This window comes from Roseicyclus marinus (assembly GCF_030163795.1).
Lineage (GTDB): Bacteria > Pseudomonadota > Alphaproteobacteria > Rhodobacterales > Rhodobacteraceae > Roseicyclus > Roseicyclus marinus.
The window spans coordinates 167,730-221,041 of sequence record NZ_JASJOF010000004.1 but is presented as its reverse complement, the minus strand read 5'-3'; the positions used below and the strand labels follow the sequence as shown (position 1 = coordinate 221,041).

The 53,312-nt window shown below is 66.5% G+C and carries 62 protein-coding genes and 1 tRNA gene (1 of these 63 only partly in view); 26 read left to right on the top strand and 37 right to left on the bottom strand.

The features are described from left to right. On the bottom strand, window positions 1-27 hold the 5' portion of the coding sequence (pyrC, locus tag QQK63_RS08215) for a dihydroorotase (RefSeq protein ID WP_277823449.1). 1,017 nt of this gene lie to the left of the window's left edge; only the first 27 of its 1,044 coding nucleotides appear in the window; it begins with the start codon at window positions 25-27; its stop codon lies beyond the left edge, outside the window. A gap of 64 nt (window positions 28-91) precedes the next feature. Between pyrC and QQK63_RS08210 the strand changes: the two genes are divergently transcribed. The 6 genes from QQK63_RS08210 (at window position 92) to QQK63_RS08185 (ending at window position 3,503) form a co-directional block, all read left to right on the top strand. Further along, window positions 92-649, top strand: a complete 558-nt coding sequence (locus QQK63_RS08210) for a hypothetical protein (protein WP_277823447.1) — start codon at window positions 92-94, stop codon at window positions 647-649. Between the two features lie 105 nt (window positions 650-754). Further along, entirely contained in the window at window positions 755-1,573 is an 819-nt protein-coding gene (locus QQK63_RS08205) for an urease accessory protein UreD (protein ID WP_277823444.1), read from the top strand. Between the two features lie 14 nt (window positions 1,574-1,587). Next, a complete protein-coding gene (locus tag QQK63_RS08200; RefSeq protein ID WP_277823442.1) occupies window positions 1,588-1,890 on the top strand; it encodes an urease subunit gamma in 303 nt (100 codons plus the stop codon). A gap of 13 nt (window positions 1,891-1,903) precedes the next feature. Next, on the top strand, window positions 1,904-2,209 hold the full coding sequence (locus tag QQK63_RS08195) for an urease subunit beta (protein WP_277823440.1): 306 nt from the start codon (window positions 1,904-1,906) through the stop codon (window positions 2,207-2,209). A 63-nt stretch (window positions 2,210-2,272) separates the two neighbouring features. Then, window positions 2,273-3,097 carry a cyclase family protein gene (locus QQK63_RS08190; protein ID WP_277823438.1) on the top strand — a complete coding sequence of 275 codons (825 nt, stop codon included), beginning with the start codon at window positions 2,273-2,275 and terminating at the stop codon, window positions 3,095-3,097. A 10-nt stretch (window positions 3,098-3,107) separates the two neighbouring features. After that, entirely contained in the window at window positions 3,108-3,503 is a 396-nt protein-coding gene (locus QQK63_RS08185) for a carboxymuconolactone decarboxylase family protein (RefSeq protein WP_277823436.1), read from the top strand. 18 nt (window positions 3,504-3,521) lie between these two features. Here QQK63_RS08185 and QQK63_RS08180 read toward each other — a convergent pair whose 3' ends face one another. Next, window positions 3,522-4,286 carry a response regulator transcription factor gene (locus tag QQK63_RS08180; RefSeq protein ID WP_277823434.1) on the bottom strand — a complete coding sequence of 255 codons (765 nt, stop codon included), beginning with the start codon at window positions 4,284-4,286 and terminating at the stop codon, window positions 3,522-3,524. 255 nt (window positions 4,287-4,541) lie between these two features. Between QQK63_RS08180 and ureC the strand changes: the two genes are divergently transcribed. The 5 genes from ureC (at window position 4,542) to ureG (ending at window position 9,029) form a co-directional block, all read left to right on the top strand. Beyond that, window positions 4,542-6,302, top strand: coding sequence for an urease subunit alpha (ureC, locus tag QQK63_RS08175; protein ID WP_277823432.1), 1,761 nt, complete (start codon window positions 4,542-4,544; stop codon window positions 6,300-6,302). Window positions 6,303-6,334: 32 nt separating this feature from the next. Beyond that, window positions 6,335-7,021: a hypothetical protein gene (locus QQK63_RS08170; RefSeq protein ID WP_277823430.1), complete on the top strand. Its 687-nt coding sequence runs from the start codon at window positions 6,335-6,337 to the stop codon at window positions 7,019-7,021. Window positions 7,022-7,032: 11 nt separating this feature from the next. Continuing rightward, window positions 7,033-7,593 (top strand): urease accessory protein UreE, encoded by a 561-nt coding sequence (locus tag QQK63_RS08165; RefSeq protein WP_277823700.1) that lies wholly within the window; start codon window positions 7,033-7,035, stop codon window positions 7,591-7,593. Window positions 7,594-7,596: 3 nt separating this feature from the next. Beyond that, the gene (locus tag QQK63_RS08160; protein ID WP_277823428.1) at window positions 7,597-8,235 is read left to right on the top strand and encodes an urease accessory protein UreF; all 639 of its coding nucleotides are present in this window, start codon (window positions 7,597-7,599) and stop codon (window positions 8,233-8,235) included. A gap of 182 nt (window positions 8,236-8,417) precedes the next feature. Next, window positions 8,418-9,029, top strand: coding sequence for an urease accessory protein UreG (gene ureG, locus QQK63_RS08155; protein ID WP_277823426.1), 612 nt, complete (start codon window positions 8,418-8,420; stop codon window positions 9,027-9,029). On the opposite strand, the gene QQK63_RS08150 is transcribed toward ureG, so the two are convergent. Beyond that, window positions 9,024-9,947 carry a phosphoadenosine phosphosulfate reductase gene (locus QQK63_RS08150; protein ID WP_277823424.1) on the bottom strand — a complete coding sequence of 308 codons (924 nt, stop codon included), beginning with the start codon at window positions 9,945-9,947 and terminating at the stop codon, window positions 9,024-9,026. The two genes, ureG and QQK63_RS08150, sit on opposite strands and share 6 nt — an antisense overlap. Window positions 9,948-10,161: 214 nt before the next feature. Between QQK63_RS08150 and QQK63_RS08145 the strand changes: the two genes are divergently transcribed. From QQK63_RS08145 to QQK63_RS08110, 8 genes are all read left to right on the top strand, one after another. Then, a complete protein-coding gene (locus tag QQK63_RS08145; RefSeq protein WP_277823422.1) occupies window positions 10,162-11,058 on the top strand; it encodes an AAA family ATPase in 897 nt (298 codons plus the stop codon). Between the two features lie 140 nt (window positions 11,059-11,198). Beyond that, a complete protein-coding gene (locus tag QQK63_RS08140) occupies window positions 11,199-11,699 on the top strand; it encodes a peptidase S1 (protein WP_277823420.1) in 501 nt (166 codons plus the stop codon). Between the two features lie 75 nt (window positions 11,700-11,774). Then, window positions 11,775-13,037 (top strand): vWA domain-containing protein, encoded by a 1,263-nt coding sequence (locus QQK63_RS08135; RefSeq protein ID WP_277823418.1) that lies wholly within the window; start codon window positions 11,775-11,777, stop codon window positions 13,035-13,037. 176 nt (window positions 13,038-13,213) lie between these two features. Then, entirely contained in the window at window positions 13,214-14,185 is a 972-nt protein-coding gene (locus tag QQK63_RS08130) for an XdhC family protein (RefSeq protein WP_277823416.1), read from the top strand. Next, window positions 14,182-15,195 carry a molybdopterin-binding protein gene (locus tag QQK63_RS08125; protein ID WP_277823414.1) on the top strand — a complete coding sequence of 338 codons (1,014 nt, stop codon included), beginning with the start codon at window positions 14,182-14,184 and terminating at the stop codon, window positions 15,193-15,195. Before QQK63_RS08130 ends, QQK63_RS08125 begins: the two co-directional genes overlap by 4 nt. Before the next feature lie 88 nt (window positions 15,196-15,283). Continuing rightward, on the top strand, window positions 15,284-15,769 hold the full coding sequence (locus QQK63_RS08120; protein ID WP_277823412.1) for a (2Fe-2S)-binding protein: 486 nt from the start codon (window positions 15,284-15,286) through the stop codon (window positions 15,767-15,769). Window positions 15,770-15,900: 131 nt separating this feature from the next. Then, window positions 15,901-18,267, top strand: a complete 2,367-nt coding sequence (locus QQK63_RS08115) for a xanthine dehydrogenase family protein molybdopterin-binding subunit (protein WP_277823410.1) — start codon at window positions 15,901-15,903, stop codon at window positions 18,265-18,267. 87 nt (window positions 18,268-18,354) lie between these two features. Continuing rightward, window positions 18,355-19,143 carry an FAD binding domain-containing protein gene (locus tag QQK63_RS08110; protein ID WP_277823408.1) on the top strand — a complete coding sequence of 263 codons (789 nt, stop codon included), beginning with the start codon at window positions 18,355-18,357 and terminating at the stop codon, window positions 19,141-19,143. Between the two features lie 64 nt (window positions 19,144-19,207). Here the strand turns inward: QQK63_RS08110 and QQK63_RS08105 are convergent, their stop codons facing one another. The 3 genes from QQK63_RS08105 to infC form a co-directional block, all read right to left on the bottom strand. Then, a complete protein-coding gene (locus tag QQK63_RS08105) occupies window positions 19,208-20,128 on the bottom strand; it encodes a GlxA family transcriptional regulator (RefSeq protein ID WP_277823406.1) in 921 nt (306 codons plus the stop codon). A gap of 136 nt (window positions 20,129-20,264) precedes the next feature. Beyond that, the gene (locus QQK63_RS08100) at window positions 20,265-20,546 is read right to left on the bottom strand and encodes a hypothetical protein (protein ID WP_277823404.1); all 282 of its coding nucleotides are present in this window, start codon (window positions 20,544-20,546) and stop codon (window positions 20,265-20,267) included. A gap of 103 nt (window positions 20,547-20,649) precedes the next feature. Further along, window positions 20,650-21,375 (bottom strand): translation initiation factor IF-3, encoded by a 726-nt coding sequence (gene infC / locus QQK63_RS08095; protein ID WP_277823402.1) that lies wholly within the window; start codon window positions 21,373-21,375, stop codon window positions 20,650-20,652. On the opposite strand from infC, the gene QQK63_RS08090 reads away from it, so the two are divergent. Then, entirely contained in the window at window positions 21,374-22,054 is a 681-nt protein-coding gene (locus QQK63_RS08090) for a hypothetical protein (RefSeq protein ID WP_284283194.1), read from the top strand. The genes infC and QQK63_RS08090 overlap by 2 nt on opposite strands. 75 nt (window positions 22,055-22,129) lie before the next feature. Here the strand turns inward: QQK63_RS08090 and QQK63_RS08085 are convergent, their stop codons facing one another. The 6 genes from QQK63_RS08085 to cysG all read right to left on the bottom strand — a co-directional run bounded on the left by QQK63_RS08085 (window position 22,130) and on the right by cysG (window position 27,657). Then, window positions 22,130-22,972 carry a ferredoxin--NADP reductase gene (locus tag QQK63_RS08085; RefSeq protein WP_277823398.1) on the bottom strand — a complete coding sequence of 281 codons (843 nt, stop codon included), beginning with the start codon at window positions 22,970-22,972 and terminating at the stop codon, window positions 22,130-22,132. Window positions 22,973-23,060: 88 nt separating this feature from the next. Continuing rightward, window positions 23,061-23,471 (bottom strand): DUF934 domain-containing protein, encoded by a 411-nt coding sequence (locus tag QQK63_RS08080; RefSeq protein WP_277823396.1) that lies wholly within the window; start codon window positions 23,469-23,471, stop codon window positions 23,061-23,063. 53 nt (window positions 23,472-23,524) lie between these two features. After that, a complete protein-coding gene (locus QQK63_RS08075) occupies window positions 23,525-24,268 on the bottom strand; it encodes a phosphoadenylyl-sulfate reductase (RefSeq protein WP_277823394.1) in 744 nt (247 codons plus the stop codon). After that, on the bottom strand, window positions 24,258-25,937 hold the full coding sequence (locus QQK63_RS08070; protein WP_277823393.1) for a nitrite/sulfite reductase: 1,680 nt from the start codon (window positions 25,935-25,937) through the stop codon (window positions 24,258-24,260). Before QQK63_RS08070 ends, QQK63_RS08075 begins: the two co-directional genes overlap by 11 nt. Next, window positions 25,937-26,239, bottom strand: coding sequence for a DUF2849 domain-containing protein (locus QQK63_RS08065; RefSeq protein ID WP_277823390.1), 303 nt, complete (start codon window positions 26,237-26,239; stop codon window positions 25,937-25,939). Before QQK63_RS08065 ends, QQK63_RS08070 begins: the two co-directional genes overlap by 1 nt. Then, complete coding sequence (cysG, locus tag QQK63_RS08060) at window positions 26,239-27,657, bottom strand: siroheme synthase CysG (protein ID WP_277823387.1); 1,419 nt, start codon at window positions 27,655-27,657, stop codon at window positions 26,239-26,241. Before cysG ends, QQK63_RS08065 begins: the two co-directional genes overlap by 1 nt. Before the next feature lie 147 nt (window positions 27,658-27,804). Here cysG and QQK63_RS08055 point away from each other — a divergent pair, with 147 nt between their 5' ends. From QQK63_RS08055 to QQK63_RS08045, 3 genes are read left to right on the top strand one after another with little or no spacing between them, the layout of a single operon-like run. After that, window positions 27,805-28,278: an Lrp/AsnC family transcriptional regulator gene (locus QQK63_RS08055; protein WP_277823384.1), complete on the top strand. Its 474-nt coding sequence runs from the start codon at window positions 27,805-27,807 to the stop codon at window positions 28,276-28,278. Between the two features lie 53 nt (window positions 28,279-28,331). Beyond that, window positions 28,332-29,144, top strand: a complete 813-nt coding sequence (locus QQK63_RS08050) for a heme-dependent oxidative N-demethylase family protein (protein ID WP_277823382.1) — start codon at window positions 28,332-28,334, stop codon at window positions 29,142-29,144. Then, window positions 29,141-30,343, top strand: coding sequence for a class I SAM-dependent methyltransferase (locus QQK63_RS08045; protein WP_277823380.1), 1,203 nt, complete (start codon window positions 29,141-29,143; stop codon window positions 30,341-30,343). Before QQK63_RS08050 ends, QQK63_RS08045 begins: the two co-directional genes overlap by 4 nt. A 6-nt stretch (window positions 30,344-30,349) precedes the next feature. Here QQK63_RS08045 and QQK63_RS08040 read toward each other — a convergent pair whose 3' ends face one another. The 8 genes from QQK63_RS08040 to QQK63_RS08005 all read right to left on the bottom strand — a co-directional run bounded on the left by QQK63_RS08040 (window position 30,350) and on the right by QQK63_RS08005 (window position 36,221). Further along, complete coding sequence (locus QQK63_RS08040) at window positions 30,350-31,408, bottom strand: 2'-deoxycytidine 5'-triphosphate deaminase (RefSeq protein ID WP_277823698.1); 1,059 nt, start codon at window positions 31,406-31,408, stop codon at window positions 30,350-30,352. Between the two features lie 104 nt (window positions 31,409-31,512). After that, window positions 31,513-31,589: transfer RNA gene (locus QQK63_RS08035), tRNA-Pro, on the bottom strand. 54 nt (window positions 31,590-31,643) lie between these two features. Continuing rightward, on the bottom strand, window positions 31,644-32,618 hold the full coding sequence (locus QQK63_RS08030) for a MerR family transcriptional regulator (protein ID WP_277823378.1): 975 nt from the start codon (window positions 32,616-32,618) through the stop codon (window positions 31,644-31,646). 76 nt (window positions 32,619-32,694) lie between these two features. Further along, complete coding sequence (ihfA, locus tag QQK63_RS08025; RefSeq protein WP_277823376.1) at window positions 32,695-32,997, bottom strand: integration host factor subunit alpha; 303 nt, start codon at window positions 32,995-32,997, stop codon at window positions 32,695-32,697. A gap of 96 nt (window positions 32,998-33,093) precedes the next feature. After that, complete coding sequence (locus QQK63_RS08020) at window positions 33,094-34,071, bottom strand: beta-ketoacyl-ACP synthase III (protein ID WP_277823374.1); 978 nt, start codon at window positions 34,069-34,071, stop codon at window positions 33,094-33,096. After that, window positions 34,068-35,165 carry a phosphate acyltransferase PlsX gene (plsX, locus tag QQK63_RS08015; protein ID WP_277823372.1) on the bottom strand — a complete coding sequence of 366 codons (1,098 nt, stop codon included), beginning with the start codon at window positions 35,163-35,165 and terminating at the stop codon, window positions 34,068-34,070. Before plsX ends, QQK63_RS08020 begins: the two co-directional genes overlap by 4 nt. A gap of 36 nt (window positions 35,166-35,201) precedes the next feature. Further along, window positions 35,202-35,408, bottom strand: a complete 207-nt coding sequence (gene rpmF, locus QQK63_RS08010; RefSeq protein ID WP_277823370.1) for a 50S ribosomal protein L32 — start codon at window positions 35,406-35,408, stop codon at window positions 35,202-35,204. Between the two features lie 255 nt (window positions 35,409-35,663). Then, window positions 35,664-36,221: a YceD family protein gene (locus tag QQK63_RS08005; RefSeq protein ID WP_277823368.1), complete on the bottom strand. Its 558-nt coding sequence runs from the start codon at window positions 36,219-36,221 to the stop codon at window positions 35,664-35,666. Between the two features lie 151 nt (window positions 36,222-36,372). Between QQK63_RS08005 and QQK63_RS08000 the strand changes: the two genes are divergently transcribed. Both QQK63_RS08000 and QQK63_RS07995 read left to right on the top strand, forming a co-directional pair. After that, window positions 36,373-36,831: an outer membrane protein assembly factor BamE gene (locus QQK63_RS08000; RefSeq protein ID WP_277823366.1), complete on the top strand. Its 459-nt coding sequence runs from the start codon at window positions 36,373-36,375 to the stop codon at window positions 36,829-36,831. Between the two features lie 124 nt (window positions 36,832-36,955). Continuing rightward, on the top strand, window positions 36,956-37,693 hold the full coding sequence (locus tag QQK63_RS07995) for a GNAT family N-acetyltransferase (RefSeq protein ID WP_277823364.1): 738 nt from the start codon (window positions 36,956-36,958) through the stop codon (window positions 37,691-37,693). Here QQK63_RS07995 and QQK63_RS07990 read toward each other — a convergent pair. Further along, the gene (locus tag QQK63_RS07990) at window positions 37,626-38,543 is read right to left on the bottom strand and encodes a GNAT family N-acetyltransferase (RefSeq protein ID WP_277823362.1); all 918 of its coding nucleotides are present in this window, start codon (window positions 38,541-38,543) and stop codon (window positions 37,626-37,628) included. The genes QQK63_RS07995 and QQK63_RS07990 overlap by 68 nt on opposite strands. Before the next feature lie 99 nt (window positions 38,544-38,642). Continuing rightward, on the bottom strand, window positions 38,643-39,932 hold the full coding sequence (gene tyrS / locus QQK63_RS07985; protein WP_277823360.1) for a tyrosine--tRNA ligase: 1,290 nt from the start codon (window positions 39,930-39,932) through the stop codon (window positions 38,643-38,645). 124 nt (window positions 39,933-40,056) lie between these two features. Between tyrS and QQK63_RS07980 the strand changes: the two genes are divergently transcribed. Continuing rightward, window positions 40,057-41,124 (top strand): anhydro-N-acetylmuramic acid kinase, encoded by a 1,068-nt coding sequence (locus tag QQK63_RS07980; protein WP_377135491.1) that lies wholly within the window; start codon window positions 40,057-40,059, stop codon window positions 41,122-41,124. A gap of 109 nt (window positions 41,125-41,233) precedes the next feature. Here QQK63_RS07980 and rarD read toward each other — a convergent pair whose 3' ends face one another. The 15 genes from rarD to gap (QQK63_RS07905) form a co-directional block, all read right to left on the bottom strand. After that, window positions 41,234-42,133 (bottom strand): EamA family transporter RarD, encoded by a 900-nt coding sequence (gene rarD, locus QQK63_RS07975; RefSeq protein ID WP_277823693.1) that lies wholly within the window; start codon window positions 42,131-42,133, stop codon window positions 41,234-41,236. 134 nt (window positions 42,134-42,267) lie between these two features. Beyond that, window positions 42,268-42,687: a cupin domain-containing protein gene (locus QQK63_RS07970; RefSeq protein ID WP_277823358.1), complete on the bottom strand. Its 420-nt coding sequence runs from the start codon at window positions 42,685-42,687 to the stop codon at window positions 42,268-42,270. Further along, a complete protein-coding gene (locus QQK63_RS07965) occupies window positions 42,684-43,361 on the bottom strand; it encodes a haloacid dehalogenase type II (RefSeq protein WP_277823356.1) in 678 nt (225 codons plus the stop codon). The genes QQK63_RS07970 and QQK63_RS07965 overlap by 4 nt, the downstream gene beginning before the upstream one ends. Further along, the gene (locus QQK63_RS07960) at window positions 43,358-44,002 is read right to left on the bottom strand and encodes a DUF7002 family protein (protein WP_277823354.1); all 645 of its coding nucleotides are present in this window, start codon (window positions 44,000-44,002) and stop codon (window positions 43,358-43,360) included. Before QQK63_RS07960 ends, QQK63_RS07965 begins: the two co-directional genes overlap by 4 nt. Beyond that, window positions 43,999-45,276, bottom strand: coding sequence for a phosphopyruvate hydratase (eno, locus tag QQK63_RS07955; RefSeq protein WP_277823352.1), 1,278 nt, complete (start codon window positions 45,274-45,276; stop codon window positions 43,999-44,001). Before eno ends, QQK63_RS07960 begins: the two co-directional genes overlap by 4 nt. An 88-nt stretch (window positions 45,277-45,364) precedes the next feature. Beyond that, complete coding sequence (locus QQK63_RS07950; protein WP_277823350.1) at window positions 45,365-46,225, bottom strand: DMT family transporter; 861 nt, start codon at window positions 46,223-46,225, stop codon at window positions 45,365-45,367. Window positions 46,226-46,339: 114 nt separating this feature from the next. After that, entirely contained in the window at window positions 46,340-47,344 is a 1,005-nt protein-coding gene (gap, locus tag QQK63_RS07945) for a type I glyceraldehyde-3-phosphate dehydrogenase (RefSeq protein WP_277823348.1), read from the bottom strand. A gap of 147 nt (window positions 47,345-47,491) precedes the next feature. After that, complete coding sequence (locus QQK63_RS07940) at window positions 47,492-48,247, bottom strand: amino acid ABC transporter ATP-binding protein (RefSeq protein ID WP_277823346.1); 756 nt, start codon at window positions 48,245-48,247, stop codon at window positions 47,492-47,494. A 3-nt stretch (window positions 48,248-48,250) separates the two neighbouring features. Then, window positions 48,251-49,120, bottom strand: coding sequence for an amino acid ABC transporter permease (locus tag QQK63_RS07935; RefSeq protein ID WP_277823344.1), 870 nt, complete (start codon window positions 49,118-49,120; stop codon window positions 48,251-48,253). Next, window positions 49,117-49,962: an ABC transporter substrate-binding protein gene (locus QQK63_RS07930; RefSeq protein WP_277823342.1), complete on the bottom strand. Its 846-nt coding sequence runs from the start codon at window positions 49,960-49,962 to the stop codon at window positions 49,117-49,119. The genes QQK63_RS07935 and QQK63_RS07930 overlap by 4 nt, the downstream gene beginning before the upstream one ends. A gap of 164 nt (window positions 49,963-50,126) precedes the next feature. Then, complete coding sequence (locus tag QQK63_RS07925) at window positions 50,127-50,270, bottom strand: hypothetical protein (protein ID WP_277823340.1); 144 nt, start codon at window positions 50,268-50,270, stop codon at window positions 50,127-50,129. 84 nt (window positions 50,271-50,354) lie between these two features. Beyond that, on the bottom strand, window positions 50,355-50,888 hold the full coding sequence (locus QQK63_RS07920) for a helix-turn-helix transcriptional regulator (RefSeq protein ID WP_277823338.1): 534 nt from the start codon (window positions 50,886-50,888) through the stop codon (window positions 50,355-50,357). Then, window positions 50,888-51,427, bottom strand: a complete 540-nt coding sequence (locus QQK63_RS07915; RefSeq protein ID WP_277823336.1) for a cytochrome b/b6 domain-containing protein — start codon at window positions 51,425-51,427, stop codon at window positions 50,888-50,890. Before QQK63_RS07915 ends, QQK63_RS07920 begins: the two co-directional genes overlap by 1 nt. An 82-nt stretch (window positions 51,428-51,509) precedes the next feature. After that, entirely contained in the window at window positions 51,510-51,764 is a 255-nt protein-coding gene (locus tag QQK63_RS07910; protein WP_277823334.1) for a PepSY domain-containing protein, read from the bottom strand. A gap of 235 nt (window positions 51,765-51,999) precedes the next feature. Continuing rightward, the gene (gene gap, locus QQK63_RS07905) at window positions 52,000-53,004 is read right to left on the bottom strand and encodes a type I glyceraldehyde-3-phosphate dehydrogenase (protein WP_277823332.1); all 1,005 of its coding nucleotides are present in this window, start codon (window positions 53,002-53,004) and stop codon (window positions 52,000-52,002) included. Window positions 53,005-53,312 lie beyond the last annotated feature (308 nt).

The window sequence follows — 53,312 nt, the reverse complement described above, 5'->3', positions numbered from 1 at the left end:
GCGGCGGATTGTCAAACTTTGGGTCATGGGGAAATCCGGTACAAGGTTCGGGCGCGGCCTGCAAAGGGCAATTCTGGCTCGGGAGCGGAAGATGGAGCGGTTTTCGTGGCGTCCGGCCCTGCTGGCCCGGCGTCGGGAGGTCCGGGTGTCGGACGAGGGACTGTACGAGGGGGCGGGGCCGCTCTGGGCCTGGGCCGATCTGGAGGAGATCGGTTGGACCCATGACGTGCTGCGGGGGGCGGTGATCGTGACCCTGCGGCTGCACTGGGGGCGGCGGGAGGTGCGGCTGGGCTATCGCGGGCGGGGGCCGGTGCCGGGCGATTGTGCGCGGATGCTGCGGGCGGTGATGTGCGCCGCAGCAGCGGCACGGCCCGGCATGGGGGTGGTGCTTGGCCATGGCGGCGGGGCGCGGCGCGATCTCTTCGCGATGGCCGTGGTGCTGTTCGTGGCGGGGTTGGCGGCGGTTTTGCTGGGGCTGTGGTGGTTTGTCACCGCCGATCCGGGCGAGGCGCTGGGCCCGGGGATCGCGGGGGCGGTGGTGAGCGCGATGGCCGTGGGGATCGCGGCAGGGAACCGGCCGTGGGTGGCCCCGCCCGAGGTGCCGGTTGCGGAGGTCGTGGCGCGGATCGAGGCTTTGGCAGAGGTGTGATCGTGTGGATGTGCCCGATTTTTGAGCAGATGCCTGTTGGTGGGGCGTTTGTGTGGCGAGATGGCTTGCCACCGGCGCGACGGGGAGCCTAGCCTCGGCCCCGAGATGTTGGACGAAACGCCCCTTTCCGCGCAGATGCAGCGCGTCGCGGGCCGCGCCGGGGCCGTGATGGGCGCGTGCGGGCGGCTGGAACGGCTGTGGCAGCAGGGGTCGGCCAAGGCGATGCTGCCCCGGATGCATGGCCGCGCGCCGGAGGTGGTGTTCCTGAACACGGCGGGCGGGCTGACGGGCGGTGACCGGCTGGACTACCGGCTGGAGGTGGGCGCGGGCGCGCATGTCGTTGGCACCACGCAGACGGCAGAACGCGCCTATCGCAGTGGCGGGGGCGTGGCGCGGGTCGAGACGCGGCTTGTGGTGGGACGGGGCGCGCGGCTCCATTGGTTGCCGCAAGAGGTGATCTTGTTCGAGGGCGCGGGGCTGGAGCGGCTTTTGGTGGCCGAGATGGCGGGGGATGCGGAACTGGTGGTTCTGGAGACGCTCGTGCTGGGCCGCGCGGCGATGGGCGAGCGGTTGCGTGATCTTCGGCTGACCGACCGGCGCGAGGTGATCCGCGACGGACGGCCCGCGATAGTCGAGGCGATCCGGCTTGGGCCCGACGATCTGACGCGGGCGGGGACGGCTGGGCTGAACGGCGCGGTGGCGGTGGCGACGCTGAGCCTGTTTGCGCGGGATGCGGCCGACCGGCTGGCGCGGCTGCGCGCGGTCTTGCCGGGGGACGGGCCGGTGCGCGCTGCGGCGTCAGGCTGGGACGGGCGGGTCGTGGCGCGGTTCATGGCGGCGGAGGCCTTTCCCTTGCGGCGCGCGGTGGCGCGGGCTGTGGCAACCTTGACCGATGGCCCGCTGCCGCGGGTCTGGCAGATCTGAAAGATGAGGACGAGATGAACCTGACCCCGAGGGAAAAGGACAAGCTGTTGATCAGCCTTGCGGCCATGGTGGCGCGCGGGCGGCTGGCGCGGGGCGTCAAGCTCAACCACCCCGAGGCGATCGCGCTGATCACGGATTTCGTGGTCGAGGGCGCGCGGGACGGGCGGAGCGTGGCCGACCTCATGGAGGCGGGGGCGCATGTGGTCACGCGCGAGCAATGTATGGATGGCATCCCCGAGATGATCCATGACGTGCAGGTCGAGGCGACATTTCCGGATGGCACGAAGCTTGTGACCGTCCACCACCCGATCCGTTGAAGGGAGAGACGCGATGATACCGGGCGAGATCTTTCCGGCCGAGGGCGATATCGAGCTGAACGCGGGGCGGGAGGCGGTGGTGCTGACGGTTGCCAACACCGGGGACCGGCCCGTGCAGGTCGGCAGCCATTACCATTTTGCGGAAACCAATGCGGCCTTGGACTTTGACCGGGAGGCGGCACGGGGGATGCGGCTTGACATCGCGGCGGGCACTGCGGTGAGGTTCGAGCCGGGCCAGACGCGCGAGGTGCAGCTGGTTCCCTATGGCGGGGATCGCGCGGTCTGGGGCTTCAACAAGGCGGTGATGGGCGCGCTGTGACGCCTTGCGCGCGGCATCATCGGGGTCTTGGCGGCATGAGCTGAAACAGGGAGGAACCCCACGATGTGCGATATCTGCGTTATGAACAAGGTGAAGGAGCGGATGCTGTCGCGCCGCGATTTCTTTCGCGGGACGGCGGCCATGGCGGCAGGGGCGGCGGCCATCGGGGTTGCGGGTGCGCCCACGCCGCTGAGGGCGCAGGCCGCGGGCATGAGCGTGGTCGACATGACCCATACGCTCGGGCCAGATTTCCCGACGTATTTCGGCGAACCGCAATTCGCCGCCGAACAGCTGTTCAACTTTGCCGAGAACGGCTTCAACCTGCTGAACCTGACGATCAACGAGCATACGGGAACGCATATCGACGCGCCGTTGCATTTCTCGGCGGATGGTCTGTCAGTCGACGAGATCCCGGTGAGCGATCTGGTGGTGCCCTTGTGCGTCGTCGATATCGCGGCGCGTGCGGCGGGCGATGCCGATACGCAGGTGACGCCCGATGATTTGCAGGCGTGGATCGCGGCCAATGGCGAGATCCCCGATGGGGCCTGTGTCGCGATGCATTCGGGTTGGGCGGGCAAGGTCGGCACGGATGGCTTCCGCAATTTCGACGGGCAGGCGCAGCATTATCCGGGCTTCCATGTCGAGGCGGTGCAGATGCTGATGGAGCAGACCGGTGCGCGGTCGATCGCGACCGATACGCTGTCGCTCGATCATGGCATGTCTGCCGATTTCGCGGCGCATTACGCGTGGCTGCCGAGCGGTCGGTTCGGGATCGAATGTCTGGCGGGTCTCGATCAGGTGCCGGCAAGCGGGGCCACGCTGATTGTTGGCGCGCCCAAGCATCGCGGTGGCACTGGTGGCCCTGCGCGCATCTTCGCGCTGGTCTGACGGCAGCGGAATGGGCACCGTTCCCCTGCTGAGCGATGAGGAGCTGTCGCCCGAGGCGGCGGCGGTCTTTGCCGAGATCCGTGCCTTGCGGGGCACGGATTACGTCAACAATTTCTGGCGCGCGATGGCGCATGACCCCGAGGGGCTGCGCGCGTTGTGGGAACGGCTGAAGGTCGTGATGGCCCCCGGCACGCTCGACCCGCTGGTCAAGGAGATGATCTATGTCGCGGTCTCGACCGCGAATGGCTGCGGCTACTGCATCCACAGCCACACGGCGGCGGCCCGGGCCAAGGGCATGACCGCGGACCAACATGCCGAGTTGATGGCCGTCATCGGCATGGCGATGCAGACCAACGGCCTTGTGCAGGGGCTGGGCGTCGAGGTGGACGCGGTGTTCAAGGCCTGAGAGCCCGAGGCCCGGCGATCAGGCCTGCGGCAATGTCAGGCGGTAGCCGGTGCCGTAGAGCGTTTCGATCGCGTCGAATTCGGGATCGGCGTCGCGCAGCTTGCGGCGCAGGCGTTTGACATGGCTGTCGACCGTACGGTCGAGCACGAAAATGTCGTTGCCGTACAGGCGGTCCATCAGGAAATCGCGTGTCCGCACATAGCCGGGACGTTCCGCCAGCGCGTGAAGCAGGCGGAATTCGGTGGCGGTGAGGTGGATCTGCGTGCCGCGCCAGAAGGCGGTCATCCGGTCGGTGTCGATCTCGAGCGGCGGACAAGAGAGCCGGTTGCGCCCGCTGTCGACCGGTCCGACCGTGCCGCGCGCCCGGCGCGTCAGGGCGCGCAGCCGTTCGGCCAGAAGCTGGGGCGACCACGGGCGGCGCAGGACGACATCGGCCCCCATGCGGAGCGCGAGGATTTCCTCGACCTCGTCGTCGCTGTCGGTCAGGAGGACGACGGGCATATCGCCCTGTTCGCGCAGGCGATGCAGCGTGGCGTAACCCTTTGTGTCTTCGGCGCGCATGTCGATCAGCGCCACATCGACCGGGGCGGACCGCAGGCTGGCCTGCGCGTTTTCGGGTTTTGCGTAGCACGTGACTTCGAAGCCGCGACGGCGCAGGTCATGTTCGAGCGCGCTGGTGGCGCGCAGATCGGCATTGATGATGGCGACATGCACCCGGTTGGCATCGGGCGTCGCGGCTTGCCCTTCTGGACGGGCAAAGTGGTCTCGAGATTCAAGTTTCATGTTTCAACCCCCACGGTTCCAGTCCGTCAACGGCAGGGCGGGCAGAAGTTTAGCGGCACGGCGAAAAAAGACTGTTGCCGGGGTCGGGCCGATCGCCCAGGGCATCTTTTCATTCTGCCTGATTTTCGGGCGATGCTGCCCGATTTGGGGGCAGGTCCGCGATCTGCGGGGGGCGCGCCTGGGGTGTCGCTTCTGCCGGGCGGGGGAGAGCGTCTAGGCTTGGCCCGTTACGGCCAGTCCATCCAAGGAACGCCCATGCCCAGCCGCATTTCCCGCGCCACCTATGCCGACATGTATGGCCCCACGACCGGCGACCGGGTGCGGTTGGCCGATACCGACCTGATCATCGAGGTGGAGCGCGATCTGACCGCGCTGAATGTCGGGCGGGCGATGAGCGGTGGCACCGGACCCAATGCCGCCATCTACGGCGAAGAGGTGAAGTTCGGCGGCGGCAAGGTGATCCGCGACGGCATGGGCCAGAGCCAGCGCACGCGGGCCGAGGGCGCGGTCGACACGGTTATCACCAATGCGCTGATCGTGGACCATACCGGCATCTACAAGGCCGATGTCGGCCTGCGCGACGGGCGCATCCACGCCATCGGCAAGGCGGGCAATCCAGACACGCAACCCGGCGTCGATATCGTCATCGGCCCGGGGACCGAGGCCATCGCGGGCGAGGGGCGCATCCTGACGGCGGGGGGCTTTGACAGCCATATCCATTTCATCTGCCCCCAGCAAATCGAGGATGCGCTGCATTCGGGGCTGACCACGATGTTGGGCGGCGGCACGGGGCCCGCGCATGGGACGCTGGCCACCACCTGCACGCCGGGGCCGTGGCATCTGGGGCGGATGATGCAGGCGGCCGATGCCTTTCCGATGAACCTTGCCTTTGCGGGCAAGGGCAATGCGTCCCGTCCCGAGGCGTTGATCGAGATGATCGAGGCCGGCGCCTGCGCCATGAAGCTGCACGAGGATTGGGGCACGACGCCCGGTGCCATCGATTGCTGCTTGTCGGTGGCCGAGGCCATGGACGTGCAGGTGATGATCCACACCGACACGCTCAACGAAAGCGGCTTTGTCGAGAACACGCTGGCGGCCATCGGCGACCGCTGCATCCATGCCTTTCACACCGAGGGGGCGGGCGGCGGACATGCGCCCGACATCATGAAGGTGGTGGGGTTCCAGAACATCCTGCCCTCGTCGACCAACCCGACGATGCCCTACACGGTCAACACGCTCGAAGAGCATCTGGACATGCTGATGGTCTGCCATCACCTCGACAAGTCGATCCCCGAGGATGTGGCCTTCGCCGAGAGCCGTATCCGCAAGGAGACCATCGCGGCGGAAGACATCCTGCACGACATGGGGGCGTTTTCGGTCATGGCGTCCGACAGCCAGGCCATGGGCCGCGTGGGCGAGGTGATCATCCGCACCTGGCAGACGGCAGACAAGATGAAGAAGCAGCGCGGGCGTCTGGCCGAGGAGACGGGGGCGAATGACAATTTCCGCGTGAAGCGCTACGTGGCGAAATATACGATCAACCCGGCCATCGTGCATGGGCTGTCGCGCCATATCGGCAGCGTGGAGGTGGGCAAGCGCGCCGATCTGGTGCTGTGGAACCCGGCGTTTTTCGGGGTGAAGCCCGAGATGGTGCTGATCGGAGGCACGATCGCGGTGGCGCAGATGGGCGATCCCAATGCCTCGATCCCGACGCCGCAACCCGTTTACTCGCGGCCCATGTGGGGCGCCTATGGGCGGTCGGTCGAACGCTCCGCCGTGACTTTCGTAAGCCAGGCGGCGCAGGCAGCGGGCATCGGGGCAGAGCTGGGTCTGGCCAAGGACACGCTGGCCGTCGAGGGCATCCGGGCCGTGCGCAAGCGCGACATGATCCACAACAGCGCGACGCCTCACGTGGAGGTGCATCCCGAGACCTACGAGGTGCGGGCGGATGGCGAGCTTTTGACCTGCGCGCCCGCGACGGAGTTGCCGATGGCGCAGCGTTACTTCATGTATTGATGAAGCAAAGGCGCGCGGTCGGGGAGGATCACATGCTGCGGGTTCTGGGTTTGGCGGCGGGCTTGGGCCTTGCCCTGTCGACAGGGGTGGCGGCGCAAAGCGGCTGCCCTTCGGGTGTTGCGCGCGACGGGGTCTGGTTGTCCTTCTCGGACCGGTCGGTCCTGACGCGGGTGCAGTCGGATGGCACCATCGCCGAGATCGAATTCGCGCAGGACGGATCCTATGTCTATGTCTACCGCACATTGCCCGTGGGGCTGGTGACGGAAAGCTGGGCGCTGGTGAACGGTTTCGCCTCGCGCGAGGAGCGTGAGACGGTGAGCTACCAAGGCACGCCCGCCGCGATCCCCGGGCCGATGCCGGGGGCAAGGTTCGACGGGATTGAAACCGCCCGCTATCCCGATGGTGGCGAAACGCGGTCGAGCGTGAGCCTTGTCGTGGGGAGCGCAAGGCCTGTGAGCATCGGCGGCTGCGCCTATACCGGCCTGCCCATCGACGTGACGCGGGTGGACCTGCAGGGCGGGCCGCCTCAGCGCGACAGCATGATGCACCTGCTGGAACTGGGCCTGACCATATACCTCGGGTTTTCCGAGGGCGCGGAGCCGCCGCAGAACGCGATGCCGCTGACCATCTCGATGACGCCGCCGCCTGTCGGCGGGACCGGGATGTCCGATGGCGGGCCGGTGATCGCGCCGCCGCCCCTGCCAGCCCCCACGAAATAGGAGAGCGCATGATGAGTACCGAGATGAGAGCAGGGCGGCTGCATCGCGCAGGTGCGTGGCAGGGCCAGCCCGTGGACCGGCTGGTGCTGGATTACGAAGGGCGGTTTTTGCGCCGCAAGCGGCTGGCGCTTCAGTCGGGGCGGTTCGTTCTGGTCGATCTGCCCGAGACCCTGTCGCTGGAGGCGGGCGATGCGCTGGAGACAAGCGAGGGCGAGATGATTGCCGTCGAGGCGGCGCCCGAGGCGCTCCTCAAGATCACGGGGGACCTGACGCGGCTGGCCTGGCATATCGGGAACCGCCACACGCCCTGCCAGATCGCGGGCGACCATCTGCTGATCCGTGACGATCATGTTCTGGCCGGGATGTTGGCCCGCCTTGGCGCGCGGGTGGAGAAGGTCACGGGCGTCTTTGCGCCCGAAGGCGGGGCCTATGGGCATGGGCGGACGCAGGGGCATGACCACGGTCCTGAGCACGGGCATGATCATGGACACGAACAAGGCCATGGACATGACCACGGGCATGATCACGGGCATGGGCTGTCGCACGCCCATGCCCATGGTCACGACCATTAAGCCATGCAAGACGCGGATCTTCTGAAGCTGGTGCAGTGGTTGTCTCCGGGGTTCCCGGTCTCGTCCTATGCCTATTCGCACGGGCTGGAGACCGAGATCGCGGAGGGGCGGGTGACGTCGGCCCGGGATGTGGCCGATTGGGTCGGCGCGGTGCTGGAGGCCGGGGCAGGGCGCAGCGATGCGATCTTGATGCTCGCCGCCCTGCGGGGCGAGGCGGAGGCCGATGCCCTGACCGATCTGGCCCGCGCGCTGGCCGGGTCGCGGGAGCGGCTGGAGGAGACCGAGGCGCAAGGGCGGGCGCTGGCCCTGACACTGGCGGCGCTGGGCGAAGGTGACGGGGTGGCGCGGCCCTATCCGGTGGCGCTGGGCCTTGCGGCGCGGGGGCTGGACCTGCCCGAGGAGACGGTCGTGCGGCTTTATCTTCAGGCTTTCGCGGGGACGCTTGTGTCCGCTGCCGTACGGTTCGTGCCCTTGGGGCAGGCCGAGGGGCAGGGCATTCTGGCGGCACTGCATCCGGTGATCGGGCGCGTCGCGGCAGAGGCAATCGTTGCGGGGCTGGACGGGATCGGTACGGGTGTTTTCGGGGCGGATCTGGCGGCGATGGCGCATGAGGATCTGGAGGTACGGATTTTTCGTACCTGAGAGCGTGGTGCCGTGAGAGGGGCCGCTGCCGGGGTGTTTTCAGTTAGGGGGCTCTGCCCGGTTGTTGTCAAAAAGGGGGCTCTGCCCCCGGCGCCTTCGGCGCCTCCCCCGGAGTTTTCGGGCCAAGATGAAGGGGCGCGGGGGCCGCGTTGACCTTGATGTAAGATGAAGGAGACGAGAGGATGGGCAGTGCGAACGGGCCGCTCAGAGTGGGGATCGGCGGACCGGTGGGCGCGGGCAAGACCACGCTGACCGAGCGGCTGTGCCGCGCCATGTCGCAGACGCATTCCGTCGCGGTGATAACAAATGACATCTACACGGCCGAGGATGCCGAGTTCCTGCTTCGCGCGCAGGTTTTGCCCGCCGAGCGGATCATGGGGGTGGAGACCGGCGGCTGCCCGCATACGGCGATCCGGGAAGATGCCTCGATCAACCTCGCGGCGGTGGCCGAGATGCGGGCGCGGCTGCCTGATCTGGACGTGATCTTCATCGAATCGGGTGGGGACAATCTTGCCGCGACCTTTTCCCCGGAGTTGGCCGATCTGACGCTTTACGTCATCGACACGGCGGCGGGGCAGGACATTCCCCGCAAGAAGGGGCCGGGGGTGACGCGCTCGGACCTGTTGGTGGTCAACAAGATCGATCTTGCGCCGCATGTGGGCGTCGATCCGGTGCAGCTGGAAGCGGATGCGCGCGCGGCGCGGGGTGCGCGGCCCTTTGTGATGGCCTCGCTCCGGCAGGGGCGGGGGGTCGAGGAGGTCGTGGCCTTTCTCAAGGAAGCGGGCGGGTTATGAGGCGAGCCGCGCCGCAAGTTCGGCGAAGCGCCGTTCGCCGGTGACATCGGCGGCATGACGCGCGATGCGGCAGGCGCGGTCGAATTGGCCTTGCGCCTGCGCGGTCGCCGCGAGCCGCCACAGATACCCGGGGTCGGCGCGGCGCGTGGCGCGCATCATCTGCACGAACCGGGTGCGCGTGAGCCGCCCGTTGGACATGGCGCGCAGGACCAGCATCAGAAGGCCCCCCGAGGCGATGAGCCGATGCGGCGCGGGCCCGGCGAAGCGCAGCGGCACGCGGATGACGCAGGGCGCGCGGAATTGCGCGGCATGGGCGGCCGAAAGGCCATCGGTCGGGTCATAGACCACGAAGGCCTGACGTGCCGCGGCGACGAGCGCGGGGGCATCGCCGTAGCGGCTGAAATCGCGGGCGCGGGCCTGCCGGAAGCGCGGGTCGAACCCGGCAAGCTCGGGATCGAGGGTGGCGGCGGGGCTGGAGGCCAGCACCAGCGCGCCGGGAGCCGTTGACGCATAGGCGCAGGCGGCGTGGCCCGCCGCCGGTCCGAAGCCCAGGAATATCACTTGGGCGAAACTGTAGAAAAAGCCCGTGGCCGCGAGGCTGTCGAAGAAGGCCACGAGATCGGCAGCGCGAAACCACGCATCGCCGGTGGACAGGATCGACAGGAGCGACCAGTCGCGCTTGCGCACGGCCTCGAACCCTTGGGGGAGGCCGTCGCGTTCCTCGGTGAAGACGCGGGCGGCGTGGTCGAAGCTGACCACCAGCGTGTCGCCCTCCTGCACGAAGAGGGCGAGATGGTCCGTGCCGATGCGTTCGAAAAAGCCGTGGTCGCGCCCGATGTCGGACAGCCGTTGCAGCCAGCCCGACCGGCTGAGGCCGCAAGCACCGGTGGCGGGGGCGGACGGGGAGGCGAGCGGCATGGTCAAGGTTCCTGGATCGTCGGGCATCTGCGAAGCGTCTGACCCATGAATACGGCAGAGCTGGGAAAAAGAAGAGGCGTTCGAGGGCGGATTATCGCTAAATCCGTAAACGGTTTGGTGACGGATTGGCGGAGGCGGGCCTTGACCGCGGGGCGCGGGGCGGGGTTCATGAGGGGGGAGAGAGGCCCGAGGGAGGCCCGAGGGAGGCTGTGTGATGAAGTCGATCGACGCGGTGCAGGCCGATTTGGCGGCGCAGGGCTATGTCTGCGGTCGGGCGCTTGCGATTGTCGTGTTCCTGTCGCTGCGGCTGGGCCGTCCGCTGTTTCTGGAGGGGGAGGCGGGGACCGGCAAGACCGAGATCGCCAAGGCCATCGCCGCGGCGCTGGGCCGCCGCCTGATCCGGCTGCAATGCTACGAGGGCCTTGATGCCGCGAGTGCTGTCTATGAGTGGAATTTCGCGGCGCAGATGGTCGCGATCCGGTCCGCGGAGGCCGCGGGCGGGGCAGAGGCGGGCGCGTTGCGCCGCGAGCTTTTTTCCGATGAGTACCTGATCGAGCGCCCGCTGCTGCAGGCGATGCGGCCCGATCCGGCCGGCGCGCCGGTGTTGTTGATCGATGAGATCGACCGGACCGACGAGCCGTTCGAGGCGTTCTTGCTGGAGGCTTTGTCCGATTTCCAGGTGACGATCCCGGAACTGGGCACGATCCGCGCGCCCGAGCCGCCCATCGTGATCCTGACCTCGAACCGCACGCGGGAGGTGCATGACGCGCTCAAGCGGCGGTGCCTGTACCATTGGGTCGATTACCCCGATCTTGCCCGCGAACTGGCGATCCTGAAGGCGCGGGTGCCCGAGGCGGCCGAGAGCCTGAGCCGGGCGGTGGTGGGTTTCGTGCAGGCGCTCAGGACCGAGGACCTGTTCAAGCGGCCGGGCGTGGCGGAGACCATCGATTGGGCCAAGTGCCTGCTGGCGCTGGACGTGCTGGAATTGTCGCCCGAGGTCATCGCCGACACGCTGGGTGCGATCCTGAAATACCAAGACGACATCCAGCGGTTGCAGGGATCGGAGGCCAAGCGGATCTTGGACCAATTGGCGGCGGAGGCACCGGTCTGACCGGGCGCGATGGGGTTGCGGACCGCCGTTGCCTGCGCCGGGGGTGAGGTTTTCCCGCGCCCGGCTCCGTTTTCTTTGACAGGGGCAGGGGCGCCGGAGTTAACCTTTTGCAAAAGAAAACTCAGCACAGGGGACAGATTATGAAATTTCTCAAGATGGCGGCATCGGCTCTCGTCGTTGCGGTGATGCTGGCGGGGGTGCAGACCGGGGCGGCTTCGGCGCAGGCCTGTCCGAGCTGGAACAATTCGACCGTTTTCGGCTCGACCACGTTGAATGCGGGGTTCATCCCCGATCCTTACGTGCGCAACCTGACGGCGGGCGGACGGGTCAGCCTGTCGGCCTGCACGGGCGGGCAATATTCGGGCTGGGTCGTGACGCGGCCGGATTTCCGGCTGTTCTACAACGGATCCTCGCCCACGGGGCGGCTGACCTTTGCGCTGGAGGCGCGGTCGAACGTCGATCCGGTGCTCTTGGTGAATGCGCCTGACGGGTCGTGGCATTTCAACGATGATTACCGGAACTTCAATTCGGCGGTCGTTTTCACCAACCCGATGGCCGGGCAATACGATGTCTGGACGGGGAGCTACCACCAATCCTCGAACAATCCGGCGCAGCTGATCATCACCGAATACAATTACTGAGCGGGGATAAGGCGGTGGTCGGCGCATCCGATCAGGGTGCTTGACCGTCGCGGGGAGAGGGATGTTCATGGGGGCATGGTCGAACATGCCCCCCTGTCCCTGCCCGATAATCCACAGCTGGTGACCAACATCACCCATTTCGCCCGCGCGCTCAGGGCAGCGGGCCTGCCCGCCGGTCCGGGGCGCGTGGCCGATGCGATCGTCGCGGTCGAGGCGGCGGGATTTACGGACAGGGCAGATTTTCACCACACGCTGATGGCCTGTTTCGTGTCACGGCCCGAGCATCGGGTGGTGTTCGATCAGCTGTTCCGACTTTACTGGCGGGATCCGCGCTACCTTGAGCAGATGATGTCGCTGCTCACGCCGCAGGTGCGCGGCGTGGCCGAAGAGCGCGTGTTGCGCCCCGCCGAGAAGCGCGCGGCGGAGGCCCTGTTGCACGGGGTGGAGCGGGACGCGCCCGATATGCCCGAGGGGGAGGAGGACGGCACCGAGATCGAGGTCGATGCCAGCCTGACGATGAGCCGGGAGGAGCGGCTCAAGACGCTCGATTTCGAGCAGATGTCGCTGGCCGAGATGGCCGAGGCCAAGCGCGTCCTTGCGCGGATGAGCCTGGCCGTGCCGCCGCTCAATAGCCGCCGGACCGAGGCAGCAGTGCGGGGCACGAGCCCCGATTGGCGGCGCACGATGCGCGCGGGGCTGGCGCAGGGGGGCGAGATCACGCAATTCGCCCGACGCGCGCGGCGCATCCGTTGGCCGGCCTTGGTGACGCTGTGCGACATTTCGGGGTCGATGTCGTCGTATTCGCGGGCGGTGCTGCATTTCCTGCATGCGGTGGCCAATGAGAAGGGCGCGGGCTGGGCGCGGGTCCATGCCTTTACCTTTGGCACGCGGCTGACGAACATCACCCGGCATTTGGCCCAGAAAGACGTGGATGCGGCCCTGAAAGCCGCGGGCGCCGAGGCACAGGATTGGGAGGGGGGGACGCGGATCGCGTACTGCCTCGAGACGTTCAACCGCGACTGGTCGCGCCGGGTGCTGGGGCAGGGCGCGGTCGTTTTGATCATCACCGACGGATTGGACCGGGACGAGCCCGAGCGGCTGTCGCGCGCGATGGAGCGGCTGCACCTGTCGGCGCGGCGCGTGATCTGGGTCAATCCGCTGCTGCGCTGGGAGGGCTTTGCGCCCAAGGCCGCGGGCATTCGGGCGATGCTGCCCCATGTCGACAGTTTCCGGGCGGGGCACAATATCGCCGCGCTGGAGGGTCTGGCCGAGGCGCTGTCGCGGCCCGGCGATGCAGGCGAGAAGGCGCGCTTGATGCGGATGCTGGCCGAGGGGTGAGGCGTGTGGCGTGGGGGGATGGGGGCTCTGCCCCCGTCGCCAGAGGCGACGATTCTTTATTCAGGAGGCTCTGCCCCCGTCGCCTTTGGCGACTCCCCCGGAGTTTTTTGGCCAAGATGAAGGGGCTTTCGGCTCGGATGGCGGCGGTCTAGGTTGAGCGCCAAGGAGGAGCGGGCATGGCGGGAAACCTTGAGTTGATGCCGGAGCTGGCGCTGGACTGGCACCGCGGCGGCAAGGGTGCCGTTATCGCAACCGTGGTCGAGACATGGGGGTCGGCACCCCGGGCGGTCGGATCGCAGATGGTGGTATCGGGCGCGGGCGACATGGAAGGCTCGGTCTCGGGCGGCTGTGTCGAGGGCGCGGTCGTGGTCGAGGCGATGGAATTGGTCGGGTCTGGCGCGGCGAAGCTGTTGGACTTCGGCGTGTCCGATGACGAGGCTTTTGCCGTGGGGCTGGCCTGTGGCGGGCGTATCCGGGTGCTAGTGGAACCTGTGAGCGGAGCGCTGCCCGTGGAGGTTCTGGAGGAGCTGGTGGCGGCGCGCGCGGCGCGACGGCCTGTGGCCTATGTCGCCGACCTTGAGGGTGGCGCGCGGCGGCTTGCCCCGGCGGGGGAATTTGCCGAAAGGTTCCGGATGGACCGGTCGGGGGTGGAGGAAGACGGGCGGCATTTCGTGCATGTTCACAATCCGCCCCTTCGGTTGTTGGTTGTTGGGGCCGTGCATATCGCGCAGGCGCTGGTGCCGATGGCACGGATCGCGGGCCATGACGTGACGGTGATCGATCCCCGCCCGGCCTTTGGCGCGGCGGCGCGGTTTCCCGACACAAATCTTGTAGAAGAATGGCCGGATGAGGCATTGGAGGCCTTGGGCCTCGATGCGCGGACGGCGGTGGTGACGCTGACGCATGACCCCAAGCTGGACGATCCGGCGATCCGGGCGGCCTTGGCATCGGAGGTCTATTACCTTGGGTGTCTTGGATCCACGCGCACCCATGCGAAGAGGGTGGCGCGATTGACGGAAGCCGGGTTCACCGAGGCGCAGATCGCGCGCATCCATGCGCCGGTGGGTCTTGATATCGGGGCGCGGGGGCCGGGGGAGATCGCGGTTTCCGTGCTGGCCGAGGTCACGCAGAGGCTGCGCCGCGGATGAGGTTCGGGCCTGTCGCGCTGGGGGAAGCGGAGGGGGCGGTTCTGGCCCATGCGCTGTCCCTGCCGGGGGGCAAGCTGAAGAAGGGGCGGGTGTTGTCCGCTGCGGATGTCGCGGCGTTGGCGGCGGCGGGGTTCGAGCGGGTGATCGTCGCGCGTCTGGAGCCCGGGGATGTCGCGGAGGATGCGGCGGCGGCGCGCCTTGCGGCGGCGTTGGTGCCCGACCCGGAGGCGGCCGGATTGCGGATCGAGGCACCCTTTACCGGGCGGGTCAACATCCGCGCGACCGGGCCCGGCGTGATCGCGCTTGATGCGGGGGCTATTGCGCGGCTGAACGCGGTCGACCCGATGATCACGCTGGCGACCGTTCCTGAGTGGCAGCGCGTGACGGACGGCACCATGGTCGGCACGGTCAAGATCATCGCCTATGGCGTGGCAGAGGCGGCTTTGGACGCGGCCTGTGCCGCCGGGACCGGCGCGATTGCGCGGCGGGGGCCTGTCTGCGGCTCTGCCGATCTGATCGTGACCGAGACAGCCCCGGGGATGGCCGCGGCGGAGGACAAGGGCATTCGCGCCGTCTGGGAGCGTGTGGCGCGTCTGGGCGTGGCGGAAGGCGCTTTGCGGATCGTGGCCCATGAGGCGGGCGCGGTGGCTGGTGCCATCGCCGCATCGCGGGCGGGGATGGTTCTGGTGCTGACCGGATCGGCGACATCGGATATCGCCGATGTGGTGCCGAGCGGGATCGCTGCGGCGGGCGGCGAGGTGATCCGGTTCGGGATGCCGGTCGATCCGGGCAACCTTCTGGTGTTGGGGCGGATCGGAGCGCGGCCCGTGATCGGCTTGCCGGGGTGTGCGCGCTCGCCCGCGTTGAACGGGGCCGATTGGGTGCTGGAGCGGTTGGCCTGCGGTGTCGCGGTGACGGGCGCGGATATCGCGGCGATGGGGGTGGGCGGGTTGCTCAAGGAAATCCCTACGCGCCCCCAGCCGCGGGAGCGCAAGATCACGCTGCCGTGATCCCGCAGCCCCGCAGGAAGGGAAAAATACCGTTTGCGTTTCGTCCGTTTGGTGATTGGATATCTCCAATAACCGAGGGAGGACGAGAATGACCCAGGTAACGATGACGGTGAACGGCAAGGCCGTGACTCGCGACGTCGAAGGCCGCACGCTGCTGGCCGAATTCCTGCGAGAGGGGCTGCGCCTGACGGGCACGCATGTGGGCTGTGACACCAGCCAGTGCGGGGCTTGCGTGGTGCATGTGAACGGCAATGCGATCAAGAGTTGTACCGCTTTGGCCGCCGATCTGGACGGGGCGAGCGTCACCACGATCGAGGGAATGGCCAACCCCGACGGGTCGCTGTCGGTGATCCAGCAGGCGTTTCAGGACCATCATGGGCTTCAGTGCGGGTTCTGCACGCCGGGCATGGTGATGTCGGCGGCGGCCCTGTTGAAGGAGAACCCCAAGCCGACCGAGACCGAGGTGCGCGCCTATCTGGAAGGCAATATCTGCCGCTGCACGGGCTATCACAACATCGTCAAGGCGATCTTGGCTGCGAGCGGGCAGGATGTGGGGGCGATCGCCGCCGAATGACCCCGGGACCGGTTCGCGGAGGAGGCGGGCCGGGTCTGCATATTTGGGGGAAGATGAAGGGGCGATGACGCGCCCCGACCCCGAGGCCCCCTATGGTGGCGGGCCGGGGAGGCATCCAAGGGAGGACGACCATGCCGAAGGATCATGGGATCGGCGCCAGCTCGAAGCGGCGCGAAGACGTCCGGTTTCTGACCGGACAGGGACGCTATACCGACGACATCAACCTGCATGGGCAGGCCTATGTGCATTTCCTGCGCTCGGACGTGGCGCATGGGCGGTTGAACAAGGTTGATACCAGTGCGGCCGAGGGGATGCCGGGCGTGATCCGCATTTTCACCGGCAAGGATTTCGAGGGCGTCGGTGGGCTGCCCTGCGGCTGGCAGGTGACGGACCGGCACGGAAACCCGATGCAGGAACCGGCCCATCCGGTGCTGGCGCAGGGCAAGGTGCGCCATGTCGGCGATCCGATCGCGGCTGTGGTGGCAGAAACGGCGGCAGAGGCGCGCAATGCGGCTGAAGCCATCGTGCTCGACATCGAGGAATTGCCCGCCGTCGTCGACATGAAGAAGGCGCTGCGGCCCGATGCGCCCAAGGTGCATGACGATTTGAGCAGCAACCTGTGCTACGACTGGGGCTTTGTCGAGGAGAACAAGGCCGCGGTCGACGAGGCATTCTCGAAGGCTGCGCATGTCACGACGCTGGAACTGGTGAACAACCGCCTGTCGCCCAATGCGATGGAACCGCGCGTGGCAGTGGGCGATTACAACACCGGCACGGACGATTCGACCCTTTATACCACCAGCCAGAACCCGCATGTGATCCGGCTGTTGATGGGGGCCTTTGTCCTCGGCATCCCGGAACACAAGCTGCGCGTGGTCGCGCCCGATGTGGGGGGCGGGTTCGGGTCCAAGATCTTCCACTACGCGGAAGAGGCGTTCTGCACCTTCGCCGCCAAGGCGATCCGCCGCCCGGTGAAATGGACGGCGAGCCGGTCTGAGGCCTTCATCACCGATGCGCATGGGCGCGATCATGTGACCAAGATCGAACTGGCGCTGGATGCCGAGAACAATTTCACCGCGATCCGGACCGAGACCTATGCCAACATGGGGGCGTATCTGTCGACCTTTGCGCCCTCGGTGCCGACGTGGTTGCACGGGACGCTGATGGCGGGGAATTACCGCACGCCGCTGATCTATGTGAACGTCAAGGCGGTCTTTACCAACACCGTGCCGGTCGATGCCTATCGCGGCGCGGGGCGGCCCGAGGCGACCTTCCAGCTGGAGCGGTTGGTCGACAAGGCGGCGCGCGAATTGGGCGTCGATCCGGTCGATCTGCGGCGGCAGAATTTCATCACCCAGTTCCCCTATGCCACCCCGGTGGCGGTGGAATACGACACCGGCGATTACAACGCGACGATGGACAAGCTGCTCGAGATGATCGACCGCGACGGGTTCGAAGCGCGGGCGGCCAAATCGAAGGCCGACGGCAAGCTGCGCGGTCTGGGCATCAATTGCTACATCGAGGCCTGCGGGATCGCACCCTCGGCGCTTGTCGGGCAGTTGGGCGCGCGCGCGGGGCTTTACGAAAGCGCCACCGTGCGGGTCAATGCCACGGGCGGCATCGTCGTGATGACGGGCAGCCACAGCCATGGGCAGGGGCATGAGACGTCTTTTGCGCAGGTCGTGGCCGACATGATCGGCGTGCCAGAGGCGCAGGTCGAGATCGTGCATGGCGACACCGCCAATACGCCGATGGGCATGGGCACCTATGGGTCGCGCTCCATCGCGGTGGGCGGTTCGGCCATGGTGCGGGCGACCGAGAAGATCATCAAGAAGGCCAAGAAGATCGCGGCCCATCTGATGGAGGCCTCGGAAGGCGATATCGAACTGAAGGACGGGCAGTTCACCGTCGCGGGCACCGACAAGTCGGTGGCCTGGGGCGATGTCACGCTGGCCGCCTATGTGCCGCACAACTATCCACTGACGGAGCTGGAACCGGGGCTGGAGGAGACGGCCTTCTACGATCCCAACAACTTCACCTATCCCGCCGGCGCCTATGCCTGCGAGGTGGAGGTGGACCCCGAGACCGGCAAGGTGACGATCTGCTCCTTTGCTGCGGCCGATGATTTCGGCAATGTCATCAACCCGATGATCGTGTCGGGGCAGGTGCATGGCGGTTTGGCGCAGGGGATCGGTCAGGCGCTTTTGGAGAATGTCAGCTATGACGAGAATGGGCAGCTTTTGTCGGCAAGCTACATGGATTACGCCATGCCGCGTGCCGATGACGTGCCTTTCTACCAGGTGGATCATTCCTGCGTCACGCCCTGCACCCACAACCCGCTTGGGGTGAAGGGCTGCGGGGAGGCAGGCGCGATCGGCTCGCCGCCCGCCGTGGTGAACGCGGTGATTGATGCCCTGCACCGGGGGGGCATGAAACATGTGGCCCATATCGACATGCCGCTGACGCCCGCGCGCGTCTGGTCGGCGATGCACGGCTGAGGATGGAGGGAGCGGGGGGCCAGCCCCCCGGACCCCCCGGGATATTTGGAAAACGAAGAAGGGCGGGACCCTTCGGGAGGACGTCAGATGTACAGTTTCGAATTCGCCAAGCCCAAGACCATCGACGAGGCCGTGGCGGCGCTGGCCGGTGAGGAGGCGCAGGCGCTCGGCGGTGGCCAGACGCTGTTGCCGACCATGAAGCAGCGGCTTGCGGCACCGGCGACGCTGGTGAGCCTCAATTCCATCCCCGAGATGATCGGGGTCTGCGTGAATGACGCGGGCCATGTCTGCATCGGGGGGGCGACGCCCCATGCGGTCGTGGCGCGCGAGGCGGCGGCCCATTATCCGGCGCTTGCAGCGCTTGCGGGTCATATCGGCGATCCAGCGGTGCGCAATCGCGGGACGATCGGCGGAAGCCTCGCCAACAATGACCCGTCGGCCTGCTATCCGGCGGCGGCGCTGGGATCGGGGGCGGTGATCAAGACCAACACCCGTGACATCGCGGCCGACGATTATTTCCTCGGCATGTTCGAGACCGCGCTGAACGAGGGCGAGATCATCACCGAGGTGCGCTTCCCCGTGCCGCAGAAGGTGAATTACCAGAAGTTCGTCCAACCCGCCTCGCGCTTTGCGCTGGTTGGCGTGTTCGTCGCCAAATACGCCGATGGCGTGCGGGTGGCGGTCACGGGCGCCTCGTCCGACGGGGTGTTCCGCTGGGCCGAGGCGGAAGCGGCTTTGAACGCCGATTTCTCGAAAGCCGCGATCGACGCGCTGTCGCCGCCCGAGGGAACGATGATTTCCGACCTGCACGGCACCGATGCCTATCGCGCGCATCTGGTGAAGGTGATGACCGGGCGCGCGGTCGCCGCAGCCTGAGTGGCCAACACACAACACAATCAAACGCCGGGGTCACACCCGGCGTTTTTCTTTGGCGCGGCGATCAGGCGTATTTCTGAACGAGGCGGGCGGCGCGCGCCATCTTGCGCATGGCCGAGGGGCTGACGCCCAACGTGTTGCGGATCGACCGCGAGAAGCCCGCGAGCGTTTCGAAGCCGCTGGCGCGCGCGATTTCCGAAACCGGCATGGCGGTATGGCGCAGCAATTCCGCACCGTGGCGCAGGCGGATCGCGAGGTAATGGTCGGAGGGCGTGACGCCAAGCGCCCGCATGCAGCGCCCGCGCAGCGCCTTGCGGCTGAGACCCATGCTTTCGGCCAGATCCGACAGGGGCAGGGGATCGGCAAGATGGGCGCGCATCTGGGCCTCCATCTCGGCGATGACGGGATCGTCCGGGCTGTCTTCGGGCTCGGTCGGGGCGGAGGTCTGGCGGTGCTGTACACGCCCGCTCATCAGGCCGCGCGAAACCTCATCGGCAAGTGCGGGGCTTGTCTGTTCGGCGATCCATGCGCAGAGCGCATCGGCGATGGCCAGACCGCCCGCGACCGTCAGGCGGCGGTTGTCCAGGAGATAGGGGCGATCAAGGATTTCGACCGCGGGAAAGGTTTCGTCGCTTTCGGGCGCGCGGTGCAGGACGGCGCGGCATCCGTCGAGCCGCCCGATCCGGCCAAGGATCGTGGTGCCCCCCGCCACGCCGCCCAGACGCCCGCCCGCCGCATCGACCTGCGCGAGGAAATTCTGGAACCCGTTCGGGATGCGTTTGGGCAAGTCGTCGCCGCAGAAGATGAGCGCGAGGTCGACATCCTCGGCCCCGTCCCAATCTGTGCGGTCGGGGCCCATCACGGAGCCGTTCGAGGCCTCGGTTCGGCTATGTCCGGGGATGCGGGTGTCGCAGGTCAGGCGCGGATCGTCAGACAGGCGGTTGACGATATCCACCGCCTCGCGCGCGACCGCGTAAGCCAACATGGGGAAACCGGGAAACAGGATAAAACTTACATGACCCATGATGGGAGGATGCAGCGCCAATCCGGGCGGTTCAAGACAAATTCGTGCGCGAAAGGCGGGGTGCGGCCAGCCCGCAACAACCTCGTGCCAAAAGCCCTCAGCGGCGGCGCGGGATGCCCGGAGTTGTGCGCTGGCTCTCTGTCTCGATGTCGTGGAACTCGTATTCGAAGGCCAGCGTCAGCCCGGCATCCGTGGTGTGGCTGAGACGTACACGGAGGTCGAGGTCGGCCACCGGGCGCAGGTCATCCGCCCCAGCGGTGTTCGACCCGCCCGCAAGGCCCATCGCGATGGAGCCCGACAGTTCCAGCCCCTCTGCCCGCGCAAGATCGGCAGGCAGAAGCGGCAAGGCGCAGACGAGCAGGCGAAGGGCGTGGTTCATGGCGCAAGTTTAGCGTGTCGCGGGGGCGCGACCAATCCCCAAAGAAAAAGGCGCGCCATCGGCGCGCCCCGTCGTCATGCCGCAGACTGCGGGCTGGGCCCCATCACTTGGAGGGGCCGATCATCATCACCATCTGGCGGCCTTCGAGTTTGGGCATGTTTTCCACCTTGCCCAAGCCGTCGATATCGGCGGCCACCCGTTCGAGCAATTCGCGCCCGAGGTTCTGGTGGGCCATTTCCCGGCCCCGGAACCGCAGCGTGACCTTAACCTTGTCGCCGTTCTGCAGGAACTTGGTCACCGAGCGCATCTTGACCTCGTAGTCATGGGTGTCGGTGTTCGGGCGGAACTTGACCTCCTTGACCTCGATGATCTTCTGCTTCTTGCGGGCCTCGGCCTCGCGTTTCTGGGTTTCGTACTTGTACTTGCCGAAATCCATGATCTTGCAAACGGGCGGCTCGGCATTGGGCGAGATCTCGACCAGGTCGAGCCCGGCTTCCTCGGCCATGACAAGGGCACGGGCGGGCGTCACGACGCCTACGTTTTCGCCATCGGCGCCGATCAGGCGGATCTCGGGGGCGCGGATGCGGTCGTTGATGCGCGGGCCGGTTTCGCGTTGCGGCGGCGCATTATGGGGTCTGCGGGCTATGGGGGCCTCCTGAAGGTTGCCAGTGTACGAGCGCGCACGGTAATCGCTGGCGGCTCGGCTTTCAAGGCGATTTGGGCAGCGGCCCGCCGGTTTCCCCGTCGTGCCGCGATGCGGCATTGCGCCGAGGGCAGGGGCCGCATATGTCGCGATGATCTTTATACCTATCCCTATGGGGGAAGACATGAACCGAGTACTCATCATCATCGTGATCCTCGCCGCCCTTGGCGGGGGCGGTTATTTCCTGATGCAATCGAACGCGACGCGCGCTGCTGAAGAAGCGGCCGCAGCTGCAGCCGAGGCTGCCGCCGCCGCCGAAGCCGCCGCAGCGGAAGAAGCTGCAGCCGCCGAAGCCGCCGCCGCCGAGGCCCTTGCCGCTGCGGAAGCTGCCGCCGCCGAGGCCGCCGCCGCCGCCGAAGCCGCCGCCGCCGACGCCGCCGCCGCCGCCGAAGCCGCCGCTGCCGAAGCTGCCGCCGCCGCAGAGGCCGCTGCCGCCGAAGCCGCCGAAACCGCGACCGAAGCCGTCGAGGCCGCCGTCGAAGGCGCAACCGAGGCCGCCGAAGCCGCTGCTTCGGATGCCGCCGCCGCCGTCGAAGCGGCTGTCGAGGCCGTGGAAGGTACGGCCGATACCGCCACCGCCGAAACCGCCGTCGCCGCCGAAGCCGCGGGCGATGCCGCGCTGGCCGAGATCTTCACCGCAGAGGGTTTCGACTTTGATCAGGCCATCGCCGCCATCGAGGCGGCGGATCTGTCGCCGATGACGCGCACCACGCTCACCACCGCGCTGCAGGGCGCCCGCGACAATCCCGCGCTGCTCGAAGGCGCGCTGACGCAGGCGCGTGAGGCGCTGGGGATCGCCCAGTAAACCTTGGGTGCAACACGTAAAAAGCCCCCCGCGATCACGTCGCGGGGGGCTTTTTCATGCCGTGGTGGGCCGAGGTCAGTCGAGGAATGCCTTTTCCACCACATATTCCGCCGGTTTGGAATTCGCACCCTCGGTCAGGCCATAGCCTTCGAGCATCTCCTTGATCTCGAGGTTGAAGGCCAGATTGCCACAGACCATCGCGCGGTCGGTGGCGGGCGAAAGGGGCGCGACATCCAGATCGGCAAAGACCTCGCCCGAGCGCATCAGGTCGGTGATGCGGCCCATCTTGGGGCTCTGCTCGCGGGTCGTCGTCGGGTAGTAGCGCAGCTTGTCGGCGAACCCTTCGCCGATCAATTCGGCCAGCAGCTCGTCTTGCCGGATCGCCTCGATCAGGCGGGCGCCATAGGTCAACTCGCCCACTTCGCGGCAGGTGTGGGTCAGGATCACCTCGTCGTAGTCGGCATAGGTCTGCGGCTCGCGCAGCAGGCTTGCGAAGGGCGCGATGCCCGTTCCGGTGGCGAAGAACCACAGCCGCTTGCCCGGCAAGAGCGCATCATGCACCAGCGTGCCGACGGGCTTGGGGCGCAAGATGATCTCGTCGCCCGGTTGGATATGCTGCAGTTTCGAGGTCAGGGGGCCGTTCGGAACCTTGATCGAATAGAATTCCAATTCCTCGTCCCACGAGGGCGACGCGATGGAATAGGCCCGCAGCAGCGGTTTTTGCTTGCCTGTCTCGGGATCGGGATCGCCCATCAGGCCGATCATCACGAATTCGCCCGAGCGGAAGCGCAAGCTTGCAGGCCGGGTGCAGCGGAAGCGGAACAGCCGGTCGGTGTAATGCTCCACCTCGGTCACGACCTGCGCATCGGGCAGGGTAGGGGTCGCCTTGGCGGTTTGGGGGGCGTCGATGTCTTTCACTTGTCTCTGCTCGCTCCTGTCCACGTCGGCACCTCTCTAGCGTCAGGTGCCTGTCTAAGCCTTGATCTGGGTCAGGGAAAGCCTGCGCTTATCCCCGAAGCCGCGCCTGATGGTCGCCCGCGCGCCAATCGGCGCGGGCAAGCCATTGTGCCTCGGGTTGGCGGGCGGCAATCTTTGGGTCCACCTCGACCTCGTCGAAGCCCGCGCGGCGCGCCATGGCGTATTGATCGGCAAGGATCGGGCCGGCGGCGCGCAGCCGCCCGGTAAAGCCCATGGCCCTGAGCCGCCGCGCCACGGTAAAGCCGCGCCCGTCGCTGAAGGCCCCGAACCGCACACGGATCAGCGCGATCTGCCCAAGATGGGGGGATAGCGCCGCCAGATCCTCGCCCGGGTCGAGGTCGATACCGATCACGTCATCGCCCTGCGCCTCTTGCAGCGGGGCGATCCGGCCGTTCCAATCATCTGCGGCAAAGCCCGCATCGCGCATCACGATTGCCATTCCGGCTTCCCTTCATCTTTCCAAAAACATGCACGGCCCGACGCCGCCACGGATCAAGAAGCGGCCTTGAGCGGGCCGCGCACCATGCGCCCGTCCACGAAATGGATGCCGCATTCTTCCTTGTCGCTGCCGCGCCACCGGCCCGCGCGAGGGTCTTCGCCGGGCTTTACCGGCGTCGTGCAGGGCGCGCAGCCGATCGACGGATAGCCGTGCGCCACCAGCGGATGCCGGGGCAGGCGGTTGTTCACCATGTAGTCGGCCACGTCCTGCGGGGCCCAATGGGCGAGCGGGTTGATCTTGATCCGTCCCGTCCCCGTCTCTTCCTCGAAAAACGCCAGTTCCGCCCTTGTGCCCGACTGGAACCGCTTGCGCCCGGTGATCCAGGCGTCGAAGGCGCCAAGCGCGCGTTCCAGCGGTTCTGTCTTGCGCAAGGTGCAGCAGGCGTCGGGATCTTTCCGGTGCAGGTCGCCCTCGGGGTCGCGGGCGGACAGACGCACCGGCGCCGCGCGGATGATGCGAAGATCGGCAAGCTCAAGGCGCTCGGCCACGTCGCGCTGGTACTCCAGCGTTTCGGGAAACAGCATCTGCGTATCGACGAAAAGGACCGGGGTGGCAGGGTCCACCACGGCCACCATGTGCAACAGCACCACCGATTCTGCCCCGAAGGAGGAGACCAGCGCCACCTCGCCCGTGTCGCCGTCGCGCAAGGCATGTTCCACCACCGAGGTGGCGGAGCGATGCCGGTAGCGCGCGTTCAGCGCCGCGATCCGGTCCGTCAGCGTTGGATCAGGCTGCATCGGCCCGCGCTCCGTCCGTCTCTTCGGTGTCGTAGAGCGCGGCCTTGAACGGTTCCATCCCCAGCCTGCGGTAGGCGTCGAGGAAAGTTTCGCCCGGGCCCTCGCGCAGGGCAAGATAGGCGCGCAGGATGCGTTCGACCGCGGGAATGATCTGGTCATAGGCGAAACCGGGGCCCGTGCGTTCGCCGATGACGGCATCGGGGCCACCGTCGCCGCCGAGCGTGATCTGGTAATTTTCCACTCCCGCGCGGTCCAATCCCAGAATGCCGATATGGCCGACATGATGGTGCCCGCAGGCGTTGATGCAGCCCGAGATCTTGATCTTGAGCGGCCCGATCTCGTGCTCCAGCCGCAATTCTTCGAAGCGAAGCGCGATGCCTTGGGCGACGGGGATCGAGCGCGCGGTGGCCAGCGCGCAATAATCCATGCCGGGGCAGGCGATGATGTCGGAGACGAGGCCGACATTCGCCGTGGCAAGCCCCGCTGCCAAAAGCGCGTCGTGAACCGCCTTGAGATGCCGTTTGGGCAGATGGGGCAGGATGACGTTCTGCTCATGGCTGATGCGCAATTCGTCATGGGCATAGCGCTCGGCGAGATCAGCCAGAAGCCGCATCTGGTCGCTGGTCGCATCGCCGGGTGTGGCGCCATGCGCCTTGAGGCTCACGGTCAGGATCGCGTAGCCCGGCTGGCGGTGCGGGGTGACGTTGGTGTCTGTGAAGGCGCGGAACACCGGATCGACGGCGCGCCATGTTTCGTAGTCGCCTTCGGCCTCGGCCTCGAAGGCGGGGGGCGCGAATTGCGTGGTGATCGCGGCGAGCATCGCCTGATCCACACCCGAGAACAGCCGCTTGCGGTCGACGAATTCCGCCTCCACCTGCGCGCGGATTTCCTCGATGCCGTTCTCATGCACGGTGATCTTGATCCGTGCCTTGTACTTGTTGTCGCGTCGTCCGAGCAGGTTGTAGACGGCCACCACGGCTTCCAGATAGGGCAGCAGGTCGGCAAGCGGCACGAAATCCGCCAAGACCTTGCCGATCATCGGTGTCCGGCCGAGGCCGCCGCCGGCCAGAACGGTTGCGCCGATTTGTCCGTCCCGTTCCACCAGACGTAGCCCGATGTCATGGGCGGCCGTCACCGCGCGGTCGTCCGGATGGCCGGTCACGGCCACCTTGAACTTGCGGGGCAGAAACTGGAATTCGGGATGATCGGTCGACCATTGCCGGATGAGTTCCGCCACGGGGCGGGGATCGGCCACCTCGCCCGCTGCAGCGCCCGCGAAATGGTCGGCGGTGACGTTGCGGATCGTGTTGCCGCTGGTCTGGATCGCATGCATGCCGACATCGGCCAGCGCCTCCAGCATATCGGGCACGTCGGCCAGTTTGGGCCAGTTGAACTGGATGTTCTGGCGCGTGGTGAAATGGCCATAGCCCTTGTCCCAGCGGTCAGCGATCAGCGCTAGTTGCCGCATCTGGCGGGAATCGAGCGTTCCGTAGGGGATCGCAACCCGCAGCATGTAGGCGTGAAGCTGCAGGTAGAGCCCGTTCATCAGGCGCAGCGGCTTGAATTCATCTTCGGTCAGTGAGCCGTCGATGCGGCGTTCGACCTGCGCACGGAACTGGGCCACGCGGGAGCGGACGAAGCTTTCGTCGAATTCGGAATAGCGATACATCACTGCCCCTCCTGCTTGCCGTGGGGGTAATTGGATGGGCCGCGGGTGCGGAACGCCTCGCGAAAATGAGTGGGTTCGGGGCCGTGGGAGCCGCGGCGCGCCTCGGCGAGATAGGGGCCGACGACCTCGTGGGCGCGGGCATGGGCGTCGAGCAGGTGCAGCTCGGCGCTCGCCTCGTCCTCGATCAACGCGGCCTCTTCCATGCGGCGGGTCCATTCGCCATCGGCGTCAAGCCAGACCACATCGCCTTCCAACAGCGCGTTGGCGGTCAGGACCTTGGGGGTGAAGGGGCGGGGGGGCATCAGGCGAATTCCTCTTTGCGGTCGGCGCGTGTCAGGGTGCGGGGCAGGGGCAATGCCGCTTCGGCCGCGCGCGGGCAGAGCCCGTAGAGCAAGATCACCGGGCCGGTGAATGTCTCCTCCTCCAGCGTCGCGGCCAGCTGACCCAGCGTCGTGACGATGGCACGCGTCTCGGGGCGGGAGGCGTTTTCCACCGCGGTCACGGGCGTCTCCGGATCGGCGCCATGCATCATGAGCCGACCCTGGATGAAGCGCGCGCCCCGCGCGCCCATGTAGATCGCAGCCACCGTGTCAGGCCGCGCGAGACCGCGCCAATCCTGTTCGGCAAAGCCCTTCATGTCATGGCCGGTGACGATCCTGAGCGCACTGTTGCGGTTGCGTTTCGTCAGGCTTTGGCCGATCCCGGCGGCGGCGGCGCTCGCGGCCGTGATACCGGGCACGATGGACCAGTCGATGCCTGCTGTCTCCAGCGCTTCGATCTCTTCGTCGAGGCGGCTGAAGATCGCGGGATCGCCGCCCTTGAGCCGCACGACATGCGCGCCGCGCTTGCCATGTTCGACCATCAGGGCACAGATCTGGGCTTGGGTCATGCTGGGGCCGAAGCCTTCCTTGCCGGCATCGATCAGGATCGCCTCGCGCCGCGCCAGTTCGAGGATGCCGGGCGACACGAGGCGGTCATGGATCACCACATCGGCACGGTCGAGCAGGCGGCGCGCCTTGAGCGTCAGAAGTTCGGGATCGCCCGGACCCGCGCCCACCAGATCGACGCGCCCCTGCGTGGGGGCAGAGGCCAGATGTTTCGCCAAAAGATCGGAAAGGGCGGCATCCAACCCCGCCTCGCCCTGTTTCTCGATCGCTTGCGGGGCGGCGTTGAAGTAGTAATCGGCCCAGAATTCGCGCCGCTTGCGGCCCATCGGAAGCGCCTCGGCGGCCTTGCGGAAGGCTTTGCCCACGCGGGCGGCCAGACCAAGGGACGGGGGCAGGCGTTCCTCGAGATCGGCCTTGATGGCGCGCGCGAGAACCGGGGCCGCGCCCTCGGTCCCGATGGCGATGGTCACCGGATCGCGGTCGACGATCGCGGGCGTGATGAAGGCGCTGTGGTCGAGATTGTCGACGATGTTCACGAGGGCTCCATCGGCGCGGGCGAGACGGGCGACACGGGCATCCTCGGGGGCGTCGTCATTGGCGGCATAGACCAGCGTGGCGCAGAGCGCGTCGCCGGGTTCGAAGGCGCGTTCGATCAGCGTGATGCGGCCCTGCTGGGCCAGCGTCACCAGTTCAGGCGCGGGCGCATCCGCCAGAACACTGATCCGCGCCGTGGTCTTGAGCAGGATGCGCAATTTCGCCAGTGCCGTCTCGCCCCCACCCGACACGATGATGCGGCGGCCCTGCACGGCGAGAAAGATCGGGAAATGGTCCATCTGGCGCATCCATCCTGTTCTGAAGGCTTGCGACAGAGATAGAACAATTTCCCAAGAAATGGCAGATATGCCTTGTCAAAAGGAACGCTTGTTTGCATGAATTCCAAGCAGGGAAAATTTCGTTCCAATGACGCGGGAAGTTGCACAATGTCCGACCAGATCGACGCGCTTGACCGGAAAATCCTGGCCGCGCTTCAGGAGGATGCCTCCCGCTCGCTCGACGAGATTGCGCGGGTCGTCGGCTCTTCCAAGACCCCTGTATGGTCCCGGATTCGCAAGATGAAGGAGGCGGGGATCATCGGGCAGCACACGGTTTTGCTCGATGCCGAGAAGCTGGGGTTCGAGGCCTGTTTCTTTGTCCTCATCCGCACTTCGGAGCATGAGGCCGATTGGCAGAAGAAATTCCTCGCCGCGCTCAAGGCCCGCCCCGAGGTGCAGGAGGCGCACAGGCTGGCGGGCGAGATCGACTATATCTTGAAGGTGCGCGTACCCAATGCGCGGGCCTATGATGCCTTTTATCAGGCGCTGATTTCCGAGGTGAAGATCTACAATGTCACCGCTCTCCTAAGCATGGAGGAGATCAAGGCCAGCCCGCTCTTGCCGCTGGGGCCGGTGACCTGAAGGCCTGCGCGCTTGCACCTTGCGGGGGGATGCGGTTTGGTCCGGTGTCCCCGATGCCAGAGGTTTCCGACGCGATGGGTCCGATCTGCCAGACCAGCCTGCCACATGTGCCATGGCTCGATCCCGCGACGGCGCGCCTGCCGGGGGTGCAGCCGTTGCCGCCGGGCGAGGGCTGGCTGATGCGCGACGAGGCCTTTGACGCCCAGATGGCGCTCCGCGACCGGTTGGTGGCCGAGCGTCGGGAACAGGTGATCGCGGCCCTGCCCGGGTCGGAGGCGGCGGTTGCGGCCCTGTATCGGGCGGTGCTGGACCGGCTGGCCGCCGATCCGGGCTATACCCTTGCCGCAAATGCCTGCCGTCGCCCGGATGGGGTGGATGTGACGCTCGATCACGACGACAAGCTCGGCACGCTGGCCCGGCTGGTTCAGGAAGATCTGTGCTTGATGGAGCCCCGGGACGGCGAACATGTGCTTAGTGCGGCGATCTTGTGTTTTCCCGCAAGTTGGACCTTGGCCGAGAAGATCGGCCGCCCCCTGACCGGCATCCATGATCCGGTCGCGGTCTATGATGCGGACATGGCCGCGCGGGTGCAGCGCCTTTTCGACCGGGTGCGCGAGGGGCATCCGCTTTGGCGACAAAACGCGCTGGTCTATGCCGACGCCGCCCTGCACCAGCCCCGTCCGGAGGTCGCCCCGCGCCGGGAAATCCGGGCTGAGGGGCGTTATCTCAGGTCGGAAAAACAATGCATTGTGCGGTTGTCTTCATGCGATGCAGTGCTGTTTTCGATCCATACGTTCGTCGTGCCGCTTGCTGCCCTGCCGCCGGGCGCGCTTGACCACCTGCCGCATCGGGAGCCTGTCACATGAGCCGTGTTTCGGACCAATACGAGGCCTTTCCCTACCCGGAACGCGACCCGGCCGAGGAGGCAAAGCGCCTGATCACCGGCTCGCCCAGCCATCCGCTCGAAATCGACCATTACCTGTTTTCAGGCGCGCGGGATTGGTCGCAGCCGTTCCGCGCGCTGGTGGCCGGCGGCGGCACGGGGGATGCGCTGATCCAACTGGCGCAGGTGTTGACCAGTGCGGGCCGACCCTATGACATCACCTATGTCGACCTTTCAACCGCTTCGCGCAACGTGGCCGAGGCACGGGCGGCGGCGCGGGGGCTGTCGGGCATCCGCTTTGTCACCGGGTCACTACTGGATGCGCCGGGGATGGGGCGTTTCGACTACATCGATTGCTGCGGCGTGCTGCATCACCTGCCCGATCCACAAGCGGGCTTTGACGCGCTGGCGGGCGCGCTGGCGCCCGGCGGCGGCATCGGCCTGATGGTCTATGCGCCCTTTGGCCGGTCGGGCGTCTATCCATTACAAGAGGCCTTTGGCACCGTGCTGGAGGGCAGCCCGCGTGACCGTCTGCGTCGGGCCAAGGCGATCTTTGACCGCATCCCCGACGGGCATCCGTTCAAGCGCAACGCGCAGCTGTCCGATCACCGCGCCAGCGATGCGGGCTTTTACGACCTGCTCTTGCACAGCCAGGACAGGCCGTTCCGGATCGGCGAATTGCTGTCGGTTCTGGACCGCGCGGGCTTGGCCATGACGGGCACACCGCAGGCGCATCTTTACGATCCGGTGCCGATCCTGGGCGACAAGGGTCTGCTTGCGGGGCTGGACGAAGGCCAGCGCATGGATCTGGCGGAGGCGTTGCGCGGCACGATCCGGACCCATGTCCTGTACGCCGTCCCGCGCGCCGAGGCCCAAGGCCGCGTGGCGCAGGCGGGGCCGCAGGCCGTGCCGCATCTCAAGGGCGTGGCGGGCCCCGCGCTGGCCCAGCATGTGATCAAGCACGGCGTGATCCCGGTGAGCCACGAGGGCGAAAGGTTCGAGATCCCGGTTCCCGGCATGGCCGCGCGGGCGCTGTCGCAAATCGACGGGCGGCGCTCTTTGGACGAGATCGCCCGCGCGCTGCGCACCGATTGGCTGGCCTTCGCGCCGATCTGGGCGGGTGTGTCGCGCGCCATGGCGGGGCATGGCTTGTTGTATTACTCGGGTCTCTTGCGCGGATAAAGCGCCTTAACCCTTGAAATGCTTGGAGAGTTTCAGGCCTTGCCCCTGATAGTTGGAGGCGATCCCCGTCCCGTATAGCCGGGCGGGCAGGCTTGCCATGCGTTCATAGACCAGCCGACCCACGACCTGACCATGTTCGAGGACGAACGGTGCCTCATGGCAGCGCACCTCCAGCACCCCGCGCGCCGGCACGCCATGGCCGAAACCGGGATCGAAAAAGCCCGCGTAATGCACCCGGAATTCGCCCACCATGGCGAGATAGGGGGACATTTCGGCGGCGCAATCGGGCGGGATCGTCACCGCCTCTCGGCTCACGAGGATGTAGAAAGCGCCGGGGTCGAGGATGATCCGCCCATCCTCGCTGCGCACTTCCTCCCAGAAATCGGGGATCGCATGGCTTGCGATCGCGCTCAGGTCGATCACGCCCGCATGGGGTTTGGCGCGGTAGCCCACGATGCCCGCCGCTGTCGGCGTCAGGTCGACGGAAAAGCCAAGACCCTCGTCGATCACGGGCACTCCGTCGACGAGCGGCGTCGCGGTGTGGCGCGTGGCGAGTTCCGCATCGCTCAGAACCGCCTGACCGCGTCTAAAGCGGATCTGGTTCAGCCGCAGGCCCGGCCGCACCTTTACCGAAAAGGACCTTGGGCAGATCTCGGCGTAAAGCGGACCCTTGTAGCCTGCCGGGATACGGTCGAATTCCGTGCCGCCATCGGCGATCACGCGCGTCAGGCAATCGACCCGGCCCGTCGAGCTTTTGGCGTTGCACACAGCGGTGACATCGTCGGGCAGGGCGAGCCCCTCTTGCAAGGGCACGACATAGACACAACCCTTTTCCAGAACCGCACCATGGGACAGGTCCATCCGGTGCATCTCGAATTCGGCGATCCGTTCGGCCACGGGGCGTCCATGTCCTGCCAGAAAGGACGCGCGGACCCGATAGGCCACCGACCCCAGCCGCAGGTCGAGACTTGCAGGTTGCACCTGGTCGGCATCGGGGGTGGCGCAGGCGATCTGGCCCTTGGCGATCATCGCCTCTAGCGCATGGTCGGGCAGCACGCCCTGCATCTGGTCACTCATCCGGGCCGTCCCCCTGTTTCGCCCAAGAAAAAACCGCCCGCGCCGAAGGCGCAAGGCGGTTTTCACGGGGTCCCGCGCGAGGCGGGAAGATTTGGTCGGGCTAGCAGGACTTGAACCTGCGACCTTCCGTCCCCCAGACGGACGCGCTACCAGGCTGCGCTATAGCCCGACGTGTCGCCCTTCTACGCATTTTGCCGGGGGGCGCAAGGGGCAGGGTGCAGCTTCAGCTGCGCGGATCCGCGCGCATCCGGTCGCAAAGCGCGGCAAGCGCCGGACGCATCGCGGACAGTCGCAGCGGAGACGTGGCGCGGGCCGCCTTGAGCCTGTCGAGAAGCTCGGACATGGCGGCAGCGTCCGACGCCGACGGCTCGGGGTCGCCCGGCGGCGTTTCCGCCATAGCCTCTGGTTCGGATGCGGGATGGCCGGCTGGCGCAGGCATCGATTCGGCGGGCTCGGCCGGAGGGATCTCGCCTGGCGGCACGTCGTCTGTCACGTCGGGTGTACCGGGTTCCTCGGTGGTCGTGGTCCCCAATGTGCCTTCGGCGCGAACCTCGTCCGGTTCCTCGTTGTCGATCTCGAAATCGAAGAGGCTTGCCTGCTGGCGACCTTGTGGCGGGGCCACGGGGGTCGCGGGGGCTGCGGCGGGCGATACAAGGGAGAGTTTCGGCCCGGGCGGCGGGGTGGGCTGGCTGTCTTGTGCATCCGATGGCTCGGTATCACCAGCGGGCTCCTGACCTTGCGCCTGCTGCCGCGCATCCTCCATCGCTTCTTCAGCCTCGGACGGATCCTCGGCCGCATCCTCGATGCTGTCCTCGACCGTGGTATCGGTCGCGCTGTCCGAAGCGTCGTCGCCCGTCTCGTGCCAGGCTTCGGTCATGGCCTCGTCCGCGTCTATCGCGTCGAAGCCGCCTTCTTCCGCCATGTCTATGGGGGGGGACAGGGCCGATACGGTGGCCACGCCCTCTTCTCGGATCATCTTTTGCACGCCGCGGATCGTCATGCCGCGGTCATGCAGCAACACCTTGATTCCGCCCACAAGTTCCATGTCGGCAGGGCGATAGTAACGCCGTCCGCCCGCGCGTTTGACCGGTTTGATCTGCGGAAACTTCGATTCCCAGAACCGCAGCACATGCGCGGCCACATCGAGCCAATCCGCAACCTCGCGGATCGTTCGAAAGGCTTGCGACGATTTGGACATGGCCGGTTTACCCGCCTCTGCTCGGTCGTTCTGCCATCATGGCGGCGCGCCCTTGCCTCGGGGCGGCGCGGTCTCGCTAGTCGCGGTTGCCCGCCGCGACCCTGTCTTTCATCAGATGCGAGGGCCGGAAGGTCAGCACACGGCGCGGGCTGATCGGCACTTCCTCGCCGGTCTTGGGGTTGCGCCCTACGCGGGCGGTCTTGGCCCGCACCGAGAAGGTTCCGAAGGAGGAGATCTTGACTTGCTCACCCGCGACCAGCGCGTCGGACATCAGGTCCAACACCCGTTCGACCAGTTGCGAGCTCTCGTTGCGCGACAGACCTACCTCGCGGAATACCGCTTCGGACAGGTCCATCCGGGTCAGCGTCTTGCCAGCCATCGCTTTTCGTCCCCCATGTTTTGGCGCAGCATGGGCGAAGCGATTTCTCAAGTCAATACGGGGGTTTGGGCCGTGGCGTTTATCCGCTGCAAAAGCCTACCAGCGGATGACCACCGCGCCCCAGGCAAGGCCGCCGCCGATGGCTTCGCAAACCAGCAGATCGCCCTGCTTGATCTGGCCGCGCGCGACCCCCACCGACAGCGCCAGCGGGATCGAAGCAGCAGAGGTGTTGCCGTGATCTTGCACCGTCACCACGACCTGATCCATGCCCATACCCATCTTTTGCGCGGTGCGGGTGATGATGCGCAGGTTCGCCTGATGCGGCACGATCCAATCGACCTGATCGATACCCACCCCCGCCTTCTCCAGCGCGGCGGTTGCCGTTTCGGCAAGCTTTTCAACGGCATGGCGAAAAACTTCGCGGCCTTCCATGCGCAGGACGCCGGTGGTCTGCGACGAAGACACGCCGCCGTCGACATAAAGAATATCGCGGTACCGCCCGTCCGAATTCAGATCGGTGGCAAGGATCCCGCGGTCATCAGATCCGCCCGTGCCCGTTTGCGCCTCGAGGATCAGCGCGCCCGCCCCATCGCCGAACAGGACGCAGGTGCCGCGATCGGTCCAATCCATGATGCGGCTGAAGGTTTCGGCCCCGATCACCAGAACCCGGCGCGCCTGTCCCGACACGATCAGCGCATCCGCATTGGCCAGCGCAAAGACGAACCCGGCGCAGACCGCCTGTACGTCGAAGGCGAATCCCCTCTGCATCCCAAGCCCCGCCTGAACCATGGTGGCGCAGGATGGAAAGGTCAGGTCGGGGGTGGAGGTGGCGACGATCACCGCGTCGATGTCGTCGGCTTGCAGGCCCGCCATGTCGAGCGCAGCACGCGCGGCCGCCACCGCCATCTGGCTGGTGGTCTCGCCCTCGGCCGCGAAATGCCGCCGCTCGATCCCCGAGCGCGACCGGATCCAATCGTCGCTGGTGTCCAGCGTCTTTTCGAATTCCGCGTTTTCAACGACGCGCGCAGGCAGGTAATGGCCGATACCGACCGGAACGGCGCGGGTTTTCGTCATGCCTGTCCGGCCTCCGCTTGAATCGCCGCCGCTGCGGCCTGTTCGGCCTCGGCCAATCGCGCCGTCAGACGCTCGTTGAAGCCCGCAGCCGCCAGCCGCGCGGCCAGCTTGATCGCCGCCGCGACGCCGGTTTCGTCTGCCGAGCCGTGGGATTTCACGACCGTCCCGTTCAGCCCCAGGAAAACGCCACCGTTGACCCGGCGCGGGTCGATCCGTTTCGACAGCCGCCGGAGCGAGGTATAGGCCAAAAGCGCGGCAACCCGGCTGAGCGGCGAAAACCGGAAGGCTTCGCCCAGAAGTTCCCGGATCAGCCGCGCGGTGCCCTCGCCGGTCTTCAGCGCGACATTGCCGGTGAACCCGTCCGTCACGATCACGTCGACCTTGTCGGAGGGCAAGTCGCCGCCCTCGACGAAGCCGATGAAATCGAAATCGGCAGCTTCGCTGACCCGTTCGATCAGGTCGGCGGCCAGTTTCAGTTCGGCGCGGCCCTTGTGTTCTTCGGTGCCCACGTTCAGCAGGCCGACGCGCGGGCGTTTCAGGTCAAGCCCATTGCGCGCATAGCTTGCCCCCATCAGGGCGTATTGCAGCAGGTCGCCCGCATCGGCGCGGATATCGGCGCCCACATCCAGCATCACGTTGAAGCCGCTGGGATTGCGCGATGGCCAGAGACAGGCGATGGCGGGTCGGTTCACGCCTTCGATCTTGCGCAGGCGGATCATGCTCAACGCCATCAACGCGCCAGTATTGCCGCAGCTGACGGCGGCCCCCGCCTCGCCGTTGCGAACGGCTTCGATACAGGACCACATCGATGTGTCCTTGCCGTGGCGCATCACTTGCGAGGGCTTGTCGTGCATCGTGACGACGGCCTCGGCGTGGCGGATCTCGCACCGGTCGGACAGGCCGCGGCGGCGCTCGATCAGCCGCTCCAGCTCGGGGCGGTCGCCATGCACGATGAAGCGCAGCGCCTCGTTCTTGCCGGCCGCACGCGCCATACCAGCCACCACGGCCGCCGGGCCGTGATCGCCGCCCATCGCGTCGATGGACAGGATGGTGCCCGGGATCGTGTTGGCGGTCAGTGCTGTTCCCTGGGTCATCCCGCGGGTCGCCTCACGCCTCGGGCCGATGTCGGATCAGGCCGCGTCTTCGTCGAGGTCGATCTCGTCGGCCTTCGCGATGACCTCGCGGTCATTGTAGGTGCCGCAGGACGGGCAGACGTGGTGCGGGCGCTTCAGCTCCCCGCAGGAGGGGCATTCGTTCGGATTGCCGCCAACGAGGGAATCGTGGGAACGACGCATGCCACGACGCGAACGCGTCACTCGGTTCTGGGGGACAGCCATGTCACAACCTCGGTGTTCGGGGGCGATCCCGGTGTGGCCGCCCGTGCAATCAGAATCTGGTTCGTCCGTTTCCCGGTGCCTAACGTGACGCGACCGATTTTACCAGCGCGAAGAGGCACGTCGGGGCAGGAGCGAATGAGGCCGGGAACATACTCGGATTTCCGGGTCATGCAACCCCTGAATTGGGCTCTGAATCGGGCTCTGAATTTGTCCCAGATGCGGGTCCGGAAACGGCCCTCGAATCCGCTCACCCGTTCAGGCGTTGCCGTCATCGGTGTTGCCGCCCGTCAACCGGTCGCGCAGCGCGGCAAGGCCTGCCAGCGGCTTGGCCACTTCGTCGGTCAGTGGCGCGACGCCTGGCGGCGCGAAGACGGCGGCGTCAAGTGCCGCCCCTTCGGCGCGTGGGTAAAGCGGCAAAGCCAGCGCCAGCGCCTCGGCCATGATCTGCCCCAGGTCCAGCGTCGCGGGCAGGGGTTCGGCGGTGTCGTCCTCCGGCATCTCGACCTCGTCGCCGGTGGGCTCGTCCATATCGGCGAGGTAGCGGCGCAGGACGGCATCGTCGATGCGGGTGGTCACGGGTTCGGCGGTCACGACGCAGGGCTGCACCACGGTCGCGCCAAGCGTTGCCTCAAGCCGCCAGTCGCGCGCGCCCTCGGGCAACAGACTGCCCGCAAAGCGCAGCTTGCGCAGCGCGGACAGGTTCAACTCGTCCGCAAGCCGCGCGCGCCCCGCGGCATCGGGCGTGATCTCGAAACTGCGCGCGCTGCCGCGCGGCAATCGGGCGAGGGTCAGGATCGTGTCGTCCTGTGCCATGGCTGGCCTCCGGTCTGGTCGGGACTGCGGCGCAAACTTGCCCTGTGCGCCGGGGTGGGTTAAGCGGATAGAAAGCTTCGCGCGGCTTCGCAAGGGAAAGGCGGGTGCGCAGGGGCAAGAACGGGTCCAGCAACGGGGCGGTTGAGCGATCATGCAGGTGTCGATGCGCAGTTTGCGGACAGGCCTTGTCGGGGTGGTGCTGGCCCTCGGGCTGGTGGCCTGCTCGGCCACGTTCAACAACCACGGCTATTTCCCTCCGCCCGAAGATTTGGCCGAGGTCGATATCGGCGACAGCCGCGAGGCGGTGATCGAGGCGATCGGCCGTCCCGGGTCCGCCGGCATCATGCGCGACGAGGCGTGGTTCTACACCGCCTACCGCGTCCGCAACTATGCCTATCGCGCCCCGGAGATCACCGAGCGCCAGATCCTCGCCGTGTCCTTCGATGGGCAGGGGCGGGTCAGCAACATCGAGGAATTCGGCCTCGAGGATGGGCAGATCGTGCAGCTGTCGCGCCGCGTGACCACCAGTTCGGTGCGCGAGATTTCCTTCCTTGCACAGATCCTGTCGAATTTCGGCCGCATCAACATCGGCGAGGGGCTCGGCGACTGACGGACGGGCGGCGCGGCATGTCGCGCGTCCCGCATCCCCTTGTCGCGCGATCGTCATCGGCGCAGATTATCCCCAAGCCGCGGATCGGCGCAGTCGGACCGGCATGGCAGGAGCGGACCGAGCGATGTTGAGCTTTGCAAAGGGACGGTACCGGGCGCGCACGGCGCTTGGCCCCGAGGATCTTGAGGCCGCGCAACGCCTGCGGGCGCTGGCGTTTCGCGGTCCGGATGCGTCCCGGCCCGACACCGATGATTTCGACGCCGCCTGCACCCATGTCCTTGTCGAAGAGGCACGCAGCGGCGATCTGGTGTGCTGTTTCCGCCTTCTGCACCTCGGCTCGGGGGCCGAGATCGGGCGCAGCTATTCGGCGCAGTTCTACGAATTGTCCGCCTTGGCCGATTTCGACGGGCCGATGGTTGAGATGGGCCGCTTCTGCATCCATCCCGACTGGCGCGATCCCGATATCTTGCGCGTCGCATGGGGCGCGATGACGGAATATGTCGACCGGCAAGGCGTTGAAATGCTGTTCGGATGTTCGTCCTTTCACGGCATTGAGGCGCGGGAATATTACGACGCCTTCGCGCTTTTGCGGGATCGGCATATCGCGCCCAAACGCTGGTTGCCGCGGGTCAAGGCGCCGGCGGTGTTCCGGTTTGCCAGCCGATTGCGGCGCAAACCCGATCTGAAACGCGCGCAGGCCAAGATGCCGCCCTTGCTGCGGACCTACCTGCTCATGGGTGGTTGGGTCAGCGACCATGCGGTGATCGACCGCGATTTGGGGACGCTGCATGTGTTCACGGGGCTGGAAATCCGCGCCGTTCCACCTGCGCGGGCGCGTCTGTTGCGGGCGGTAGCGGGATAGGGACCCGAAGGGTTCGTGGGCGGAGCAATTCAAGGCCGGGGGCGGTGATCCATGTCCCGCCAAGAAGGCGGAAAGCTGCGCCGCTGCCCAGTTTGAAATGGGCAAGGCCGGGGTTTCGTTTTTGATCACAATGGCCTAGGTCGATCTCCGTTACGCCCGATCCGTGCAGGTCCGCCATCGCTTGCCACATCAGAACCGGGTGCGCGGAGGTCTTGCGGCCCGCCGCGTCCGACCAGCCGATGAGATATGTTGCGCTATTTTCATGGCGGGCAAAGAGCATCGCGGCGCAGGTTTTGCCGTCCTTGCGCGCCGTGAACAGGTGCAGGGCCGTGGGGTCGGCGGCGGCCATGGCTGCGATCAGGGCAGGGGGGAGGTTGCGGTAGGAGCGGGCTTTCTGCTGGGCCGCCTCGCAGAGAAAAAGCCAATGATTGCAATCGGCTGGCATGGTACCCCCGCGCAGCTCCAACCCTTGCCGCAAGCCGTGGCGCAGGCGGTTGCGCCATTTGCCCCGCATGCGGGCAAGCCAATCCTCAGGCCCGCCTGCAAGCGACAGATGGGCGTGGGTTCGAGGGGGAGAGATGCGGAAAAATCCAATTTTGGCAAGATGTTGACCCTGTTCAAAACTGTCCGCGTTCACGAGGAGAAGGCGTGCGCCGAGGGTCTTGCGCAGGTCGCCGTCGATCCGGCCCTGAGGGCGGGAGATCAGCGCGACGCAGCCCAACAGAGGCATGTGGCGCATCAGGACAAGCATCGGGCCATCGGGGCCGCGTAGCTGTTGGATCGGCACGTCGAGCCGAGACAGTGCGGCAGCGTAGAGGGCGGATTGCTGGAGGGGCGCGGCATCGGACATGGGCGCGAGATTGCCCTGCCGATGCTTAAGGGAAGGCTAACGGGCCCCGGCCAATCCTTGTGGAAAGGTTAAATCCGGGGCCCGAATCCTGACGAAAGGTTAATCCTGCAAGACCACCAGCGCGTGACGCTTTTTGCCGGCCGAAAGCTTGATCGGCTGGGCCAGATCGGCGGCGGTCACCATCAGCCCGGCATCGGTCAGGCCCGCGTCATTCATCCGTGCACCGCCCTCCGCGATCAGGCGCTTGGCCTCCTTGCCTGACGCGGCGAGGCCGGAGCGGGTGATGAGTTGCGCGACCGAGATCCCTTCGCCGATTTCGGCGGCGGTGAGGGTGAGGGTGGGCAGGTCATCGCCCATGCCGCCCTTTTCGAAGACTTCGCGCGCCGTCGCCTCGGCCGCTTGCGCGGCGTCCGCCCCGTGCAGGAGCGTGGTAACCGCATTGGCGAGGATGATCTTGCCCTCGTTGATCTCGGCCCCTTGCAATGCGCCCAACCGGTCGCATTCGGCGACGGGAAGCTCGGTGTAGAGCTTGAGGAAGCGGCCCACATCGGCATCGGTCGTGTTGCGCCAGAATTGCCAGAATTCGTAGGGCGAAAGCATGTCGCCGTCGAGCCAGATGGCGCCGCCCTGCGACTTGCCCATCTTGCGGCCATCCGAGGTGGTCAGAAGCGGCGTGGTCAGGCCGTGGATCTCGGCATCGAGAACCCGGCGGGTGAGGTCGATGCCGTTGATGATATTGCCCCACTGATCCGAGCCGCCCATTTGCAGCACGCAGCCCTCGCGGCGGAAGAGCTCGAGGAAATCATAGGCTTGCAGGATCATGTAGTTGAATTCGAGGAAGCTGAGGCTTTGCTCGCGGTCGAGCCGCGATTTCACGCTCTCGAAAGACAGCATCCGGTTGACCGAGAAATGCCGCCCGATGTCGCGCAGGAAATCGAGGTAGTTGAGCCCGTCGAGCCATTCGGCATTGTTGAGCATCAGCGCGTGCGTTTTGGGCCCTACCGCTTCGCTGCTGGAGGGCACGGTCGCGCTGGCACCATAGCCGAGGTAGCGGTCGAAAACGCGCTGCATCCCCGCGATATTGGCGTCGATCTGGTCGGGGGTGAGCAGCGGGCGTTCATCGGCGCGAAAGCTTGGATCGCCCACCTTGGTCGTGCCGCCCCCCATCAGCGTGATCGGGCGGTTGCCGGTTTTCTGCCACCAGCGCAGGAGCATGATGTTCAGAAGGTGGCCCACATGGAGCGACTTGGCCGTCGCATCATAGCCGATATAGCAGGTGACCGGGCCCTTCAGCAGCGTCTCGTCGAGGCCTTGCAGGTCGGTGCAATCGGCCAGGAATCCGCGCGCGATGATCTCGCGCAGGAAGTCGGATTTGGGCTGGTAGGTCATGGGGCTCCGGTCCATGTTCATGGGGTGTGAACGGGCTATAGCGGGCGGTTGCGTGAAGGGAAAGAGTGAGAGACCGGGGACACGCGTTGCGTTTCGTGCCGGTCCGGTGTGGGTGGCGGGCACGATGTCTGGCACGTCGATGGATGGCGTGGATCTGGCGCTGATCGAAACCGATGGCGTCACGGTCACCGGGTTCGGCGAGACGCGCTACAGGCCCTATGGCGAAGAGGAGCGCGCGGTGATCCGTGCGGGCCTTGGATCATGGCCCGGTGATGCAGGCGTGGAGGAGGTCGCCCGCGTGGTCGAGGCGGCGCATCTGGAGGCTTTTTCCGGGTTGGAGGGCGCGCGCGCCTTTGGCTTTCATGGCCAGACGCTGGCCCATGACCCCGAGGGCGGGCGGACGCATCAGGCGGGCGACGGGGCGCGGATCGCCGAGGCGCTGGGGCTGACGACGGTCTGGGATTTCCGGTCGAACGACATGGGGCTGGGCGGGCAGGGCGCGCCGCTGGCCCCCTTCTATCATTGGGCCTTGGCGCGCTACATCGGGGCCAAGGGCCCCGTGGCCTTCCTCAACCTTGGGGGCGTGGGAAACATCACCTTGGTCGATCCGAGGATCGAGGGGCCGGAATTGCCCGGTGCCTGTCTGGCCTTTGACACGGGGCCCGCCAATGCGCCGATCGACGATCTGATGCGCGCGCGCCGGGGCGAGGCTTTCGACCGCGACGGGGTTCTGACGCGGGCGGGGCGGGTCGATGCGGAAACCGTGGCGGTGTTCCTCGACGATGCGTATTTCCGCAAGATGCCGCCCAAATCGCTGGATCGTGACGGCTTTCCGAAGTTGCGGGACTGGGTCGCCGGCATGGAGGATGCCGATGCGGTGGCGACGCTGGCGGCCTGCTGTGCAAGGGCCGTGGCGCAGGCGATGGAGCATCTGCCCAGCCGCCCCGAGCGGGTGCTGGTGACGGGTGGCGGGCGGCGCAACCCCGGCCTGATGGAGATGCTGGCCGTGGCGCTGGGGCGGCCGGTCGAGCCGGTGGAGGCCGTGGGGCTGGATGGGGATTTCCTCGAGGCGCAGGCCTTTGCCTATCTGGCGATGCGGGTGCTTCTCGGTCTGCCGACCTCGGCGCCGGGGACGACAGGTGTGGCGGCCCCGGTGGGCGGCGGGCGCGTGACCCGGGTCAAGGGGCGGTGATCTTGGGGGGCTTTGCCCGACGTTTTTTGGATCGGGGGCTTTGCCCGACGTTTTTAGATCGGGGGCTTTGCCCCCGAGCCCCCACCGTATTTCCGGGAAGATGAAGGGATCAGGCGCGCGCGGCGCGGGCCGTGCGGATCATCGAGCCGGTATAGAGGATAAGCGCGGCCCAGATCAGCGGGAAGGCCACGGCGCGGGCCGGGCCGAAGGGTTCAGCGAAGACGAAGACCGCGATGAGGAAGATCATCGTGGGCGCGATGTATTGCAAGATGCCGATGGTCGAGAGGCGCAGCCCCTTGGCCCCGTTGGCATAGAGCATGAGCGGGATGGCGGTGACGGCCCCCGTGCCCAGAAGGAGCAGCGTATCGGTCGCGCCGGTGGTCAGGAAATGGCCCGAGGGGCCGAGCCAGACCAGATAGGCCAGCGCCGGTGGGGCGAGGAGCAGCACCTCGAGCAAAAAGCCCTGATTGGGGCCGATGGGCAGGGTTTTCCGCAAGAAGCCGTAGATGCCGAAGGTCGTCATCAGGACCAGCGCCACCCAAGGCAGAACGCCCGCCGAAAGGGTCAAGATGGTGACGGCGATGGCGGCAAGGCCCACGGCCACCCATTGCACGGGCGCAAGCCGTTCGCGCAGCAAGATCGCGCCGAGCGCCACGGAAAAAAGCGGGTTGATGTAATAGCCCAAGGCCGCATCGAGCGCGCGGTCATTGGCGATGGCCCAGACATAGACGCCCCAGTTGATCGAGATGAGCGCGGCGGTGACACCGGCCATGGCGACCATGCGCGGCGTCTTGAGCGCGCGGATCAGGTCGCCGGTGCGCCCCAGAAGGAGCAGGACAAGGCCCGCGATGGGGATGGACCACAAGATGCGGTGGGCGATGATCTCGACCGGTTGGATATGGTCGATCGCCTTCATGTAGAGCGGCAGGAAGCCCCACATGAGATAGGCCAAGGTGGCATAGACGAAGCCCGAGGGGCTGTCTCCGGTCTGGGGGGCGGGGGTGGTCATGGCCGTGGCGTAGCGCAGGCCTTGCGCCGGCGCGAGTGCGAAATCGAGATGCGGGGGTTCACGGATCGTGATGGGGGTCTGTGTACGCCTCTTCAGGGAGCGCAAAACCGGTTCCCACTTTTGCGCCGCAGGCTTTAGCCGCGCGGGATGTCGAAACCTGCGGGGGCCAGCGTGAACCCGTCGAAGGAAAAGCCCGGCGAGACGGTGCAGGAGACGAGCGTGAAATCGCCCGTCGTGCGCGCGGCCTGCCAGTGGTTTTCGGGCACGATGATCTGGGGTGCGCCTTTGGTCAGGTCGGGGGTGAGGAGGTGGTCGGTTGCGGGGCCATCGTCGCTGTCTGCCAGCGACAGGACGAGGGGAGCGCCCGCGTGGTAAAGCCAGATCTCGGTCGCGTCGACCTTGTGCCAATGGCTGTGTTCGCCGGCCTTGAGCAAGAAATAGATGCAGGTGCCGCTTGGGCGGCCCTGGTTCGTGGCGATCCATGTCTGGCGGTAATGGCCGCCCTCGGGATGGGGGGCGAGGCCGAGGTGGGCGATGATCTGGTCGGCATTCATGACGAGAGTTGCCTTGCGAGGTCGGGGAAATCTTTGGCGATCACGTCCCATCCGGCATCGGGGGCGAGGTCGGTTGTCTGGCTGGGCCCATGTTCCGTAGGGCGGAGGACGAAGGCCGTCTTGAGCCCGGCGGCACGGGCGGCGTGAAGGTCGTCGTTGTGGGCCGCGACCATCATCACCTGATCGGGGGGCAGCCGCAGCGCGGCGCAAGAGGCGAGGTAGACGCGCGGCTTGGGCTTGTAATCTTGCGCGATCTCGGCGCCGAGGATGCAATCCCAGGGCAGGGCCGCGTGTTTCGCGAGCCGCGTCATCAGCGCGATGGAGCCGTTGGAACAAGGCGCGATGATGTGGTGCGCCTTGAGCGCCGTCAGGCCCGGCACGACATCGGGCCAAGGGTCGAGCCGTTCCCAGGCGTGGGAAAGGCTGTCGGGAGCCGTGGTGCCGAAATCGCCCGCCACCTTGTGCAGGTTCTCGCGGTGCAGATCGTCGAGGGGGACATAGCCCCGCCCGCCCTGGCGGATGCGGGCCATGGCGGGGTCGTATTCCGCGCGCCAGGCCGTGGCGAAGGCTGTGGCGTCGACATGGGGCAGGACGCGCGCCACCTCGCGCGCGACGGAGCTGCGCCAGTCGACGCAGGTGCCGAAGACGTCGAAGATCAGGGCCTGGGGGGTCATGTGTCTTGATCCACGATCAGCTGTGAGAGAAGGTCGGCAGGGATGCCTTGGCGCAGGGATATTTCCGCCAGCGTGTCGCGCTTTCTCAAGCCGAGCCGGCGGCGCCGGTTGTCGCGGAAGGCGTCGATCCCTTGAGACAGGGGCACATAGATCCAGTCGCCGCGTCGGGCATGGGCCCCGCCTTGCGTGAAATTGCCCGTGTTGATGGGCGCGAGGTCGATTGCGTCGAACAGCGCCTTGGCCAAGGCGTCTGTGTCGAGCCAGAGGACGGCGAGCGGCAGGTCGCGTCCGATGCTGTCCTTGAAGTCCTTGCCGCGTCGCGCGGGCCAGAGAAAGACCCGGCGGTCAAGCGCCATGGCCCAGCTTTCAGCGTCATGGCCCTCCACGATCCGGTTCGCGGCGTTGCGGCCGTGCAGGATCGGTTTCTGGTGGTTGAGCCTTGCGCGCCGGGGGCCTTGGCCGATGACCATCCGGTGGTCGCGGAGGGCCAAGGCTTCCTCCGCCACGCCGTTTTCCCGCGCGAGATCGGCGGCGGGCCACAGCCCGCGCGCCAAGATGCCGGGCAGGTTTTCCGCCGCCGTCACATGGGCGACGCGCGGGCCTGCCGCGCGCCGGAACTGTGCGATGGCGTGATCCCTCATCCGCGCAGGATGCTCCGCCCCGCGTAAACCGCCGTATCGCCCAGCGCTTCCTCGATCCGGATCAGCTGGTTGTATTTCGCGAGCCGGTCGGAGCGGGCGAGCGAGCCGGTCTTGATCTGGCCGCAATTGGTGGCGACGGCCAGATCGGCGATGGTCGCATCCTCGGTCTCGCCCGAGCGGTGGGACATCACGCAGGTCATGCGGTTGCGGTGGGCGAGGCTGACGGCGGCGAGTGTTTCGGACAGGGTGCCGATCTGGTTGACCTTGACCAGAAGCGCGTTGCCGCAGCCCTTGGCGATGCCTTCGGCCAGACGCTCGGGGTTGGTGACGAAGAGATCGTCGCCCACAAGCTGCACGCGGTCGCCCAAGGCCTCGGTCAGGGCGCGCCAGCCGTCCCAGTCATCCTCCGAACAGCCATCCTCGATCGAGAGGATCGGGTAATCGTCGACAAGCGCTGCCAGATAAGCGACGTTTTCGTCCGGCGTCAGGCTTTTGCCCTCACCGGCAAGGACATAGCGGCCATCCTTGAAGTATTCGGTGGCCGCGCAATCAAGCGCCAGCATCATGTCTTCGCCGGGCTTGTAGCCCGCTTTCTCGATGGATTTCAGAATGAAATCAAGCGCGTCGCGGGTGGAGCTAAGGTTCGGGGCAAATCCGCCCTCATCCCCGATCCCGGTCGAGAGGCCGGCTGCCGAAAGCTCTTTTTTCAGCGTGTGAAAGACCTCGGCCCCCATGCGCACGGCATCCGCGATGCTGTCGGCCGCGACGGGCATGATCATGAATTCCTGGATGTCGATCGGGTTGTCGGCATGTTCGCCGCCGTTGATGATGTTCATCATCGGCACGGGCAGGACGCGGGCCGCGGTGCCGCCGACATAGCGGTAGAGCGGCTGCGCGCTGTAATCGGCGGCGGCTTTGGCCACGGCGAGGCTGACGCCAAGGATGGCGTTCGCGCCGAGCCGCGACTTGTTGTCGGTGCCGTCCAGTTCGCACATGGCGGCGTCGATGGCCTCTTGTTCGGTGGCATCAAAGCCCACCAGCGCCTCGGCGATTTCGCCGTTCACGGCGGCCACGGCCTGCAGCACGCCCTTGCCCATGTAGCGGCTCTTGTCGCCGTCACGCTTTTCCACCGCCTCATAGGCGCCGGTCGAGGCGCCCGAGGGCACGGCGGCGCGGCCTTCGGTGCCGTCTTCCAAGGTCACGTCCACCTCGACAGTGGGATTGCCCCGGCTGTCGAGGATTTCGCGGGCGTGGATGTCGATGATGATGCTCATGGGGCTCCCCCTGAAAATGTGTTGCGGGCTCTATAGCAAGGGGTTGTCCCCAAGCGAAGCATGTGGTTGCGGTAACGTATGCGGTGGATCAGCCGCGCGCGCGGCGTTCGCGCCAGAGGGTGAACAGCCCCGTGGCCACGACGATACCGACGCCCACCATCGTCAGCGGATCGAGCCTTTCGTCGAAGACCACCATCGCGATGGCGAAGGCAAAGACGAGGCGCGTGTAGCGCATGGGCGTAACAACCGCGATCTCGCCCACGCGCATGGCGGCGGTGATGGCGAAATAGGCCACCATCCCCAAAAGCACGCCGCCCGGAATGATCAGCGCCATGACGGGCGTGGGCGTGATCCAGCCCCCGGCAAAGGGCATCACCGCCAGCCCCGCAAGCGAGACGGCGGCGAAACTGTAGCTTGCCAAAAGCGGCGTCGGCACGTCGCGCGGCACGGGCCGCGTGGCCAGATCCCGCAGGGACAGGCCGATGGCGGCGGCGACCGCGAGCCAGATGTTGGGATCGAAGCCCGCCGCCCCCGGTTGCACGATCAGGAGAACTCCGAAGAGGCCCACCACGATGGCAAGCCAGCGTTTCCAGCCGACCTTTTCCCCCAAAAACAGCGCCGCCCCCAGCGTCACCAGCAGCGGATTGGCCTGGATCACGGCCGAGAGCGTCGACAGCGGGATGAGCGAGAGGGCGAAGACGAAGCTCACGGTCGCCAGAACCTCGGCCCCGTTGCGCAGCATCACGGGCCGCATCAACAGCACCGGGCTGAGCCAGCGGTGCCCCTGCATCCCGGCCCAAAGCCCGAACAGCACCGCGCCGCCCAACCCGAAGAGGAACAGCACCTGTCCGACCGGCAGGGCGCGGGTGGCAAAGACCAGCACCATGTCGGTGAGCGCAAAGGCGAGCATGGCCAGCGTCATCCAGCCCATGCCCTTGAGATTGTCCATGACCCCGCCCCCCGCGCGCTTGCCCGAACGGCATAGCCCGCGCCGGAGGCAGAGGGAAGCGGGCCCCGTCCTTCATCTTCCCCGAAATACGGAAAATCCCGCGCTCTCCGCCCGTTACAGGTGCTTGCCCATCTCGACGGCGGTATCGGCCATGCGGCACGAAAAACCCCATTCGTTGTCATACCAGCTGAGCACGCGGCAGAGGTTGCCGGTCATCTCCTTGGTCTGGTCGGTGGCGAAGATGGAGGAATGGGGATCGTGGTTGAAATCGCTGCTGACGAGCGGCGCATCGGTGACGCCGAGGATGCCCTTGAGGGGGCCATCGGCGGCTGCGGCATGGATGGCGGCGTTGATTTCCTCTGCGCTCGTGTCGCGCGCGGCCTCGAAAGTCAGGTCGACGACCGAGACATTGGGGGTGGGCACGCGGATCGCCACGCCGTCGAGCTTTCCGTTCAATTCGGGCAGGACGAGCCCCACGGCCTTGGCCGCGCCGGTCGAGGTCGGGATCATCGAGAGCGCCGCGGCGCGCGCGCGGTAGAGATCCTTGTGCATGGTATCGAGCGTCGGCTGGTCGCCCGTGTAGCTGTGGATCGTGGTCATGAAGCCGCGCTCGATGCCGATGGCCTTGTGGAGCACATGCGCGACGGGGGCGAGGCAATTGGTGGTGCAGGAGGCGTTCGAGACGATCAGGTCGGCCGAGGTCAACGTCTTGTGGTTCACGCCATAGACGATGGTCTTGTCCGCGCCCTTGGAGGGGGCCGAGACGAGGACGCGGCTTGCCCCGTTCTCGAGATGGATCTGCGCCTTGTCCTTGTCGGTGAAGATGCCGGTGCATTCGAGCACGATGTCGACATGGGACCAGGGCAGGTCGGCGGGATTGCGGATCGCCGTCACCTCGATCGGGCCGCGGCCCACGTCGATGGTCGTCTCGGTCGTGGTCACGGTGGCGGGAAAGCGGCCGTGGACGCTGTCGTAGCGCAGGAGATGGGCGTTGGTCTCGACCGGGCCGAGGTCGTTGATCGCGACCACCTCGATATCCGTGCGGCCCGTTTCGACGATGGCGCGCAGCACGTTGCGTCCGATGCGTCCAAATCCGTTGATGGCGACTTTGACGGCCATGTCTCTCTCCCGTTGATCCAGTGTCGCGGTCTCTCGCGGTCCAGCCTGCCACGGATTGGGCGATTTCGAAACGCCCTGCGTCGCGCGGCTTGTGTTAGCGGTAACATCGCCTGTGTAACGCTCCCGCGCCGCGAAGGGAAGGGGGCGTCAGAGCCGCCCGCCTTGGGTGATGCGTTGCAGGAAACGCCGGGTGCGGTCGTGGGCGGAGTTGGCGAAGAGCCGCTCAGGGTGGTCGATCTCGAGGATTTCGCCATCGGCGAGGAAGGCCACGCGGTCGGCGCAATCGCGGGCGAAGGCCATTTCATGGGTGACGATCATCATCGTCATCCCCTCGTCCTTGAGGCCGCGGATGATCGACAGGACCTCGCCCACCAGTTCGGGGTCGAGCGCCGCCGTGATCTCGTCCAGCAGGAGCACATCGGGGCGGGTCATCAGCGCGCGGGCGATGGCGACGCGCTGCTGTTGCCCGCCGGACAGCTGTTCGGGATAGGACCCGGCGAAACCGTCCATCCCGAAGCGCGCAAGGATGGCGCGGCCGCGGTCCTCGGCCTCGGGCCGGGGGACGCCATGCACGCGGCGGGGCGCGAGCGTGATGTTGTCGAGCACATTCATGTGCGGAAAGAGGTTGTAGGACTGAAAGACGATGCCCGTGCGCCGTTGCAGGCCGGTCTTGCCAAAGCTCGGGTCGGTGTTGGGGACACCATCAAGGCGGATCGTGCCGTAATCATGCTCGACCAGCCGGTTCACGCAGCGCAGGAGCGTGGATTTGCCCGAGCCGGACGCCCCGATGAGGCAGATGGTTTCGTGCCGGTTCACGGTCAGCGACACCCGGTCGAGGACCAGTTTCTGGCCGAAATACTTGGTGACCTCGTCGATCTCGATCATGGGTTTCGGGGGCGTCATGGATCAACCCGCCATCTGCAGGCGGCGCATCCGGTCACGCCGCGTGAGGTAATCGGCCAGCCGCGCCATGGGGATGGTCGCCAGAAGGAACAGGCCCGCCGCGACAATGAGGGAGGAATAGTTGAAGGTGGTGGCGGTGTAGATCTGTGCCTCGCGCACCGCGTCGCGCACGCCGATGACCGACAAGAGCGCCACGTCCTTTTGTAGCGCCACGACGATGTTCATCAGCGCTGGCACGACGTTGCGCAAAGCTTGCGGCAAGATCGCGTAGCGCAGGGTCTGCCATTCGGTCAGGCCAAGGGATTTGGCGGCGGCGCGCTGGCCCTCATGCACCGCGTCGATGCCCGAGCGGTAGATCTCGGCCACGTAAGCCGCGTAGCTGAGCACCATCGCGACCCCGCCCCAGAAGAGGCCCGAATTGGGCAGACCGGGCAGGTTCAGCGCCGGGATGCCGAAGCCGAAGAGAAGGACAAGGAGGAGGACCGGCACGCCGCGAAAGAGGTCGATGTAGATCACCACCATCAGGCGGAAGGGCGCGCACCATGGCGCGCGCAAGCTGCGCAGGATGGCGAGTGCCAGCGCCCAGAGAAGGATGCAGACAAGGACCGTCAACCAGACCTGGATATTGACCCAGAAACCTTGCAGCACGCGGGGAAAGGCCGCGATCATGGCGTCGAGGTTGAAGAATTGCAGCCGGATGCGCGGCCATTGTTCGGCGGAAGTGACGGCCCATGCCAGCGCGCCGAAGACGATCAGGATGCTCGCCGCGCTGATGGCCGAGGGAAGTGCCGCCGCGCGCCAGTCGAAGCCGCGTCCGGGCGGCGGCGGGGGCGGGCCCCGACGTCTGTCCGTGTCGTGCGGTCCGTCGGTCATTCGGAGATGACGGGCAGATCCGGGTCGGCGACGAGCCAGGTTGCGACCAGATCATCCACCGTGCCGCGGGAGATCAGCGCGCCGAGCGCCTCGTCCACCCAAGACACCAGCGGATTGCCGAATTCGAAGAGGAGGCCGTGGCCGTTGTCATTCTCGTCGGGCGGCAGAAGCGCCACGATGGAGGCATCGGGCACCTGCACGGCGGTGACGAACAGCGCGGTGGGAAGGGCCGCGAGCGTCGCGTCGATCTGGCCTGCCTGAAGCGCCTGGAAGACATCGACCTGTTCGTTGTAGATGGCGGCGTCGGTGATGCCCAAGACATTGACGAGGTAATCATTGTCGGTCGTGCCGATCACGGCACCCCAACGCAGGTTGCGCAGATCCTCGAAACTGGTGGCGGTTTCGGCTGCCGTGCCGGGGAGCGCGATCACGGCCTTTTGCGGCTGGTAATAGACCTGGCTGAAGGAAACGATCTGGGAGCGCGCCTCGGTCACGCTGATTTGCTGGATGGCGAAATCATAGGCCTTTTCGCCCGGTGCGATGGATTGTTCGAAGGTTTCTCCCAGCCACACCACCTGATCGCGGGTGAAGCCCATTTCCTCGGCCAGTGCATAGACGAGCGCATTCTCGAAGCCTTCGCCGCTGGCGGGGTCGTTGTTCATCATCCACGGGGGATAGACCGGGTCGCCGGTGGCGACGGTCAATTGGCCAGGCATGTGCAGGCGGGGGTCCTGGGGCGTGTTTTCCTGCGCCTCTGCCGCGAGCGGCAGGGCCGCCGCAAAGAGGCCCGCGCAAAGCGCCAGTGCCGCGCGACGCAGGGCGTCGATCCGATCTTGAGCCATGGATGTCATCCTTCGCTGTTGGCCGCGCGGCCTGTTGCCGGCCGGTCGGGCATGTCACCGTCAGCGGAGTGTTAGCCAGCGTCGCGGGGCAGGGCAACGGGGGGCGGAGGACATCCGCCCTGCGCAGGGGCATCTGCCCGGTTTTCGGGCAATGCGTTGCGGTGCTACCGCCAGAAGGCGAGCCAGTTGAGCAGGCCGGCAAAGCGCCGGGCAAGTGCCAGCGACAGGTCCCAATCGAAGAGCGTCGCATCCACGACGACAAAGGCCGCGATGCACAGGACCAGAAAGATCGATGTTGCCGTGTTCATGGCCTACCCCTTACGTCGCGCGGACCCTGCCACGGACGGGAGACGGGGCAAAGGGGGGAAAGAGCCCGGTGCGGGAACGGCGCATCAGGCGCTTTGTTCCTGCGCCGCCGAGGCCGGCGGGGCGCGGTCGGCGCCGTCCATCAGATCCTCGATCAACAGGCTGAGCAATTCGCCCCGGTTCGTCACCCCGGCCTTGCGGTAGATGGCGTTGAGGTGGCTTTTCACCGTCCCGTCGGCAGATCCGCGCAGGCGGGCGATCTCGGCGATGGGCAGCCCCTTGACCGTGAACCATGCCACGTCGTGTTCCGAGGCGGTCAGGCCCCAAGCCAAGAAATGCGCATCGATCACGTCATGAAGCGCGCTGGCGGCCATCGACACCTGCCGTTCCAGATGCGCCTTGCGCGCCAGAAGCCGCAACAGCACCCGGATCTCGAAGGCGATGCCCGCGATCAGGCCCAGAACCGCCGCCGCCTCGACCGCGAAATGCCAGTCGAGCGGCCAGAGGCGGGTCAATTCGCCCCCGTCGAGCACCACGTCGAAGAGGAACACCCCCGCGCAGACGCCCTGCGCGAGGATGAGGGCGGCAAGGGCCGCGGGATTTTCAGACAGGCCACGCATCATTTCACGATGGTAGCATCGTCCGGCACGGACTTGACCCCTGTGAGCATGGCTTGCGGCAAATTCACGCCGGTCCGGATCGATTCCCAGATCACGGCGGCGACATGGACGAGGATGGAGATCTCGGCCCAGCCCACCAGAACCTCATGCGCTTCCTCGACCCAGTCGACGCCCCAAAAGGCATTGGTGGTCATCATGTAGCCCGTCACCCCGATCAGGAGAATCGTGAGGAGCAGGTTCAGGATCATCAGCGCCCCAAGCGGCGTATGGCCAAGGTAGACGCGGTGGCGGCCGGTGGCGATGTCTTGCACCTGTTGCATGGCGGCGCGCGGGCTGGGCAGGAAATCGGCGAAGCGGGCGTGGCGCGGGCCGATCAGGCCCCAGATCAGCCGGGCGGCGATCAGGCCGACAACGGCATAGCCCACCCATTCGTGGAGCGTGCTTTCGTCATCGGTGAAGAGCGCATTGGCGACAAAGCCCGCGACGAGCGCCCAGTGGAAGAGGCGGATGAACGGGTCCCAGACGGGGTGGCGTGTCATGGTTCGGATCCTTGGGGAGTGGGGGAGGTCGAGGGCGGCACCTTGGGCCGGGCCGCCCCCGCAAGCGTCGACGGGGAAGGGATCAGTCGTCGCGCTCGGTCCGGACGATCTGCATGTCGGCGTTGATGTAGATCTCGTAGCGTTCGCCATCCTTCAGGGCATAGGCTTCGAACAGGCCGTCCTCGGTCTCGATCTGGCGGACTTCGTAGCCTTGCGATTCGAGCAGGGTGCGGATCGCGGTCTGGGTTTCCTGCGGCACCTGCGCGTCGGGGGAGGCCATGGCGGCACCCGACAGGGCGAGGGTTGCGGCGAGGGTTGCGGCGAGAATGCGGGTCATCGTGGTATCTCCGATCATCTGGCGCGGCGGGATGCGGCGCCTTGACGGGAGGAGAGATGACCGCCCCCACCCCGCCGCACCATTGGACCGGAGTTGGGTTCGGGCTGCGCGAACCGGGGATGCAGGCATCTGCAACTGCGGTTGAGGGCGTTTTGGATCAAGGCAGCAACAGAAAGGCCGCGCGCTGCCTCCTCGCAGTGCGCGGCCTTGGCCGATGCCGGATCGACACTGGCTGTCAGTGCAGCAGACGCCCCATCGCGGCCGAAACATCGGCCATGCGCGCGGAGAAGCCCCATTCGTTGTCATACCACGCAAGCACGCGGACGGTGCGGCCGCCCACAACCTTGGTCTGGTCGGGGGCGAAGATGCAGGAATGCGTGGTGTGGTTGAAGTCGATGGAGACCTTGGCTTCGGGGTCATAGGCGAGCACCGAGCGCATGTGACCTTCGGCGGCTTCGCGGATCACCTCGTTCACATCGGCGACGGTCACGTCCTTTTTCGCCTCGAAGGTCAGGTCGACGCAGGAGACATTGGGCGTGGGCACGCGGAGTGCGGTACCGTCGAGACGGCCTTCAAGCTCGGGCAGAACCTCCTTGAGGGCCTTGGCGGCGCCGGTGGAGGTGGGGATCATCGCCATGGCGGCGGCGCGGGCGCGGTAGAGATCCTTGTGGCGGCGGTCGAGCGTGGGCTGATCGCCGGTGTAGCTGTGGATCGTGGTCATGATCCCGCGTTCGATCCCGATGGCGTCGTTCAACACCTTGGCCAAGGGCGCGAGGCAGTTGGTGGTGCACGACCCGTTCGAGACGACATGGTGTTCGGCCAGCAATTCGCGGTGGTTCACGCCGTAGACGATGGTCTTGTCCACGTTCTTGGCGGGGGCGGAGACCAGAACGCGCTTGGCCCCGCGGGTCAGGTGGACGGCGGCCGCGTCACGGTTGTTGAATTTGCCGGTACATTCGAGGACGACATCGCAGCCCTCCCAATCCAGCTCGGCCGGGTCGTAGGTGGAAAACACCTTCATCGGGCCGCGCCCGAGATCCATCGTGTCGCCGTTGATGCGGATGTCACCGGCGAAGCGGCCATGGACGCTGTCGTATTTCAGAAGATGCGCGTTGGTTTCGATCGGGCCCGTCGCGTTGATCTTGACCACCTGCACATCGTTGCGCGCGGCTTCGGTGATATGGGCCAGCGTGCAGCGCCCGATGCGGCCGAAACCGTTGATGCCGAGTGTGATGGTCATGGTTTTCCCCGTGATCTGTCGCGTCTGGTTCTGCGGTCGGGATACTGGAGCATACCGGCAAGGCCAAGGAAAAATATGTGCGCTTTCTGTGTGTTAGCGTAACCGTTAGCGGAAACATCGCGGGTTTGCGCTAACAGCGGGGCGGCGTTTGCAGGGCGGGCGTCGGAGCGAGGGGGGCAGTCGGGTCAGGCAAAAGCGCGGCCGTGCCCTTGAGTGACGACCGCGCTTTACCCTGCCTTAACCATTTTGCGCGATGCTGGGCTGCGTGGGGCCGGCGATATCACCATCCCGCCCTGCGAGCGGAGACA

Bases quoted from the DNA above. Each gene is read 5' to 3' on its own strand.
- QQK63_RS08210 (WP_277823447.1), top strand. From the start codon at position 92: ATGGAGCGGTTTTCGTGGCGTCCGGCCCTGCTGGCCCGGCGTCGGGAG.
- QQK63_RS08205 (WP_277823444.1), top strand. From the start codon at position 755: ATGTTGGACGAAACGCCCCTTTCCGCGCAGATGCAGCGCGTCGCGGGC.
- QQK63_RS08200 (WP_277823442.1), top strand. From the start codon at position 1,588: ATGAACCTGACCCCGAGGGAAAAGGACAAGCTGTTGATCAGCCTTGCG.
- QQK63_RS08195 (WP_277823440.1), top strand. From the start codon at position 1,904: ATGATACCGGGCGAGATCTTTCCGGCCGAGGGCGATATCGAGCTGAAC.
- QQK63_RS08190 (WP_277823438.1), top strand. From the start codon at position 2,273: ATGTGCGATATCTGCGTTATGAACAAGGTGAAGGAGCGGATGCTGTCG.
- QQK63_RS08185 (WP_277823436.1), top strand. From the start codon at position 3,108: ATGGGCACCGTTCCCCTGCTGAGCGATGAGGAGCTGTCGCCCGAGGCG.
- QQK63_RS08180 (WP_277823434.1), bottom strand. From the start codon at position 4,286: ATGAAACTTGAATCTCGAGACCACTTTGCCCGTCCAGAAGGGCAAGCC.
- ureC (WP_277823432.1), top strand. From the start codon at position 4,542: ATGCCCAGCCGCATTTCCCGCGCCACCTATGCCGACATGTATGGCCCC.
- QQK63_RS08170 (WP_277823430.1), top strand. From the start codon at position 6,335: ATGCTGCGGGTTCTGGGTTTGGCGGCGGGCTTGGGCCTTGCCCTGTCG.
- QQK63_RS08165 (WP_277823700.1), top strand. From the start codon at position 7,033: ATGAGTACCGAGATGAGAGCAGGGCGGCTGCATCGCGCAGGTGCGTGG.
- QQK63_RS08160 (WP_277823428.1), top strand. From the start codon at position 7,597: ATGCAAGACGCGGATCTTCTGAAGCTGGTGCAGTGGTTGTCTCCGGGG.
- ureG (WP_277823426.1), top strand. From the start codon at position 8,418: ATGGGCAGTGCGAACGGGCCGCTCAGAGTGGGGATCGGCGGACCGGTG.
- QQK63_RS08150 (WP_277823424.1), bottom strand. From the start codon at position 9,947: ATGCCGCTCGCCTCCCCGTCCGCCCCCGCCACCGGTGCTTGCGGCCTC.
- QQK63_RS08145 (WP_277823422.1), top strand. From the start codon at position 10,162: ATGAAGTCGATCGACGCGGTGCAGGCCGATTTGGCGGCGCAGGGCTAT.
- QQK63_RS08140 (WP_277823420.1), top strand. From the start codon at position 11,199: ATGAAATTTCTCAAGATGGCGGCATCGGCTCTCGTCGTTGCGGTGATG.
- QQK63_RS08135 (WP_277823418.1), top strand. From the start codon at position 11,775: ATGGTCGAACATGCCCCCCTGTCCCTGCCCGATAATCCACAGCTGGTG.
- QQK63_RS08130 (WP_277823416.1), top strand. From the start codon at position 13,214: ATGGCGGGAAACCTTGAGTTGATGCCGGAGCTGGCGCTGGACTGGCAC.
- QQK63_RS08125 (WP_277823414.1), top strand. From the start codon at position 14,182: ATGAGGTTCGGGCCTGTCGCGCTGGGGGAAGCGGAGGGGGCGGTTCTG.
- QQK63_RS08120 (WP_277823412.1), top strand. From the start codon at position 15,284: ATGACCCAGGTAACGATGACGGTGAACGGCAAGGCCGTGACTCGCGAC.
- QQK63_RS08115 (WP_277823410.1), top strand. From the start codon at position 15,901: ATGCCGAAGGATCATGGGATCGGCGCCAGCTCGAAGCGGCGCGAAGAC.
- QQK63_RS08110 (WP_277823408.1), top strand. From the start codon at position 18,355: ATGTACAGTTTCGAATTCGCCAAGCCCAAGACCATCGACGAGGCCGTG.
- QQK63_RS08105 (WP_277823406.1), bottom strand. From the start codon at position 20,128: ATGTTGGCTTACGCGGTCGCGCGCGAGGCGGTGGATATCGTCAACCGC.
- QQK63_RS08100 (WP_277823404.1), bottom strand. From the start codon at position 20,546: ATGAACCACGCCCTTCGCCTGCTCGTCTGCGCCTTGCCGCTTCTGCCT.
- QQK63_RS08090 (WP_284283194.1), top strand. From the start codon at position 21,374: ATGAACCGAGTACTCATCATCATCGTGATCCTCGCCGCCCTTGGCGGG.
- infC (WP_277823402.1), bottom strand. From the start codon at position 21,375: ATGTCTTCCCCCATAGGGATAGGTATAAAGATCATCGCGACATATGCG.
- QQK63_RS08080 (WP_277823396.1), bottom strand. From the start codon at position 23,471: ATGGCAATCGTGATGCGCGATGCGGGCTTTGCCGCAGATGATTGGAAC.
- QQK63_RS08075 (WP_277823394.1), bottom strand. From the start codon at position 24,268: ATGCAGCCTGATCCAACGCTGACGGACCGGATCGCGGCGCTGAACGCG.
- QQK63_RS08070 (WP_277823393.1), bottom strand. From the start codon at position 25,937: ATGTATCGCTATTCCGAATTCGACGAAAGCTTCGTCCGCTCCCGCGTG.
- QQK63_RS08065 (WP_277823390.1), bottom strand. From the start codon at position 26,239: ATGCCCCCCCGCCCCTTCACCCCCAAGGTCCTGACCGCCAACGCGCTG.
- cysG (WP_277823387.1), bottom strand. From the start codon at position 27,657: ATGGACCATTTCCCGATCTTTCTCGCCGTGCAGGGCCGCCGCATCATC.
- QQK63_RS08055 (WP_277823384.1), top strand. From the start codon at position 27,805: ATGTCCGACCAGATCGACGCGCTTGACCGGAAAATCCTGGCCGCGCTT.
- QQK63_RS08050 (WP_277823382.1), top strand. From the start codon at position 28,332: ATGCCAGAGGTTTCCGACGCGATGGGTCCGATCTGCCAGACCAGCCTG.
- QQK63_RS08045 (WP_277823380.1), top strand. From the start codon at position 29,141: ATGAGCCGTGTTTCGGACCAATACGAGGCCTTTCCCTACCCGGAACGC.
- QQK63_RS08040 (WP_277823698.1), bottom strand. From the start codon at position 31,408: ATGCAGGGCGTGCTGCCCGACCATGCGCTAGAGGCGATGATCGCCAAG.
- QQK63_RS08030 (WP_277823378.1), bottom strand. From the start codon at position 32,618: ATGTCCAAATCGTCGCAAGCCTTTCGAACGATCCGCGAGGTTGCGGAT.
- ihfA (WP_277823376.1), bottom strand. From the start codon at position 32,997: ATGGCTGGCAAGACGCTGACCCGGATGGACCTGTCCGAAGCGGTATTC.
- QQK63_RS08020 (WP_277823374.1), bottom strand. From the start codon at position 34,071: ATGACGAAAACCCGCGCCGTTCCGGTCGGTATCGGCCATTACCTGCCT.
- plsX (WP_277823372.1), bottom strand. From the start codon at position 35,165: ATGACCCAGGGAACAGCACTGACCGCCAACACGATCCCGGGCACCATC.
- rpmF (WP_277823370.1), bottom strand. From the start codon at position 35,408: ATGGCTGTCCCCCAGAACCGAGTGACGCGTTCGCGTCGTGGCATGCGT.
- QQK63_RS08005 (WP_277823368.1), bottom strand. From the start codon at position 36,221: ATGGCACAGGACGACACGATCCTGACCCTCGCCCGATTGCCGCGCGGC.
- QQK63_RS08000 (WP_277823366.1), top strand. From the start codon at position 36,373: ATGCAGGTGTCGATGCGCAGTTTGCGGACAGGCCTTGTCGGGGTGGTG.
- QQK63_RS07995 (WP_277823364.1), top strand. From the start codon at position 36,956: ATGTTGAGCTTTGCAAAGGGACGGTACCGGGCGCGCACGGCGCTTGGC.
- QQK63_RS07990 (WP_277823362.1), bottom strand. From the start codon at position 38,543: ATGTCCGATGCCGCGCCCCTCCAGCAATCCGCCCTCTACGCTGCCGCA.
- tyrS (WP_277823360.1), bottom strand. From the start codon at position 39,932: ATGACCTACCAGCCCAAATCCGACTTCCTGCGCGAGATCATCGCGCGC.
- QQK63_RS07980 (WP_377135491.1), top strand. From the start codon at position 40,057: ATGTCTGGCACGTCGATGGATGGCGTGGATCTGGCGCTGATCGAAACC.
- rarD (WP_277823693.1), bottom strand. From the start codon at position 42,133: ATGACCACCCCCGCCCCCCAGACCGGAGACAGCCCCTCGGGCTTCGTC.
- QQK63_RS07970 (WP_277823358.1), bottom strand. From the start codon at position 42,687: ATGAATGCCGACCAGATCATCGCCCACCTCGGCCTCGCCCCCCATCCC.
- QQK63_RS07965 (WP_277823356.1), bottom strand. From the start codon at position 43,361: ATGACCCCCCAGGCCCTGATCTTCGACGTCTTCGGCACCTGCGTCGAC.
- QQK63_RS07960 (WP_277823354.1), bottom strand. From the start codon at position 44,002: ATGAGGGATCACGCCATCGCACAGTTCCGGCGCGCGGCAGGCCCGCGC.
- eno (WP_277823352.1), bottom strand. From the start codon at position 45,276: ATGAGCATCATCATCGACATCCACGCCCGCGAAATCCTCGACAGCCGG.
- QQK63_RS07950 (WP_277823350.1), bottom strand. From the start codon at position 46,225: ATGGACAATCTCAAGGGCATGGGCTGGATGACGCTGGCCATGCTCGCC.
- gap (WP_277823348.1), bottom strand. From the start codon at position 47,344: ATGGCCGTCAAAGTCGCCATCAACGGATTTGGACGCATCGGACGCAAC.
- QQK63_RS07940 (WP_277823346.1), bottom strand. From the start codon at position 48,247: ATGACGCCCCCGAAACCCATGATCGAGATCGACGAGGTCACCAAGTAT.
- QQK63_RS07935 (WP_277823344.1), bottom strand. From the start codon at position 49,120: ATGACCGACGGACCGCACGACACGGACAGACGTCGGGGCCCGCCCCCG.
- QQK63_RS07930 (WP_277823342.1), bottom strand. From the start codon at position 49,962: ATGGCTCAAGATCGGATCGACGCCCTGCGTCGCGCGGCACTGGCGCTT.
- QQK63_RS07925 (WP_277823340.1), bottom strand. From the start codon at position 50,270: ATGAACACGGCAACATCGATCTTTCTGGTCCTGTGCATCGCGGCCTTT.
- QQK63_RS07920 (WP_277823338.1), bottom strand. From the start codon at position 50,888: ATGCGTGGCCTGTCTGAAAATCCCGCGGCCCTTGCCGCCCTCATCCTC.
- QQK63_RS07915 (WP_277823336.1), bottom strand. From the start codon at position 51,427: ATGACACGCCACCCCGTCTGGGACCCGTTCATCCGCCTCTTCCACTGG.
- QQK63_RS07910 (WP_277823334.1), bottom strand. From the start codon at position 51,764: ATGACCCGCATTCTCGCCGCAACCCTCGCCGCAACCCTCGCCCTGTCG.
- gap (WP_277823332.1), bottom strand. From the start codon at position 53,004: ATGACCATCACACTCGGCATCAACGGTTTCGGCCGCATCGGGCGCTGC.